The organism is Rhodococcus sp. IEGM 1302 (assembly GCF_030056935.1).
GTDB lineage: Bacteria > Actinomycetota > Actinomycetes > Mycobacteriales > Mycobacteriaceae > Rhodococcus_F > Rhodococcus_F qingshengii.
This window is the reverse complement of the sequence record NZ_JASHKY010000035.1, coordinates 1-42,345: the sequence shown is the minus strand read 5'-3', so window position 1 is coordinate 42,345 and position 42,345 is coordinate 1. Positions and strand designations below refer to the sequence as shown.

At 64.3% G+C, this 42,345-nt stretch carries 42 protein-coding genes; 40 read left to right on the top strand and 2 right to left on the bottom strand.

The features are described from left to right. The 10 genes from alaS to aroQ all read left to right on the top strand — a co-directional run. Window positions 1-2,094, top strand: a 2,094-nt coding sequence (alaS, locus tag QM609_RS26900) for an alanine--tRNA ligase (RefSeq protein WP_283337619.1), incomplete at its 5' end; no start/stop codon positions are given. Between the two features lie 2 nt (window positions 2,095-2,096). Further along, a complete protein-coding gene (gene ruvX / locus QM609_RS26895; protein WP_003944838.1) occupies window positions 2,097-2,630 on the top strand; it encodes a Holliday junction resolvase RuvX in 534 nt (177 codons plus the stop codon). Further along, window positions 2,627-3,937 (top strand): endolytic transglycosylase MltG, encoded by a 1,311-nt coding sequence (gene mltG, locus QM609_RS26890; RefSeq protein ID WP_042445689.1) that lies wholly within the window; start codon window positions 2,627-2,629, stop codon window positions 3,935-3,937. The genes ruvX and mltG overlap by 4 nt, the downstream gene beginning before the upstream one ends. Next, window positions 3,927-4,766 (top strand): shikimate dehydrogenase, encoded by an 840-nt coding sequence (locus QM609_RS26885; RefSeq protein WP_007728034.1) that lies wholly within the window; start codon window positions 3,927-3,929, stop codon window positions 4,764-4,766. The genes mltG and QM609_RS26885 overlap by 11 nt, the downstream gene beginning before the upstream one ends. 182 nt (window positions 4,767-4,948) lie before the next feature. After that, a complete protein-coding gene (locus QM609_RS26880) occupies window positions 4,949-5,470 on the top strand; it encodes a prepilin peptidase (protein WP_238588005.1) in 522 nt (173 codons plus the stop codon). Between the two features lie 225 nt (window positions 5,471-5,695). After that, window positions 5,696-6,394: a S1 family peptidase gene (locus tag QM609_RS26875; protein ID WP_007728030.1), complete on the top strand. Its 699-nt coding sequence runs from the start codon at window positions 5,696-5,698 to the stop codon at window positions 6,392-6,394. A gap of 111 nt (window positions 6,395-6,505) precedes the next feature. Continuing rightward, on the top strand, window positions 6,506-7,693 hold the full coding sequence (aroC, locus tag QM609_RS26870) for a chorismate synthase (protein WP_003944974.1): 1,188 nt from the start codon (window positions 6,506-6,508) through the stop codon (window positions 7,691-7,693). A gap of 13 nt (window positions 7,694-7,706) precedes the next feature. Then, complete coding sequence (locus QM609_RS26865) at window positions 7,707-8,216, top strand: shikimate kinase (protein ID WP_030536425.1); 510 nt, start codon at window positions 7,707-7,709, stop codon at window positions 8,214-8,216. Window positions 8,217-8,241: 25 nt separating this feature from the next. Further along, window positions 8,242-9,351, top strand: a complete 1,110-nt coding sequence (gene aroB / locus QM609_RS26860; RefSeq protein ID WP_003944873.1) for a 3-dehydroquinate synthase — start codon at window positions 8,242-8,244, stop codon at window positions 9,349-9,351. Beyond that, a complete protein-coding gene (gene aroQ / locus QM609_RS26855) occupies window positions 9,348-9,776 on the top strand; it encodes a type II 3-dehydroquinate dehydratase (RefSeq protein ID WP_003944916.1) in 429 nt (142 codons plus the stop codon). The genes aroB and aroQ overlap by 4 nt, the downstream gene beginning before the upstream one ends. Window positions 9,777-9,863: 87 nt before the next feature. Here the strand turns inward: aroQ and QM609_RS26850 are convergent, their stop codons facing one another. Continuing rightward, window positions 9,864-10,472: a B-4DMT family transporter gene (locus QM609_RS26850; protein WP_019748369.1), complete on the bottom strand. Its 609-nt coding sequence runs from the start codon at window positions 10,470-10,472 to the stop codon at window positions 9,864-9,866. Between the two features lie 111 nt (window positions 10,473-10,583). On the opposite strand from QM609_RS26850, the gene QM609_RS26845 reads away from it, so the two are divergent. From QM609_RS26845 to QM609_RS26755, 19 genes are all read left to right on the top strand, one after another. After that, window positions 10,584-11,678: a M24 family metallopeptidase gene (locus QM609_RS26845; protein WP_003944812.1), complete on the top strand. Its 1,095-nt coding sequence runs from the start codon at window positions 10,584-10,586 to the stop codon at window positions 11,676-11,678. Between the two features lie 34 nt (window positions 11,679-11,712). Continuing rightward, a complete protein-coding gene (gene efp, locus QM609_RS26840) occupies window positions 11,713-12,276 on the top strand; it encodes an elongation factor P (RefSeq protein WP_003944958.1) in 564 nt (187 codons plus the stop codon). Next, on the top strand, window positions 12,277-12,774 hold the full coding sequence (gene nusB, locus QM609_RS26835; protein WP_007728014.1) for a transcription antitermination factor NusB: 498 nt from the start codon (window positions 12,277-12,279) through the stop codon (window positions 12,772-12,774). 172 nt (window positions 12,775-12,946) lie between these two features. Further along, window positions 12,947-13,588 (top strand): bifunctional pyr operon transcriptional regulator/uracil phosphoribosyltransferase PyrR, encoded by a 642-nt coding sequence (gene pyrR, locus QM609_RS26830; protein WP_003944977.1) that lies wholly within the window; start codon window positions 12,947-12,949, stop codon window positions 13,586-13,588. Continuing rightward, window positions 13,585-14,529 carry an aspartate carbamoyltransferase catalytic subunit gene (locus QM609_RS26825; protein ID WP_003944883.1) on the top strand — a complete coding sequence of 315 codons (945 nt, stop codon included), beginning with the start codon at window positions 13,585-13,587 and terminating at the stop codon, window positions 14,527-14,529. Before pyrR ends, QM609_RS26825 begins: the two co-directional genes overlap by 4 nt. Window positions 14,530-14,555: 26 nt before the next feature. Next, the gene (locus tag QM609_RS26820; RefSeq protein WP_003944990.1) at window positions 14,556-15,863 is read left to right on the top strand and encodes a dihydroorotase; all 1,308 of its coding nucleotides are present in this window, start codon (window positions 14,556-14,558) and stop codon (window positions 15,861-15,863) included. 6 nt (window positions 15,864-15,869) lie between these two features. Continuing rightward, window positions 15,870-16,436, top strand: coding sequence for a PH-like domain-containing protein (locus QM609_RS26815; protein WP_003944773.1), 567 nt, complete (start codon window positions 15,870-15,872; stop codon window positions 16,434-16,436). Further along, a complete protein-coding gene (gene carA / locus QM609_RS26810) occupies window positions 16,433-17,608 on the top strand; it encodes a glutamine-hydrolyzing carbamoyl-phosphate synthase small subunit (protein ID WP_007728009.1) in 1,176 nt (391 codons plus the stop codon). Before QM609_RS26815 ends, carA begins: the two co-directional genes overlap by 4 nt. Further along, a complete protein-coding gene (gene carB / locus QM609_RS26805) occupies window positions 17,608-20,964 on the top strand; it encodes a carbamoyl-phosphate synthase large subunit (RefSeq protein WP_003945010.1) in 3,357 nt (1,118 codons plus the stop codon). Before carA ends, carB begins: the two co-directional genes overlap by 1 nt. Then, window positions 20,961-21,782: an orotidine-5'-phosphate decarboxylase gene (gene pyrF, locus QM609_RS26800; RefSeq protein ID WP_050656337.1), complete on the top strand. Its 822-nt coding sequence runs from the start codon at window positions 20,961-20,963 to the stop codon at window positions 21,780-21,782. Before carB ends, pyrF begins: the two co-directional genes overlap by 4 nt. A gap of 57 nt (window positions 21,783-21,839) precedes the next feature. Beyond that, entirely contained in the window at window positions 21,840-23,039 is a 1,200-nt protein-coding gene (locus QM609_RS26795) for a glycosyltransferase 87 family protein (RefSeq protein ID WP_225320370.1), read from the top strand. Window positions 23,040-23,408: 369 nt separating this feature from the next. Then, the gene (gene mihF / locus QM609_RS26790; RefSeq protein ID WP_003944825.1) at window positions 23,409-23,729 is read left to right on the top strand and encodes an integration host factor, actinobacterial type; all 321 of its coding nucleotides are present in this window, start codon (window positions 23,409-23,411) and stop codon (window positions 23,727-23,729) included. A 36-nt stretch (window positions 23,730-23,765) separates the two neighbouring features. Continuing rightward, on the top strand, window positions 23,766-24,365 hold the full coding sequence (gene gmk / locus QM609_RS26785; RefSeq protein WP_003944801.1) for a guanylate kinase: 600 nt from the start codon (window positions 23,766-23,768) through the stop codon (window positions 24,363-24,365). Window positions 24,366-24,463: 98 nt separating this feature from the next. Then, window positions 24,464-24,763, top strand: coding sequence for a DNA-directed RNA polymerase subunit omega (rpoZ, locus tag QM609_RS26780; RefSeq protein WP_003944996.1), 300 nt, complete (start codon window positions 24,464-24,466; stop codon window positions 24,761-24,763). Next, a complete protein-coding gene (gene coaBC, locus QM609_RS26775) occupies window positions 24,760-26,058 on the top strand; it encodes a bifunctional phosphopantothenoylcysteine decarboxylase/phosphopantothenate--cysteine ligase CoaBC (protein WP_003944888.1) in 1,299 nt (432 codons plus the stop codon). The genes rpoZ and coaBC overlap by 4 nt, the downstream gene beginning before the upstream one ends. A 188-nt stretch (window positions 26,059-26,246) precedes the next feature. Further along, window positions 26,247-27,461 carry a methionine adenosyltransferase gene (metK, locus tag QM609_RS26770; RefSeq protein ID WP_003944827.1) on the top strand — a complete coding sequence of 405 codons (1,215 nt, stop codon included), beginning with the start codon at window positions 26,247-26,249 and terminating at the stop codon, window positions 27,459-27,461. A 25-nt stretch (window positions 27,462-27,486) separates the two neighbouring features. Further along, window positions 27,487-29,505, top strand: coding sequence for a primosomal protein N' (locus tag QM609_RS26765; RefSeq protein WP_082239108.1), 2,019 nt, complete (start codon window positions 27,487-27,489; stop codon window positions 29,503-29,505). Window positions 29,506-29,677: 172 nt separating this feature from the next. After that, entirely contained in the window at window positions 29,678-30,346 is a 669-nt protein-coding gene (locus QM609_RS26760) for a PadR family transcriptional regulator (RefSeq protein WP_370852745.1), read from the top strand. A gap of 94 nt (window positions 30,347-30,440) precedes the next feature. Further along, on the top strand, window positions 30,441-31,460 hold the full coding sequence (locus QM609_RS26755; protein WP_283337618.1) for an esterase/lipase family protein: 1,020 nt from the start codon (window positions 30,441-30,443) through the stop codon (window positions 31,458-31,460). A gap of 72 nt (window positions 31,461-31,532) precedes the next feature. Here the strand turns inward: QM609_RS26755 and QM609_RS26750 are convergent, their stop codons facing one another. After that, a complete protein-coding gene (locus QM609_RS26750; protein ID WP_003944900.1) occupies window positions 31,533-31,739 on the bottom strand; it encodes a hypothetical protein in 207 nt (68 codons plus the stop codon). 288 nt (window positions 31,740-32,027) lie between these two features. Between QM609_RS26750 and fmt the strand changes: the two genes are divergently transcribed. From fmt to QM609_RS26695, 11 genes are all read left to right on the top strand, one after another. Further along, complete coding sequence (fmt, locus tag QM609_RS26745) at window positions 32,028-32,951, top strand: methionyl-tRNA formyltransferase (protein ID WP_003944846.1); 924 nt, start codon at window positions 32,028-32,030, stop codon at window positions 32,949-32,951. Then, window positions 32,948-34,396 (top strand): RsmB/NOP family class I SAM-dependent RNA methyltransferase, encoded by a 1,449-nt coding sequence (locus QM609_RS26740; RefSeq protein WP_047270385.1) that lies wholly within the window; start codon window positions 32,948-32,950, stop codon window positions 34,394-34,396. Before fmt ends, QM609_RS26740 begins: the two co-directional genes overlap by 4 nt. Window positions 34,397-34,436: 40 nt before the next feature. Then, window positions 34,437-34,784, top strand: a complete 348-nt coding sequence (locus QM609_RS26735) for an MmcQ/YjbR family DNA-binding protein (protein ID WP_003944924.1) — start codon at window positions 34,437-34,439, stop codon at window positions 34,782-34,784. Window positions 34,785-34,848: 64 nt separating this feature from the next. Beyond that, on the top strand, window positions 34,849-35,532 hold the full coding sequence (gene rpe, locus QM609_RS26730) for a ribulose-phosphate 3-epimerase (protein WP_019748384.1): 684 nt from the start codon (window positions 34,849-34,851) through the stop codon (window positions 35,530-35,532). 8 nt (window positions 35,533-35,540) lie between these two features. After that, window positions 35,541-36,593, top strand: a complete 1,053-nt coding sequence (ribD, locus tag QM609_RS26725) for a bifunctional diaminohydroxyphosphoribosylaminopyrimidine deaminase/5-amino-6-(5-phosphoribosylamino)uracil reductase RibD (protein WP_030536416.1) — start codon at window positions 35,541-35,543, stop codon at window positions 36,591-36,593. A 5-nt stretch (window positions 36,594-36,598) separates the two neighbouring features. After that, window positions 36,599-37,207, top strand: a complete 609-nt coding sequence (locus QM609_RS26720) for a riboflavin synthase (protein ID WP_003944892.1) — start codon at window positions 36,599-36,601, stop codon at window positions 37,205-37,207. 110 nt (window positions 37,208-37,317) lie between these two features. Then, on the top strand, window positions 37,318-38,592 hold the full coding sequence (locus QM609_RS26715) for a bifunctional 3,4-dihydroxy-2-butanone-4-phosphate synthase/GTP cyclohydrolase II (protein WP_003944833.1): 1,275 nt from the start codon (window positions 37,318-37,320) through the stop codon (window positions 38,590-38,592). Next, window positions 38,589-39,086, top strand: coding sequence for a 6,7-dimethyl-8-ribityllumazine synthase (gene ribH, locus QM609_RS26710; RefSeq protein ID WP_003944999.1), 498 nt, complete (start codon window positions 38,589-38,591; stop codon window positions 39,084-39,086). The genes QM609_RS26715 and ribH overlap by 4 nt, the downstream gene beginning before the upstream one ends. Next, window positions 39,083-39,556: a PH domain-containing protein gene (locus tag QM609_RS26705; protein WP_003944987.1), complete on the top strand. Its 474-nt coding sequence runs from the start codon at window positions 39,083-39,085 to the stop codon at window positions 39,554-39,556. Before ribH ends, QM609_RS26705 begins: the two co-directional genes overlap by 4 nt. 74 nt (window positions 39,557-39,630) lie before the next feature. Next, on the top strand, window positions 39,631-41,823 hold the full coding sequence (uvrC, locus tag QM609_RS26700) for an excinuclease ABC subunit UvrC (RefSeq protein ID WP_050656341.1): 2,193 nt from the start codon (window positions 39,631-39,633) through the stop codon (window positions 41,821-41,823). Next, on the top strand, window positions 41,820-42,345 hold a 526-nt coding region (locus QM609_RS26695), incomplete at its 3' end, for an RNase adapter RapZ (protein WP_283337617.1). The genes uvrC and QM609_RS26695, both read left to right, overlap by 4 nt.

The following is a 42,345-nucleotide window of genomic DNA, read 5'->3' as shown; positions in this document are numbered from 1 at the left end:
CGCTACATCGAGATCTGGAACCTCGTGTTCATGCAGAACGAGCGCGGCGAGGGCACCAACAAGGGCGACTACCCGATCCTCGGACCGTTGCCGAAGAAGAACATCGACACCGGCATGGGCGTCGAGCGCGTTGCGTTCCTCCTGCAGGGCGTCGAAAACGTCTACGAGACAGATCTTCTCCGCCCCGTCATCGACAAGGCCGCCGAACTGACCGGCAGTGTCTACGGGACCGACCACACTTCAGACGTCCGTTTCCGCGTCATCGCCGACCACGCACGCACCGCAGCGATGTTGATCGCCGACGGTGTGAACCCCGGCAACTACGGCCGCGGCTACGTCCTGCGCCGGTTGCTGCGTCGCATCGTGCGTTCGGCCAAACTGCTCGGCAGCGAGCAGCCCACCATGCGCGAGTTCATGATCGTCGTCCGCGACACGATGGCGCCGTCGTACCCGGTTCTGGAAACCGACTTCACGCGCATCGAGAACGTTGCCGTCGGCGAGGAGACCGCGTTCCTCAAGACGCTGGCTTCGGGTTCTGCTCTGTTCGAGAATGCTGCCGAGACGGTCAAGTCGTCCGGAAAGTCGGTCATCGCCGGCGATCAGGCGTTTGCACTGCACGACACCTACGGCTTCCCGATCGACCTCACGCTCGAGATGGCGTCCGAGGCCGGTCTCACCGTGGACGAGGACGGCTTCCGCACGCTCATGGCCGAGCAGCGCAAGCGCGCCAAGGACGACGCTCAGGCTCGTAAGCACGCCCATGCCGACCTCACGGTCTACAAGGAACTGCTCGACCGAGGCGCCACCGAGTTCACCGGTTTCGACGAGCTCGTCTCCGAGGCTCACGTCCTCGCACTGATCGTCGACGGTGTCCGCGTGCCGGTCGCGACGGCCGGTCAGGACGTCGAGGTCATCCTCGACCGCAGCCCGCTCTACGCAGAGTCCGGTGGACAGATCGCCGACATCGGTTCGCTCACCGCGCCGGGCCTCGAAGCCAAGGTCAACGACGTACAGAAGATCGCCAAGAAGGTCTGGACGCACAAGGTGACGGTGCAGAAGGGCGAGATCACCGAGGGCGACGTCGTGCTCGCGCACGTCGACGCCGAGTGGCGCAAGGGTGCAACCCAGGGGCACTCCGGCACCCACATGGTGCACGCTGCGCTGCGTCAGGTGCTCGGCCCCAACGCGGTGCAGGCGGGCTCGCTCAACAAGCCGGGTTACCTCCGCTTCGACTTCTCCTGGCAGGGCGCGCTGTCCGACTCCCAGAAGCAGGACATCGAGGCACTCACCAACGAAGCCGTGGCGTCGAACTACGCGGTCAACACATTTGTCACGGATCTCGACAAGGCCAAGGCGATGGGTGCGATGGCACTCTTCGGTGAGAACTACGGCGACGAGGTTCGCGTCGTCGAAATCGGCGGGCCGTTCTCGATGGAACTGTGCGGTGGCACTCACGTCGGAAGCTCCGCACAGATCGGTCAGGTAACGCTGCTCGGTGAGCAGTCGGTCGGCTCCGGAATCCGACGCGTCGAGGCGTACGTCGGTTTGGACTCCTACCGCTACCTCGCCAAGGAACGCGCGCTCCTGGCCGGACTCTCCTCCTCTCTGAAGGTTCCTTCGGAAGAGGTGCCCGCCCGCGTCGAGGCGCTCGTCGAGCGACTCAAGGTGGCCGAGAAGGAACTCGAGCAGACAAAGGCCAAGGCTGTGCTGGCGTCGGCAGGCGAGTACGTCGCCAAGGCCAAGCGCATCGGTAGCGTCCTCGTCATCGCCGAGCCTGCTCCCGCCGGAGTCGGCGGAAACGACCTGCGCAGCCTAGTCACGGACATCAAGGGTCGCCTCGGCTCCGAACCTGCCGTCGTAGCTCTGCTCGGTGACGTCGACGGCAAGGTTCCGTTCGTGGTCGCCTCGAGCAAGGCAGCTCAAGGTCTCGGTGTGAAGGCCGGTGAGCTGGTCGCGTCGTTCGGTCCCAAGATCGGCGGCCGCGGCGGCGGAAAGCCCGACATGGCCCAGGGTTCGGGTTCGGACTCCGCCGGAATCCCGGCGGCGCTCGATGCGATCCGGGACAGAGTCGGAGAGCTGGCGGGCGGCAGCTGACGGTGGTGGCTACGCAACAGGGTCCCGATCGCCCCGGCATCGACGACCCTGGTCGCGGGCGGCGCATCGCCATCGACGTGGGCAGTGTTCGCATCGGCGTCGCGTCCAGCGACCCCGACGGCATCCTCGCGACACCGGTGGAAACGGTTCCACGCTCGAAGGAGCGTGGGCCCGACGCGCCGGATATCCGGCGCATTATCGCCATCGTGTCCGAATACGAGGCCGTTGAGGTTATCGTCGGACTGCCACAGACGCTGCGCGGTGAGCAAGGTAAGGCCGCCGGTATCGCGACTGCATTCGCCAAACGACTGCAGCGGGCCGTCGAACCGATCCCGGTGAGACTGTCCGACGAACGACTGACGACCGTCACGGCTGCGCGCAATCTCCGCGAAAGTGGAGTCAAGGCACGCGGCCAGCGACCGATGATCGATCAGGCTGCGGCGGTGGAAATCCTGCAAGGCTGGCTGGACGAGCGGAGTAGAGCTGTGAAACCAGGGGAGTCGTCGAAGGACGCTGCACTGGAGGGCGATCTGTGAACGCGCGGTGGGATGAGGGCGGCGGAAGCCGGCCCACCAGTTCGTTCGACTTCGACAACGACGAGACCATGGTCATGCGTGCACTGCCGCAGAACATCGATCCGCCGCATATGTCGCGAGCCGAGGCACGCAAGCAACGCGAAGCGCGCAACAAGCGCGCCAAGCGTGGCAAGAAGGTCGGCGTTCTCGCCCTGCTGGTGTTGGTGATCGCAGTCCTCGGTGTCGGTGCATACGGCGCTCTCTGGTACATGGATCGCAACAAGACCGCGGAGGATTTTGCCGGCCCCGGCGGCGCACCCGTGGTCATCCAGATCAACAGTGGAGAAACCGCATCGGAGATCGGTGCGACGCTCGAGGCGAAGAACGTCGTCGCGAGTTCCGCTGCTTTCTACAACGCGGCGATCGCCAATCCGTCTGAGATCCAGAAGGTGCAACCCGGCTTCTACCAGGTGCCGGTGCAGAGTAGCGCCGCGAGCGCACTCGACACCTTGGTTGCCCCGGACTCCCGAGTCGGCAGTGTTGTCATCGCCGAAGGGCGTCAGCTGCACGACAGTTCGGACGCGCAGACCGGCTCGCTCAAGAAGGGCATCTACAACCTCATTTCCGAGGCGAGTTGTGTCGGCCCGGTTTCCGCTCAGAAATGTGTCTCGACAGACGAATTGAACACTGCGGGAGCATCTTCCGATCTGGCTTCGCTCGGCGTGCCCGAATGGGCGATGTCGTCGGTCAAGAGCGTGCCGGACAAGGACCGTCAGCTCGAAGGCCTGATCGCCGCCAGCAGTTGGGATTTCGATCCCACTGCGACACCGACCGAGATCCTGCGGTCGTTGGTCGAGGGTAGCGCCGCCAAGTACGAGGCCACGGGAATTCTGACAGCCGGCAGCGGGGTCGGAATGTCTCCGTACCAGTTGTTGGTGGCAGCGTCGCTGGTCGAGCGTGAGGCGTTGCCCGCTGACATGGCCAAGGTCGCGCGGGTGATCGTCAACCGACTCGCAGTCGATCAGCCTCTGCAGTTCGACTCCACGGTCAACTATTCACTCGACACCACCGAGGTCGCAACCACGGATGCCGACCGTGAGCGCGTCACGCCGTGGAACACGTACGCAATGCCGGGTCTGCCTGCAACGCCCATCGCTTCGCCGAGCATCGACGCACTGAAGGCCGTGGAATCGCCGGCGGCCGGTGACTGGTTGTACTTCGTCACGATCAACAAGGAAGGCCAGACGCTCTTCACCAAGAGCTACGAGGAGCATTTGGCCAACATCGAACTGGCACAGCAAAGTGGGATTCTCGACAGTGGACGGTAGTACCGCGACTTCGCTCGCGACGCCCCGTAAGGCGGCAGTTCTCGGAAGCCCGATCGCTCACTCGAAGTCCCCGTTGCTGCATCTTGCGGCGTACGCGGCTTTGGGGCTGAGCGATTGGACCTACGAGCGGATCGAATGCACCGGCGAGCAGTTGCCTGCCCTCGTCGACTCACTCGGCCCCGAATGGATCGGCCTCTCGGTGACGATGCCGGGCAAGATCGCAGCACTCGAATATGCCACCGAACGCACACCGCGAGCGGTGACCATCGGCTCGGCCAACACCCTGGTTCGCATCGACGGCGGTTGGCGTGCCGACTGCACGGACGTCGACGGAGTCAGCGGTGCGTTGATCGCCGGCGGTGTCGGCGATCTCAGCGGCACTTCGGCGGTAGTTGTCGGCGCGGGCGGCACCGCGCGGCCGGCATTGGTCGCGTTGGCCGACATGGGAGTTCGGACAGTCACCGTGGTCGCGCGTGATCCGGGGCGCGCATCCGGTGCCATCGAATGCGGCGGCGCGGTCGGGTTGGACATAGATCTGGTCGCCTTCGACGACGCACGGCTAGGCGGGATCTGTGCCGAATCCTCGGTCTTGGTCAGTACCGTTCCCGCGGAAGCGGCAGCGCCCTTTGCCCAGCAATTGGGGAAGGCGCGATTTGTCCTCGACGCGATCTACAACCCCTGGCCGACGCCACTTGCTTTGGTTGTCGAGGCGGCCGGTGGCACGGTGATCGGTGGCCTCGAGATGTTGCTCAATCAGGCCTTCGGGCAGGTAGAGCAGTTCACGGGCAAGCCCGCTCCGCGAGAGGCGATGGCAGCCGCTATCGCCTAGCTCTGTTCACAGTGTCGAGGTAGTCCACAAGACAATTCGTAGTCTGCCGCTGGTGAACGCCAGACGCCAAGCTCGAAACCATGTGGACGTTGGTGGTCTTGGCAGGCGCTGGGGTAATCGCTGGTTTCGGTGCTCGGGCGATCGTCGACAATTGGTTGCGGCGACACGGTTATCGACCAGTCGTGACTTTCTGTTGTGTGCCGCAGTGCGCCGTCGCAACAGGCTGGGTTGTCGTCGGTGCGCTGAATACCTCGGTGGTGCAGTTACTTTCCGGTCTCGCCGTGGTGTGGTGGTGCGTCGCGATCTCGACTGTCGACCTGGCTGTGCGTCGGCTGCCCAACAGTTTCACGCTGCCGGGCTACGCCGTCGTGATGGTCTACGCGACGGTGTCGGGAACGGTGTGGGTGGCGGTGGTGGGGTCGGCACTGCTCGCCGGAATCCACCTCCTGGCGCACGTGATGTCGCCTGGTTCCATGGGTGTCGGCGATGTGAAGCTCTCGCTTCCTCTGGGCGCCGTGACCGGATTGGTGGGAGCGGACGCCTGGCTGTGGTCGTTGGTGTCTGCGTCGGTGCTCACCGCAACGCTGGGCACCGCGCTGGAACTGCGTAGACGAGGGCCGGTAGCCCACAATTCGCCCATTGCGCACGGACCCTCGATGTGCCTGGCAGCCTGCGGTTCGATTGCGTTTGCCTGGCTGACGTGACGAGTGCAACATCCGCGAGAAGTCTGGCGTTATTGACCGTTCAACGACGGACGGTGAACTGCAGGAAAGACGTAACCGTCGGTTTCATAAATGCGGGTATTGCCAGCGCGCGGTCCCAGTATGCGGCGAGTCGGACTTGCCGAATGTCCACACCCTGACGTTCACTGAGGTTTCGGAAATGGGACAAAACGAATCTCGTTTCGCACTCGATTATCGGGGGAACCTATGCGCACAAGGCTTTTCGTCGCTGCGGCAGCCTGTTTGGCGGCTGTGGCTGCAGGAGCGGGCGTCGCCGGCGCCGCGCCTGCACCTTCATCGGTGGCACTGGGCGGGGGCTCAGGAATCCTGCTGCCGGACGTGGATCACTCCGATCCTGACCGAGTTGCAGCATGCACGTTGACCGCGGTCGGCTACGACAACGCCGGTTCTCTCGTGGCACTCACCGCCGGACACTGCGGAGTTGTCGGGGACCGGGTGTTCGCCGAGTACCTGCCCGAGGCCGGACCCATCGGTCGGTTCTCTTACTCGAGCCCGGTCTCGGACATCGCCGTGATCGATCTCGACGACGCCAAGGTAGCTCCGCTGCGTACCGTCGGCGGCACGACGATCAACGGAATCGGCGCCCCGCCGGCACCGGGCACGATCGTGTGCAAGGAAGGCCGTTCGACCGGCAACACGTGCGGTATCACCTGGGGCTACGACTCCGTCTACGGTGAGATCGTCGAGCACACGTGCTCGATTCCCGGTGATTCCGGTGGACCGCTCGTCGTCGGTGACCGCTTGGTGGGCTTGATCAGCAACGGCTACCCGCCGTACTGCTTCGAGCCGCTTCCGCCGCCGTTCCACGCTCCCGACAACTCGGCGGACATCAACATCGGTTTGGCTGACATCAACGCAAACGGTGGAGGATTCCGCCTGTTCTAGACCCACAGGTACCTCTGAGATGGCCCACACGCCTCGTGCGTGTGGGCCATCTGTGTTCACCGGGAGGACCACTGTGACAACTGAGGTCTGCGACGTGGAAAGATGGGCGGCGTGCTGCGTTGGATAACTGCCGGAGAATCCCATGGTCCCGCCCTCGTCGCGATGCTCGAGGGCATGGTCGCGGGGGTCGAAGTGACCTCTGAGGCCATCTCGTCCGAGCTTGCCCGTCGTCGCCTCGGTTACGGCCGTGGCGCACGGATGAAGTTCGAGGCCGACAAGGTCACCATCATCGGCGGTGTCCGCCACGGATTTACTCTCGGTGGCCCCGTGGCCATCGAGATCGGCAACACCGAGTGGCCCAAGTGGGAAACCATCATGTCCGCCGACCCGGTCGACCCGGACCTGCTCGCCGATCAGGCGCGCAATGCCCCGTTGACGCGCCCGCGTCCCGGACACGCCGATTACAGCGGCATGCTCAAGTACGGCTTCAACGATGCGCGTCCCGTCCTCGAGCGCGCCAGCGCTCGCGAGACCGCAGCCCGCGTGGCCGCTGGAACCGTCGCACGGTCCTTTCTGCGTCAGGTATTCGGTGCCGAGGTCGTTTCACACGTTATTTCCATCGGTGCTTCCGAGCCGTACGTCGGACCCGTGCCTGAGGGCAAGGATCTCGACGCGATCGACGCGAGCCCGGTCCGCGCATTCGACAAGGCTGCAGAAGAGTCGATGATCGCCGAAATCGAATCGGCGAAGAAGGACGGCGACACCCTCGGTGGCGTCGTGGAGGTCGTCATCCACGGCCTGCCGGTCGGACTCGGCACTTTCGTCAGCGGCGCCGAGCGTCTCGATTCACGACTTGCTGCTGCTCTCATGGGAATTCAGGCCATCAAGGGCGTCGAGGTCGGCGACGGCTTCGAGACCGCGCGCCGTCGTGGCAGCGAAGCTCACGACGAAATCCGCCCGGGCCCGGACGGCATCGTGCGCTCCACCAACCGCGCAGGCGGTATCGAAGGTGGCATGACCAATGGCGAGGCTCTTCGAGTTCGCGCCGCGATGAAGCCGATCTCGACGGTTCCGCGCGCTCTGGCGACGGTCGACATGGAGAGCGGCGAAGAAGCGGTTGCCATCCACCAGCGCAGCGACGTGTGCGCGGTTCCGGCCGCCGGCGTCGTCGCCGAGTCGATGGTCGCGCTCGTCGTGGCTCAGGCCGCACTCGAAAAGTTCGGTGGTGATTCCATTGCTGAAACCACTGCCAACTACCGTCGTTACGCCGAGGGCATCGCAGCCCGACCGCCTCGATAGGACTCACGTATCGATGAAGCCGAAGGCTGTACTCATCGGTCCGCCCGGTGCCGGCAAATCGACCATCGGTCGACGTCTCGCGCAGGCACTCGAACTCGAATTGGTCGATACCGACGCCGAGATCGAACGGACCACGGGTAGGACGATCCCGGAGATCTTCACCCATGACGGAGAGCCTCGGTTTCGTGAGATCGAGGAATCGGTGGTTCGCGAAGCGTTGCAGGCCACCGACGGAATCGTCTCGCTCGGCGGTGGTGCGATCCTCTCCGATCGCACGCGCGAACTGCTCCAGGGGCACACGGTCATCTACCTCGAGATCAGTGTCGCCGAAGGGCTTCGCCGCACTGGGGCGAACAATCATCGCCCGCTGCTGGCCGGCGGAGATCCCAAGGTCAAGTACCAGGAGTTGATGAGGCGTCGTCGTCCGCTGTACCGGCGTTCGGCCACGATTCGGATTCGGACCGACGGCCGAAGTCCGGCGCGTGTCGTCGGGCAACTGGTGTCGAAACTTCAAGACAAATGAACAACCGGAGCGGAGTAGTGGAGCAGTGACCGAACCCGTACGTGTAGAGGTGAAGACCGCAAGTCCTTACCCGGTCGTGATCGGCCGCGGCCTGCTCGGTGATCTCGTTGCCGAGTTCGACGGCGCGCGCACTGTCGCGATCTTCCATCAGCCGCCGCTGGCAGAGACCGCGGAGGCCGTACGGGCTGCGTTGGCGGAGAAGGGAATCGACGCCCACCGTATCGAGATCCCCGATGCCGAGGACGGCAAGGATCTTGCTGTCGCGGGCTTCTGCTGGGACGTGCTCGGCCGGATCGGCCTGACTCGCAGCGACGCGATCATGAGTTTGGGCGGGGGAGCGGCGACCGACCTCACCGGCTTCGTCGCGGCTACGTGGATGCGCGGTGTCAAGGTAGTTCACGTCCCCACCACCTTGCTCGCGATGGTCGACGCAGCAGTGGGCGGCAAGACCGGTATCAACACCGAAGCGGGCAAGAACCTCGTCGGTTCGTTCCACGAGCCGGGAGCGGTGTTCATCGATCTCGCGACGCTCGAGACTGTGCCGCACAACGAGATCGTTGCAGGCATGGCCGAGGTCATCAAGACCGGATTCATCGCCGACCCGGTGATCCTGGATCTCATCGAAGCCGATCCCAAGGCAGCTCTCGATCCGTCGGGAACTGTTCTGCCCGAGTTGATTCGGCGCTCCGTAGAGGTCAAGGCCAAGGTCGTGGCCGCGGATCTGCGCGAGTCGGATCTGCGCGAAATCCTCAACTACGGCCACACCCTCGGCCACGCGATCGAACGTCGTGAGCGCTACAAGTGGCGCCACGGTGCCGCTGTCTCCGTCGGCCTGGTCTTCGCTGCCGAACTCGGACGGCTCGCGGGCCGACTCGACGACGCCACCGCGGATCGTCACAAGTCGATCCTCGATCTCGTCGGGCTGCCGACGTCGTACGACGGTGATGCGTTCGGCGATCTGATGAAGGGAATGCAGACCGACAAGAAGAACCGTGCCGGGCTGCTGCGTTTCGTGGTCCTCGACGGACTGGCCAAGCCGGGTCGCCTCGAGGGGCCGGATCCGAGTCTGCTGGTTGCGGCGTACTCCGCGATTGCCCGCGATGCGCGGCCGGCCGGCGGAACGGTCCTGTTGTGAGGATCAACGTCGTCAACGGACCCAATCTGGGGCGTCTGGGTAAGCGTCAGCCCGAGGTCTACGGCGCGACCACACACGACGATCTGATCGAATTGTGCGTCGCGGCAGGCAAGGAGCTCGGCGTCGAGGTGATCGTCCGTCAGAGCGATCACGAAGGCGATCTGCTCGGTTGGATCCACGACGCGGCGGACGCGGGGGAACCGGTGATCCTCAATGCCGGTGGCTTGACGCACACGTCGGTGGTCCTGCGAGATGCATGCGCCGAACTGACCGCAGGTCTCGTCGAGGTACACATCTCGAACGTTCATGCGCGAGAAGAGTTTCGGCACCACTCCTACCTGAGTCCGATTGCGACCGGAGTGATCGTCGGACTCGGCGTCGCCGCGTATCCGCTTGCGATCAGGTTCCTCGCCGAGCGAGGCTGAACGAGGGAAGTCGAAAAAACAGCCACACGAATGCGGCCCCGAGGAAAATATCCTCGGGGCCGCATTCGGTTGTGTGGACGGTGGGCGTTACTGCTCGCGCTTGCCCAGATCGATCGCCGGGAAGACCGCGGTATCGGCGTCGGATTCCTCGACGGACATCGCGGCTCCGCTGTATGCGTGCTGCTCGGTGGGGGAGTCGTAGCCCTCGCTGACGGGCACCGGTTCGTGGTGACGCTCGTGGGACGGGGTCTGCGGAGCTGTTCCGTTCTTGCGCTGTTCACGGCTGACGAAGAAGCGTCCGACGGTGATGGCGATCATGGCGGGGACGAAGATGAGAAGGATCGTGAACGCCGCACCGGAGGTCACCTCGAAGAACAAGCCCTGCTGGGTGAGTTCGAGGGAGGGGACCAGGCTGAGTGCCCAGCTGGCAGCGCCGGCGACGAACCCGCCGACCAATGCGGCCTTGAGCCACAGCATGGTCAGATCGGCGCCGTCCTCGGGTTCGGGGAAATTCCGGCGGTCACGAATGCCGTCGATACCACCCCAGATCGCGGCGAAGACGATGACGATCAACAGGGACAGCCAGCGCAGGGTGGACCCCTGAAGTGGCCACTGTGCGATCGCTGCACCGAGCAACGCACGAAACACAACATGTATCAGGGCCATGCCGAGGCCACGTACCAACCACGCATTCATGGGTACAGCCTAACTAGAACCCATTACACCTTGTGGCCTAACCCACACTTATTGCTGTAACCGCGAGTTTCGAGTTGATCGGCAGGTCTGCGCGGGCGGTAGGTTCGAGGGATGCCGGTCGACTTCAGAACACGCCGTGAATCCCTCAGACGCCTCCTCTCGGAGCGCGAACTCGACGCGATTCTCGTCACAGATCTCCTCAACATCAGATACCTCACCGGTTTCACCGGTTCCAATGCGGCGCTCGTCGTCAGTGCATCCGATTCAGCGTCCGACGAGCGTGAGACGGTGATTTGCACCGACGGCCGCTACGTGACGCAGGTGTCAGAGCAGGTGCCGGACCTTCGGGCCGAAATCGCCCGTTCGAGTGCTGCGCACTTGATCGAGAAGTCCACGGCGCCCGTTCTCGCGTTCGAGTCACATGTGGCGACGTTCGCCGAACATCGGGCTTGGACCGAAGCAGCGCCGAAGATCCGGTTCGAACCGGTGAGCGGACTCGTCGAACAATTGCGCATGGTCAAGGACGAGTACGAGGTGGAGTTGTTGCGAGCCGCGTGCACCGCAGCCGATGTCGCGTTGGCGCAGTTGATCGCTCGCGGCGGTCTGCGACCTGGCCGAACGGAACGAGAGGTCGGCCGCGAGCTGGAAAATCTGATGCTCGACAACGGGGCGGACGGTATTTCCTTCGAGACGATCGTGGCGGCCGGCGCCAACTCGGCGATTCCGCATCACCGACCGACCGATGCGATCCTGGCGTCGGGTGACTTCGTGAAACTCGACTTCGGAGCCCAGGTCGGTGGGTACCACTCGGACATGACACGGACCTACGTGCTCGAGTCCGTTTCCGATTGGCAACGGGAGATTTACGAGCTCGTCGCGCGTTCGCAAGCTGCCGGTTGCGACGCGCTCGCGCCGGGTGTCGAATGTGCGGCAGTCGACGCCGTCGCCCGTGCGGTGATCGACGATGCAGGCTACGGCGAGTTGTTCCTGCACGGCCTCGGCCACGGTGTGGGGCTCGAAATCCACGAAGCACCGGGGATCGGCAAGCTCGGCACCGGTACACTTCTTTCCGGCGCGGCGGTGACCGTCGAGCCGGGCGTGTACTTCTCCGGGCGCGGAGGTGTACGGATCGAGGACACGCTCGTTGTTCGTGAGCAGGGGCCAGAGCTGCTCACACTGACCGCAAAAGACCTTACCGTCGTCTGAGACGGTTTCCCGACCCCTAGGAGACGCGAAGCAAGTGGCTTCCACCAGTGATTTCAAGAATGGTCTGGTTCTGCAGATCGAAGGCCAGCTGTGGACGATCATCGAGTTCCAGCACGTCAAGCCCGGCAAGGGCCCTGCCTTCGTGCGCACCAAGCTCAAGAACGTGCTCTCGGGCAAGGTAGTGGACAAGACGTTCAACGCCGGTGTGAAGGTCGAGACCGCCACGGTCGACCGTCGTGACATGACGTACCTGTACCACGACGGCAGCGACTACATCTTCATGGACGGCGACACCTACGACCAGGTGTCGATCAGCGAGTCCACCGTCGGCGACCAGTCGCGTTTCCTGCTCGAGAACATGGCAGTCCAGGTCGCGACCCACGAAGACGTTCCCCTCTTCGTCGAGCTTCCGGTCACCGTCGAGCTCGTCGTCAAGCACACCGATCCGGGCCTGCAGGGCGACCGCTCCACCGGCGGCACCAAGCCTGCCACCCTCGAGACCGGTGCCGAGATCAACGTCCCGCTCTTCATCAACACCGGTGACAAGCTCAAGGTCGATTCCCGTGACGGCAACTACCTCGGGCGTGTGAATTCCTGAGTGTCCGGCACACATAAGAAACTCGGTGCACGCCACAAGGCGCGCAAGCGTGCCGTCGACTTCCTCTTCGAAGCCGAGGCACGTGACCTCGATCCGGTCGCACTGGCGTCGGAGCGTTCCGATCTGTCCGTCAAGGACGACGCGGTAGCACCCGTCGCGGCCTACACCGTCACGTTGGTGTCCGGCGTTGCGGAGAATCTGGACCGGATCGATCAGGTCATCTCCTCGCATCTGCAGGACTGGACGCTCGAGCGTCTGCCCGCCGTCGACCGTGCGATTCTGCGTATCGCCGTGTGGGAGCTCTTCCACGCGACGGACGTTCCCCCGGTTGTCGCCGTGGACGAGGCCGTCGAACTCGCGAAGCAGCTCTCGACGGACGACTCTCCGGGATTCGTCAACGGAATCCTCGGCCAGGTCGTTCTCGTTGCGCCGCAGGTTCGATCGGCTGCGGCCGCGACCTCCCAGCGCGCGCAGGAATCGGATTCGGGTACCGAGTAGCAAGTTTTGTTCCACCACCGCCGTGCGAGTGTCACCGACCGGTTGTGTGTCTGCACACAACCGGTCGGAGTCGCTGCTCGCACGGCGGGATCAGGTCTGTCGGCTGATAGGGTGGGGACCGTCAGACATCCTTTAACGATCCGTCCAGTGAGGCGGAGAAGGAGGTCGCTGCATGAGCGTGCCCGAAGGGTCTCGCCCATCCGATCTTGCAGGTCCAGGTAACTCGAAGGCGCCGGTCGGTGCCGAGGCAGGTAGCGAAACCCGCGAATTGTTGTCCGCCCAGGATGTGGGCCGGACCATCGCGCGGATCGCTCACGAGATCATCGAGAAGACCGCACTCGACGGACCCGAGGGAACTGCCCCTCGTGTGGTCCTGATCGGTATCCCGACGCGTGGAACCACCCTCGCCACGCGACTGCGCGCCAAGATCGAAGAATTCTCCGGTGTGCGACTTCCCATCGGATCTCTCGACATCACCCTCTACCGCGACGATCTCCGGAACAAGCCGCACCGCCCGCTCGAGCGCACGTCCGTCCCCGAGGGTGGCGTCGACAATGCGCTGGTCGTTCTCGTGGACGACGTCCTCTTCTCCGGTCGCACCGTGCGCTCGGCACTCGACGCGTTGCGCGATCTGGGCCGCCCCCGCGCGGTCCAACTCGCAGTGCTCGTGGATCGTGGTCACCGCGAACTCCCGCTGCGCGCCGACTACGTCGGCAAGAACGTCCCGACCGCGAGGTCCGAGGACGTCAAGGTTCTCCTCCAGGAGCACGACGGCAGGGAAGCGGTAGTCATCTCCGGGGGTAAGAGCGCGTGAAGCACCTACTTTCCATCGCGGACCTCGATCGTGAGTCCGCGGTAGAACTTCTCGACGAGGCAGAACGGTTCGAGCAGGCACTTCTGGGACGAGAGGTACGCAAGCTCCCGACGCTGCGCGGACGCACGGTCATGACGGTGTTCTTCGAGAACTCGACGCGCACCCGGGTGTCTTTCGAGGTGGCAGGCAAATGGATGAGTGCCGACGTCATCAATGTCAGCGCATCCAGTTCCTCGGTGTCCAAAGGTGAATCCCTGCGCGATACCGCGATGACCCTGCGCGCGGCCGGTGCCGACGCACTCATCGTGCGCCACCCGGCTTCGGGCGCCGCCCACCAGATCGCAAAGTGGACCGGAGCGGCCGACGACGGTGGCCCGGCAGTCATCAACGCAGGTGACGGCACGCACGAGCACCCCACTCAGGCGCTTCTCGACGCTTTGACCCTTCGCCAGCGTCTCGGCGACATCGAGGGCAAGCGGATCGCCATCGTCGGCGACATCCTGCACAGCCGTGTCGCCCGCTCCAACGCACTGCTGCTCTCGATGCTCGGTGCCGAGGTTGTTCTTGTTGCGCCGCCGACACTGCTGCCGGTCGGTGCGCACACGTGGCCGGTCACGGTTTCGCATTCGCTCGACGCGGAACTGCCCGGACTCGACGCGGTGCTGATGCTGCGGGTTCAGGCCGAACGCATGAACGGTGGCTTCTTCCCGTCGCAGCGCGAGTACTCGATCAACTACGGCCTGTCCGAGAAGCGGCTGGCGATGCTGGCCGATCACGCGGTGGTCCTGCACCCCGGCCCGATGCTGCGCGGCATGGAGATTGCATCCGCCGTTGCCGATTCCTCCAAAACTGCTGTACTGCAACAGGTTACCAACGGCGTACACATGCGCATGGCTGTCTTGTTCCGACTGCTGGTCGGGTCGGAGGACGGTGCGCTGTGACCAGAAACGAGAACGGAGAATCACCCGTGAGTGTCCTGCTCCGCGGAGTCCTGATCTACGGAGAAGGTGAGCCCACCGACGTACTCGTCGGCGACGGCACGATCCTCGAGATCGGCGTGGACCTCGATCCGGCCACGGCATCCGAGGTGATCGATGCCGGCGGGCAGATCCTGCTTCCCGGCTTCGTGGACCTGCACACACATCTGCGTGAGCCCGGCCGCGAAGACACCGAGACCATCGAAACTGGAAGCTCGGCAGCGGCTCTGGGTGGATACACCGCGGTCTTCGCGATGGCCAACACGAGTCCCGTCGCCGATTCGGTGGTCATCACCGATCACGTCTGGCGACGCGGGCAGGAAGTCGGCCTCGTCGACGTCCACCCCGTCGGCGCAGTCACAGCGGGCCTGGAAGGCAAGCAACTCGCCGAGATGGCGACCATGGCCGCAGGCGTCGGCAAGGTCAAGATGTTCTCCGACGACGGCCACTGCGTCTACGACCCGCTGATCATGCGTCGCGCGCTCGAATACTCCAGCTCACTGGGCGTCCTGATCGCCCAGCACGCGGAAGAGCCGCGTTTGACCGTCGGTGCGGTCGCCCACGAGGGCCCCACGGCCGCGCGTCTCGGCCTGGCCGGATGGCCGCGAGCAGCCGAAGAATCGATCGTGGCCCGCGACGCACTGCTCGCGCGTGACGCCGGCGCCCGCGTTCACATTTGCCACGCCTCCACGGCCGGAACCGTCGAACTCGTGAAGTGGGCTCGCAGCCAAGGGATTTCGATCACCGCCGAGGTCACCCCGCATCACCTGCTCCTCGACGATTCACGGCTCGAGACGTACGACGCGATCAACAAGGTCAACCCGCCCTTGCGTGAGGCCAGTGATGTTGCCGCGCTGCGCAAGGGTCTGGCCGAGGGAATCATCGACTGCGTCGCGACCGACCATGCTCCGCACGCCGAGCAGGACAAGTGCTGCGAGTTCGCAGCCGCTCGCCCTGGAATGCTCGGCCTCGAGACCGCACTCTCGATCATCGTGCAGACGATGGTCCAGCCCGGCTTGTTGGACTGGCGCGGTGTTGCCCGGGTCATGAGCGAGCGCCCCGCGGCAATCGTCGGCCTCGACGATCAGGGCCGTCCCATCGAGGTGGGGGAGCCCGCGAACCTGACATTGGTCGATCCGTCGGCCGAGTGGACGGTCCACGGTCCCGACCTGGCGAGTGTCGCGCATAACACTCCGTACGAGTCGATGACATTGCCCGCTCGGGTCACGACCACACTGTTACGTGGCCGCATCACCGCACACGACGGGAATGTGCGGCTGCGGAGTAGCGAGGAGTAGCGCGTCATGGACAGAGCACTGTGGATCATCGGTCTGGCGATCTTCTGGGTCGCGATGATCGGCCTGATGTACGTCGGCTGGCGTGGACGCGCTCGACGCCAGAAAGACAAGATCGGCGAACTGCCGACGGTACCGGCAACCCTGGGTGAACTGCTCGTCCTGCCGACCACCGGCCTGTACGTCGGCAGCACCATCGCACCCAGTTGGCAGGACCGAATCGCCGTCGGCGACCTCGGTTTCCGCGCCACCTGCGAGATCAGCCGCTACAGCGGCGGAATTCTGGTCGAGCGTGACGGCGCGTCGGCCATCTGGATTCCGGAGAAGTCGATCCGCGCGATCCGCACGGAGAACGGTCTTGCCGGCAAGGTCATGAGCAAGGACGGCGTCCTGGTGATTCGCTGGGAATTGCCGAGCGGAACCGAGATCGACACGGGCGTGCGCGGTGACGACAAGACGGTTTATCCGGACTGGGTCAAGCCGGTGACTGCTTCGAACAAGACCGCTTCGAACAAGACGAATGACAACGAAGACGCAAGCTCTGGCGACATCGAGCAGAACGGAAAGAACGCATGAGCGGCTTTGACAACAGCCCCGCAGTACTGGTCCTCGAAGACGGACGGGTGTTCCGCGGAACCACCTTCGGTGCGGTTGGACAGACCCTGGGCGAAGCGGTGTTCAGCACCGGAATGACCGGCTACCAGGAAACGCTCACCGATCCCAGCTACCACCGCCAGATCGTCGTCTCCACCGCACCGCAGATCGGCAACACCGGCTGGAACGACGAAGACGACGAGTCGGTCGGACCGACCGGCGAGCGTGCCGGCGCCAAGATCTGGGTTGCCGGGTACGTCGTTCGTGACCCCTCGCGCGTCACCTCGAGCTGGCGTGCAACCGGTTCGCTGCAGGCCAAGCTCGAAGAGCAGGGCATCGTCGGAATCGCCGGGATCGACACTCGTGCCCTGGTTCGCCACCTGCGTACTCGCGGTTCGATGAAGGCCGGAATTTTTTCCGGTGAAGCCATCGCCGCCGATGACGAACTGGTCCGACGGGTTCAGGATCAGCCGACCATGCTCGGCGCCGATCTTGCCGGTGAGGTCAGCACCACCAGCGGCTACGTCGTCGAGCCGAAGGGCGGGGAGGCGCTGTACACGGTTGCCGCCATCGACCTCGGTATCAAGACCAACACCCCGCGCATGTTCGCCGAGCGCGGTATCCGCGTCCACGTGTTGCCGTCCAACGCGAGTCTCGAACAGATCCTCGACCTGAAGGCCGACGGAGTGTTCCTCTCCAACGGTCCCGGTGACCCGGCCACCGCCGACGGCGCAGTCCACCTCACGAAAGAGGTCATCGGACAGGGCTTGCCGCTGTTCGGTATCTGCTTCGGCAACCAGATCCTGGGCCGCGCCCTGGGCCTGAGCACCTACAAGATGAAGTTCGGCCACCGCGGCATCAACATCCCGGTGATCGAGCATCAGACCGGTCGCATCGCGATCACCGCTCAGAACCACGGCTTCGCGCTCGAAGGCGAAGCCGGTCAGGAATTCGACACCCCGTTCGGCCGCGCGGTGGTCAGCCACACCTGCGCCAACGACGGAGCCGTCGAAGGTGTTCGCCTGCTGGACGATTCGGCCTTCTCGGTGCAGTACCACCCCGAGGCGGCAGCCGGCCCGCACGACGCCGCGTACCTCTTCGACCGCTTCACCAGCCTGCTCTCCGCACGGAAAGAAACCGGAGTCAAGAACTAATGCCACGCCGTACAGATCTCAAGCACATCCTGGTAATCGGCTCCGGTCCGATCGTCATCGGTCAGGCCTGCGAGTTCGACTACTCGGGCACCCAGGCCTGCCGCGTCCTCCAGGAGGAGGGCCTGCGCGTCAGCCTGGTCAACTCCAACCCGGCCACCATCATGACGGACCCCGAGTTCGCCGACGCCACGTACGTCGAGCCGATCACGGCCGAGTTCCTCGAGAAGGTCATCGCCAAGGAAGCCTTGCAGGGCAACAAGATCGACGCCGTCCTCGCGACGCTCGGCGGTCAGACTGCGCTCAACGCCGCAGTGGCGCTGCACGAGCAGGGCATCCTCGAGAAGTACGACGTCGAACTGATCGGCGCCGACTTCGATGCCATCCAGCGCGGCGAGGATCGCCAGAAGTTCAAGGACATCGTCGCCAAGGTCGGTGGCGAATCCGCGAAGTCCGCAGTTTGCTACACGATGGACGAAGTACACGCCACGGTCGCCGAACTCGGCTACCCGGTTGTCGTGCGTCCGTCCTTCACCATGGGCGGCCTCGGTTCCGGCATGGCGTACGACGTCGACGATCTCAACCGCATCGCCGGTGGCGGTCTGGCCGCGTCGCCGACGGCGAACGTCCTGATCGAGGAATCCATCCTCGGCTGGAAGGAATACGAACTCGAGCTCATGCGCGACAGTCGCGACAACGTCGTGATCGTCTGCTCCATCGAGAACGTCGACCCGGTCGGTGTCCACACCGGAGACTCGGTCACCGTCGCCCCGGCGATGACGCTGACCGACCGCGAGTACCAGGCGATGCGCGACCTTTCCATCGACATTCTGCGTGAGGTGGGCGTCGACACCGGCGGCTGCAACATCCAGTTCGCGATGGACCCGAAGGACGGCCGCCTGGTCGTCATCGAGATGAACCCGCGTGTCTCCCGCTCGTCGGCTCTGGCGTCGAAGGCGACCGGTTACCCGATCGCGAAGATGGCGGCCAAGCTTGCCATCGGCTACACGCTCGACGAGATCGTCAACGACATCACCAAGGAAACCCCGGCTTGCTTCGAGCCGACGCTCGACTACGTCGTCGTCAAGGCTCCGCGGTTCGCTTTCGAGAAGTTCCCCGGTGCCGACGGAACTCTGACCACCACGATGAAGTCGGTGGGCGAGGCCATGAGCATCGGCCGCAACTTCACCGAGGCTTTCGGCAAGGTCATGCGTTCGCTCGAGACCAAGCGTGCGGGTTACTGGACCGGCGCCGACATCGAGACGGAGAGCCTGGATGCACTGCTCGCCGATCTGAGCGTTCCGCAGGACGGCCGCATGTACGGCATCGAGAAGGCATTCGCGCTCGGCGCAACTGTCGAGCAGCTCTTCGACGCCACCAAGATCGATCCGTGGTTCCTCGACCAGTTCCAGCAGATTCACGAGCTCGGTGAAAAGCTGCGCGCTGCAGAGTCTTTCGACGAGGCTTCCCTGCGTCAGGCCAAGTACCACGGCATCTCGGACCGCCAGATCGCGGCTCTGCGCCCCGAACTCGGTGGTGACACGCACGCAGGTGAGGACGCCGTTCGCGCTCTGCGTGATCAGCTGGGCGTGCGCCCTGTCTACAAGACCGTCGACACCTGCGCCGCAGAGTTCGAGGCCAAGACGCCGTACCACTACTCGACCTACGAGCTCGATCCCGAGGCCGAGTCCGAAGTTGCTCCGCAGACCGAGCGACCCAAGGTTCTGATCCTCGGATCCGGCCCCAACCGCATCGGTCAGGGCATCGAGTTCGACTACTCGTGTGTCCACGCGGCGCAGACGCTGTCCGAGGCCGGGTACGAGACCGTCATGGTCAACTGCAACCCCGAGACCGTCTCCACGGACTACGACACCGCTGATCGCCTGTACTTCGAGCCGCTGACGTTCGAGGACGTCTTCGAGGTCTACCGCGCGGAGGCGCAGTCGGGCACCGTTGCCGGCGTCATCGTCCAGCTCGGCGGCCAGACCCCGCTCGGACTGGCGAAGCGTCTCGAAGCTGCCGGCGTCCCCATCGTGGGAACCAGCCCCGCAGCCATCGACCTGGCGGAGGACCGCGGCGAATTCGGTCGCGTGCTCACCGAAGCCGGTCTGCCTGCACCGAAGTTCGGTACCGCCACCACGTTCGACGGCGCCCGCGAGATCGCGGCAGGCATCGGCTACCCGGTGCTGGTGCGTCCGTCGTACGTGCTCGGTGGCCGCGGCATGGAGATCGTCTACGACGAGGCTTCCCTCGCCGACTACATCTCGCGCGCCACGGAGATCTCCGACGATCGTCCGGTCCTGGTCGACCGCTTCCTCGAAGACGCGGTCGAGATCGACGTCGACGCTCTGTGCGACGGCACCGAGGTGTACCTCGGCGGCGTCATGGAGCACATCGAGGAAGCCGGCATTCACTCCGGTGACTCGGCGTGTGCGCTCCCGCCCATCACTCTGGGCCGGGCGGATCTCGAGAACGTCCGCCGCTCCACCGAGGCTCTCGCGAAGGGCATCGGCGTCAAGGGCCTGCTCAACGTCCAGTACGCCCTCAAGGACGACATCCTCTACGTGCTGGAAGCAAATCCCCGCGCCAGCCGCACGGTTCCGTTCGTGTCCAAGGCGACGGCCGTCCAGCTGGCCAAGGCATGCGCCCGCGTCATGCTCGGCGAATCCATCGCGGAACTGCGTGCGAGCGGCATTCTGCCGGCGAAGGGCGACGGCGGAAACACCCCGGCGGGTGCACCGATCGCGGTCAAGGAAGCTGTGTTGCCGTTCAACCGCTTCCGCCGCGCCGACGGTACCGGCGTGGATACCTTGCTCAGCCCGGAAATGAAGTCCACCGGTGAAGTCATGGGAATCGACTTCGACTTCGGTACGGCTTTTGCCAAGTCGCAGACTGCCGCCTACGGTTCGTTGCCCACCACGGGCGCGGTGTTCGTCTCGGTCGCCAACAAGGACAAGCGTTCGCTGATCTTCCCGGTCAAGCGCCTGGCAGACCTCGGATTCACCATTCTTGCCACCGAAGGAACCGCAGATGTTTTGCGGCGCAACGGTATCGAGTGCAAGCAGGTGTACAAGCAGTCGGGTGAAGATGTTCCGGCCGGTGCCGAGACCATCGTTGACCAGATCCGCAGCGGCGAGGTCGCCATGGTCATCAACACGCCGTACGGCAACAACGGCCCGCGTGTCGACGGCTACGAGATCCGAAGCGCAGCGGTTGCGTCGAACATCCCGTGCATCACGACGGTGCAGGGCGCCTCGGCTGCCGTGCAGGGCATCGAAGCAGCCATTCGCGGCGACATCGGAGTTCACTCCCTGCAGGAATTGCACGCAGGTCTTCGTCAGCCGGCACAGCAGTCGTGAGTCACAGTTGGGGGCATCGTCTCCGGTCCGCGATCGCGGACCGGGGGCGGCTGTGCGTCGGTATCGACCCGCATCCCGCGCTTCTCGACGCGTGGGGACTGCCACGTACCGCCGAAGGTCTCGAGACTTTCGCCGAGATCTGCGTCGAGGCCTTCACCGGTGAGGTCGGACTGGTCAAACCTCAGGTCGCGTTCTTCGAGGCTTACGGCAGCGCCGGCTTCGCCGTGTTGGAGCGGACCATCTCGGTTCTTCGTGATGCGGGAACTCTGGTCGTCGCGGATGCCAAGCGCGGTGACATCGGTTCGACGATGGACGCGTACGCGCAAGCCTGGTTGGGTGATTCGCCGTTGGCCTCCGACTCGGTCACCGTTTCGCCGTACCTGGGATTCGGGGCGCTGACTCCGACACTCGAACTGGCAAGGCAGAACGCCCGCGGGATCTTCGTCCTGGCACGAACCTCCAATCCGGAAGGCGGCGTACTTCAACAGTCGTCGACTGACGGTGTGAGCGTGGCTCAGTCGATCGTCGACGCTGCGGTCGATGCGAACGGCGACGGCCGTGACACCGTCGGACTGGTGGTCGGTGCAACTCGGGACCACGGTCTGGACCTGTCGCAGTTCAACGGCCCGATTCTCGCTCCGGGACTCGGCGCGCAGGGTGCGACGGCAGCGGATCTCGCAGACATCTTCGCGGGATCGACCGAGCTCCTGCTGCCGAACACTTCCCGTGGGGTGCTCAAGCATGGTCCTTCGGTATCGGCACTTCGGGAGGCAGCAATGCGTGACCGAGACGAGATCGAAGCCGCATTGGCGAACTGATCCGTGAGTGACCTCGAGGCTCGTTCGAGCGGTGGAACCCGGTGGTACCGTCCGTCGGTGAATCGTTGGTGGCAGATCGGACTTCTCGTCGCGGCGTGCGCGCTGCTGGCCACCGGGTTCCAATCCGTCACCGGCGTACACGGCGACGATCTCGCCGTGTACCGGACGGCGGGTCAGGCCGTCCTCGACGGCTCGAACCTGTACGACGAGTCGTTCAACGCGAGACTGCCGTTCACGTATCCGCCCTTCGCTGCGCTCGTCGCCGTTCCAGTCGCCCTGGGTTCCTGGGGTGCGGTCCAGTGGGGATGGAGTTTCGTCAGCCTCCTGATGCTGGCCGCGATCATCGTGCTCAGCTATCGCGAAGTCCCGTTCACACGTAAGCGGCCAGTCGTCGTCTACGTGGGTTTCCTGGTCCTGTGGACGGCGGCATCGCCGATCTCCGATCACCTCGGGTACGGCCAGGTCGGGTTGTTTCTGACTCTCCTGTGCTTGATCGACGTGCTGGCTCGACCACGGTGGATTCCCGAGGGCGTGCTGGTGGGGATCGCCGGCGCGGTCAAACTGGTGCCACTCGTCTACATCGGTTACTACGTGATCACCGGGCGCTGGAAAGCAGTTGCGGGCGGCCTCGCCGGCTTCCTCGGCGCCACGGCTCTGGGCTTTGCGGTTCTCCCGCGCCAGACGATCGACTACTTCGGCGACATCGCCTCACTCTCGGGGCGCGTCGCCGTCGGTGACCCGTCCGTGTTCGGTAACCAGTCCGTGCGTGGAATGGCTTTGCGGCTACTTCCCGAGGGCCTGGTGGGTCCGGCGTGGCTCGTCGCCTGTGCGGTGTTGGGTGTCCTCGGAATTGTCGCGACGCGGCGCGCTCAGCGCCTGCGGGGCGATCTCGCCGGTTTCACGGTGGTGGCTCTGCTGGCGGCAATCGTGACTCCCATTGCCTGGACGCACCACTTCGTGTGGTTGGTGCCGGCGGTGGGTGTACTCCTCGTTCCGATCAAGTCGGGCGTGGGAGAGGGCACTCGATCGGTCCCTGTGTGGTCCTGGATCGCGATCGGTCTCACCGCTGTCGTAGTGCTGTTTCGGCTTCCTCGAGTCGGCGCGGACATGGATATCCCGGTAGTCGGCTTCGTGCTGGAGAATTCATTGCTCTGGGCGAGCCTCGCGGTAGTGCTCGCTCTGGCCGCCCCCGGCGTGAGTCGCATCGAACCCGAGACGGTCGACGCCGGCGATCCGAAATCGTCGCTGCAGACCTGAAAACGGGCCGCGACACGCGCATAGGCGCCGAAAATGCTCGAAAATTTTGGATGTGTCGGCGACCACGTTCATTCCCGCAGGTAACGATTTCGCACACTCGCACGGGGGTGTCGCACGCTATGGGTCGAAATACATTGTGTTACAGTCTATTTCGGTACTGTACGCACGTTCGTGTGGCGTCGAATTCGTCTCGATCCAGCCGAAAACGGTGACGATCCGTGACATCGATTCGACGCGCATAACCCACCGCGATCTGCATCGGACCGCGGGGGGTGGGTTAGCAATTCGCGCCAGGCGTGAGTACGGTCGCTATCGCTGCTGGTTATCAGCGGAATAGACAAAATTTGCACACGACGAGACGGAGGAACCGTGGCCCTTCCCCAGTTGACTGATGAGCAGCGCGCTGCTGCTTTGGAGAAGGCAGCTGCTGCCCGCAAGGCCAGGGCTGAGCTCAAGGAGCGCCTGAAGCGTGGCGGCACCGACCTCAAGCAGGTCCTCAAGGACGCCGAAGACAACGAAATCTTGGGCAAGATGAAGGTTTCGGCACTGCTCGAGGCGCTGCCCAAGGTGGGCAAGGTCAAGGCTCAGGAGATCATGACCGAGCTGGAGATTGCACCGACCCGTCGCCTTCGTGGCCTCGGTGATCGGCAGCGCAAGGCTCTGCTCACCAAGTTTGACTTCGAGGCCTGAGCCGACAAGTGATGATTGCTGACGCGGCAGTGTCTGATGATTGCTGACGCAACAGTGTCAGAGAGTAAGACCGCAGTGCGGAGGGGTCGGCTGGTTGTACTGGCCGGCCCTTCGGCTGTCGGTAAGTCCAGCGTCGTTCGCGAGCTGAGAACTCGGTTGCCTGAACTCGTTTTCAGTGTTTCGGCGACCACTCGCGATCCCCGTCCAGGTGAAGTGGACGGCAAGGACTACCGATTCACCTCCCGTGAAGAATTTCAACGGATGATCGACTCCGGTGAACTTCTCGAATGGGCGGAAATCCACGGCGGCCTGCAGCGCTCCGGCACCCCCGCAGCTCCGGTCGAAGAAGCGCTCGAAGCTGGAAAGCCCGTTCTCGTCGAGGTCGATCTCGCCGGAGCACGAGCTGTCCGCAAGGCGATGCCCGAGGCTCTGTTGGTGTTCATGGCTCCACCGAGCTGGGACGTTCTGGTGCAACGGCTGACCGGACGTGGAACCGAAACGGAAGACGTCGTGGCGCGCCGACTCGAGACGGCCCGAGTGGAATTGGCCGCACAGGACGAGTTCGACACGGTCATCGTGAACGAGGATGTAAGCCGTGCTTGCGATGAGTTGGTATCCTTGTTGGTTGGGAACTGATTCCGCACCCTTCGGGAACCGATTTCCACCCCGTTTCTCAGATATCCGGATCGATAAAACTAGTTTTTCAATGAAGATCTAATTCAGGAGACACAAGAGTGAGCAGCACTTCAGCCGCGTCCGCAGCAGGTCAGGGCGCTCTGCCTGCCTACGACACCCCGCTCGGCATCACCAACCCGCCGATCGACGAGTTGCTCGAACGCACCTCTTCCAAGTACGCCCTGGTCATCTACTCGGCCAAGCGCGCGCGCCAGATCAACGACTACTACAACCAGCTCGGTGACGGCATCCTCGAATACGTCGGACCTCTGGTCGAGCCCGGTCTGCAGGAAAAGCCGCTGTCCATCGCGTTGCGTGAAATCCACGCTGATCTCCTCGAGCACACCGAAGGCGAGTGAGCACCACATCTGCCGCACCCGAACCTCGTTCGGGTGTCGGGGGAGTGTCCGACGCGCCCACATCGATACGTAAGCGCATTGTCGTCGGTGTCGGTGGGGGTATCGCCGCGTACAAGGCGTGCTCGATCATCCGCAGCTTCACCGAGAGCGGTCATCACGTCCGCGTGATTCCGACTGAATCCGCTCTGGAGTTCGTCGGGCGCGCGACGTTCGAAGCACTCTCCGGCAACCCGGTTCACACCGGCGTCTTCAACGACGTCCCGCAGGTTCCGCATGTCCGTCTCGGACAGGAAGCCGATCTGGTCGTCATCGCGCCGGCAACCGCTGATCTGATGGCGCGAGCGGTCATGGGTCGCGCAGACGACCTGTTGACGGCCACTTTGTTGACCGCGCGCTGTCCGGTCGTCTTCGCCCCAGCAATGCACACCGAGATGTGGGAGCACCCCGCAACGGTCTCGAACGTGGCGACACTGCGTTCGCGCGGCGTCCACGTGATCGAACCTGCCTCCGGGCGTTTGACCGGGAAAGACACCGGAGCCGGTCGACTTCCCGAACCCGACGAGATCGTCGGGTTGGCATCGTTGCTCCTCGAGCGCTCGGACGCGTTGCCGCGCGACCTGGAGGGTCGCCGCATTCTGGTCACCGCCGGCGGTACTCGCGAGCCGCTCGATCCCGTGCGCTTTCTCGGTAATCGCAGCTCGGGCAAGCAGGGCTACGCGCTCGCCCGTCTTGCCGCGCAACGCGGCGCGCACGTGACACTGATCGCCGGGTACACGGCTGATCTCGCCGACCCCGCCGCTGTCGACGTCGTGCACATCAAGACGGCCGAAGATCTCCGGTTGGCAGTGGAAAAGCACGCACCGGGACACGACGGAGTCGTCATGGCTGCGGCTGTCGCGGACTTCCGCCCCACCACCGTCGAAGGCAGCAAGATCAAGAAGGGCGCAAACGAACCCGACTCGATCAGCCTCACCAGAAATGCCGACATCCTCGCCGGTCTCGTCGAAGCGCGTCGTGACGGCGACTTGGATGCTCGAACGGTGATCGTCGGATTCGCCGCTGAGACCGGTGACGCCCATGGTGACGTTCTCACCTATGCCCGCTCCAAGCTTGCCCGCAAAGGTTGCGATCTCCTCGTGGTCAATGCGGTCGGCGAGGGCAAGGCGTTCGAGGTCGATCACAACGACGGTTGGTTGCTCGGTTCCGACGGCTCGGAGTCCGCTCTCGAACACGGATCCAAGGCTTTGATGGCCAGTCGAGTACTCGACGCCCTGGTCAAGCTCTTTCCCGAGTAGCGACACGCGCCCGGTGGTGAGAGTTACCCCACGATAATCGGGTGAGTACAAGGGTGTTGCGCAGGCGGTCCAACCGTTATCGTCGGCTCAGCCCCCAGCTAACAAAGCATGACAAAACGGTCACCGAACGGTGATTCGGATACTTCAATAAGCTGTAGTCAAGAACTCAGTCGTCGAGAGGGAGATCTGTGAGCAAGTCCGGCAGTCGGCTATTCACCAGCGAGTCCGTCACCGAGGGGCACCCGGACAAGATCTGTGACGCGATCAGCGACTCGATCCTCGACGCGCTGCTCACCCAGGACCCGCGCGCCCGCGTGGCCGTCGAGACACTGGTCACCACCGGCCAGGTTCACGTAGCCGGTGAGGTCACGACCACTGCGTACGCGGACATTCCGAAGATCGTGCGCGACACAGTCCTCGAAATCGGCTACGACAGCTCCGCAAAGGGCTTCGACGGAAATTCGTGCGGCGTCAACGTCGCGATCGGCGCCCAGTCGCCCGAGATCGCGCAGGGTGTCGATCACTCGCACGAGGCTCGCGTCGACGGAATCAGCGACGACGAGATCGACCGTCAGGGTGCGGGCGACCAGGGCCTGATGTTCGGCTACGCCACCACCGACACGCCGGAACTGATGCCGCTGCCCATCGCGCTGGCTCATCGTCTCTCTCGCCGGTTGACCGAGGTCCGTAAGTCCGGCGTGCTGCCGTACCTGCGCCCGGACGGCAAGACCCAGGTCACCATCGAGTACGACGGTGACAAGGCTGTCCGTCTCGACACCGTGGTCATCTCCACCCAGCATGCCGCTGACATCGACCTCGACAACCTGTTGACGCCCGATCTTCGTGAGAAGGTGCTTCACTCGGTGCTGACCGACGTCAACCTCACCGATCTCGACACCTCCGATGTTCGTCTGCTGGTGAACCCGACGGGCAAGTTCGTCCTCGGTGGCCCGATGGGTGACGCCGGTTTGACCGGGCGCAAGATCATCGTCGACACCTACGGCGGAATGGCTCGCCACGGTGGCGGCGCGTTCTCCGGCAAGGACCCGTCAAAGGTCGACCGCAGCGCTGCCTACGCCATGCGCTGGGTGGCCAAGAACGCTGTTGCCGCAGGTCTGGCCGACCGCATCGAGGTTCAGGTCGCCTACGCCATCGGCAAGGCAGCTCCGGTCGGACTCTTCGTCGAAACCTTCGGCACCGAGAAGACCGATCCGGCACGGATCCAGAAGGCGATCACCGAGATCTTCGACCTGCGTCCGGGAGCGATCATCCGCGACCTCGACCTGCTGCGCCCGATCTACGCGCAGACGGCGGCATACGGTCACTTCGGTCGCACCGATATCGACCTCCCGTGGGAGAGCACCGATCGCGCCGACAAGCTGCGTAGCGCAGCTGGTCTCTGATCACTGACGTACAGACGGGGCGCGGGTGGGCGCGGAAAGAGTAGCGGCAGAAGTCGATCCGGTCGCCCGGGTGCTGCCGATGCTCCCGCTCGCTCACCTCGACCGTGAATTCGACTACCTCGTTCCTCGTGAACTCGAAGCGGATGCGCAGCCCGGAGTCCGGGTGCGCATCCGCTTCGCTGGTCGTCTGGTGGACGGTTTCATCGTCTCGCGCGAGGCGACCAGTGACCATCAGGGGAAGTTCGGCTGGCTCGAACGCGTCATCTCGTCCGAGCGGGTCTTGACGGCCGAAATCGCGCAAGTCGTCGATCGTGTGGCGGAGCGTTATGCCGGAACCCGTGCCGATGTTCTCCGTTTGGCGGTACCGCCGCGGCACGCGAAGGTCGAGGCGGAACCGTGGGGGCCCGCCGAGCCGCCGTCCGCTCCTGAACCGATCGAAAATGGTTGGCATCTCTACAGATTCGGTGACGCCTTCCTGTCCGCCATTCGCGAGTCGAAAAGCCCACGTGCGGTCTGGCAGGCGTTGCCTGGTGAAAACTGGCCACTGCGCCTGGCCGAACTGGCCGGGGCCGTAGCGGCAAGTGGTAAATCCGCGATCCTGGTTGTGCCCGATCAACGCGACCTGGACCGCGTCGTCGCCGCTTGTACCGAACTCTCCGGAGCGGATGCGGTGGTAGGTCTGTCCGCGGGCCTGGGGCCGGCCATGCGATACCGAAGGTGGCTCGCTGCACTGCGCGGGACCGCCCGGATCGTCGTCGGCACGCGGAGTGCTGTTTTTGCGCCGACGGCCGAGACCGGTCTTGTCGTCGTCTGGGACGACGGCGACGACAACTTGTCCGAGCCGCGGTCGCCGTATCCACATGCCCGCGAAGTTGCCGTCCTGCGTGGCTACGTCGCCGGGTGCGCCGTCGTGATCGGTGGGTTCTCCCGTACGGCAGAAGCGCAGGTACTCGTCGACTCGGGATGGGCGCACGATCTGGTCGCTACGCGGGACGTCGTTCGTGCCCACGCACCCAAGATCACCGCGCTCGCCGACAGCGATCAAGCCTTGGCCCGCGATCCGGGAGCCAGAGCGGCTCGTTTGCCCGCTATTGCATTCGCGGCCGCCCGGCGCGCTCTGGGTGAGGGCAACGGAGTCCTGGTGCAGGTGCCTCGGCGGGGGTACGTACCGACCCTGGCCTGCGGAAAGTGCCGTGCCCCGGCACGGTGCCGTCGGTGCAACGGCCCACTGGCTCTTCCCGCTGCGGCAGGTCCCGACGGCGCCGGGACACCGGCGTGCCGCTGGTGCGGGGTTGCCGATGCCGCCTACCGATGTCACGCGTGCGGGGCGAAAGCGTTGCGCGCGGTGGTGGTCGGTGCCGGCCGGACCGCCGAAGAACTCGGGCGGGCGTTTCCCGGTGTGAAAGTTGTTCTGTCCGGGGGCAGTGATGTGGTCAAGGAACTGCCACACGGGCCCGCGTTGGTGGTCTCGACAGTGGGTGCGGAGCCGGTGATGACCGGCGGCTACGGCGCCGCGCTCTTGCTCGACGGTTGGGCACTGCTCGGCCGGCCCGATCTTCGCGCCGCCGAGGAAACGCTCAGACGCTGGATGTCGGCTGCTGCCATGGTGATTCCGCTGTCCGAAGGCGGTGAAGTTGTGGTTGTCGCAGACTCGGGTATCCCGACGGTGCAGGCGTTGGTCCGATGGGATCCAGTGGGGCACGCACAGTCTCAATTCGAGGAACGGGACGAGGTCGGCTTTCCTCCGGCCGTTCACATGGCTGCGATCGACGGTGGATCCGCAGCAATTGCGGAGTTGGTAGACTCGGCTGATCTGCCGGCAAGTGCTGTACTGCTCGGACCAGTGGAACTGCCTGCGGGGGAGAGGCTTCCGTATTCCGGTGAGGACGAGAGCGGTGTCGCGCCGGAGCGAATGCTGGTCCGCGTTCCACGCAAGGACGGTCGCGGCCTTGCGGACGCTCTGGCACATGCGAGGGCCGCGCGCAGTGCGCGGAAGTCTTCGGGTCCGGTCCGCATTCAGATCGACCCACGCCGCATCGGCTAAGTTTCGAGTTGTCGGAGGAATCCTTGCGCTACCCGATATGACGATATATCGTCGAACTATCAACGATAGTGATGGAGGTTCGACGATGGATGCAAGTTTCCCGAACGAGGGGATGTTCGGCCGGCGCGGTTTCTTCGGCGGTTTCGGCCGTGAGCAACGGCCACCATTTGTGATGTGGGTGCCGACGGACGACGGCGCGTCGGGCGATGGTCCCGGCGATCGAGACGGTGGACGACGCGGTCGACCGCACGAGCGGCCGGGCTTCGGTGACATGCCACGCAGAGGCCATCGGCGGGGGCGTTTCGGTCCAGACGGCGGACCCGGCCCCGGCTTCGGTCCGGGCGCTCAGTTCGGTCGCGGGCGAGGACGTGGCGGACGAGGTCGTCGAGGAGATGTGCGCGCTGCGATTCTGCTGTTGATCGCGGAAGAGCCGATGCACGGCTACGAATTGATTCAGCAGATCGTCGAGCGCAGCGGCGGCGTCTGGAAGCCGAGTCCGGGCTCCATTTATCCCGCGCTGTCCCAACTCGAGGACGAAGGACTGGTGATCATCGAAAAGGTTGCCGGCCGCAAAACCGCCAAGCTGACAGAAGAAGGCGTCGCGTACGTCGAGGAACATCGCGCCGATCTCGGGGCGCCGTGGGATGACGTTCGTCTCAGCGTAGGGGAGCCGGAGCAGGACCTTCGAGAACTGATCGGCCAGCTGATGGGCGCGGCCGGTCAAGTGGCTGCTGTAGGCACACCAGCGCAGGTCAAGGCCGCAGCCGACGTGCTTGTCGAGGCGCGCAAATCGCTCTACCGAGTGCTTGCCGGTGATGACGCCGATGAAGGTGGCAATTGAGACGTCGGATACCTACTGTTCGGTAGGGTATGCGCCTCGAAGTTTCTGGTGTTACGGTCAGCTCCCTCGTAGGATCAGAGCAGGAGCAGGAACAATGTCTGGCGTCAAACGGTCTGTGGGACTGACATTTTCGGTAGCAGTGGCGCTGCTGATCGGAGCACCGCCGGCGATATCGGCTGCAGCACCGACGCTCCCGTCTGCGAGTGCCGACGCGATGGATGTTCCCCTCGTCATCGGCCCAGGCCAGGTGTCGCGTTCGGTAGCCACCGCATTCGCTCATGCTCATCCAGGATCCGCACCTGCCGGATCGAACGATTTCGGCTGTGAGCCTTCCGCCACGCATCCCCGACCGGTTGTACTCGCCCACGGAACCGACACCGAGGCGTACGCGGATTGGGCGGCCATGTCGCCGGCACTGGCAGCTGACGGCTACTGCGTCTTCGCCCTCAATTACGGCGGTGCGATCAAAGAAGAAGACGGGGACGTCGCACACGAGACCTACGGCGTCGGCGACATAGTCGGTAGTGCCACCGCGTTCGGTTCTTTCGTCGATCAGGTGCTGACCGCGACCGGCGCGGACAAGGTCGACGTCATCGGCTATTCGCAAGGCGCGACGGTGACGCGGTACTACGTCAACAAGATGGGCGGCGACGCCTACGTCGATCATTGGGTCGGTTTGGCTTCGCCGACCTACGGCGGGGTGATGTTCGGGTTGGTTCCCATTGTGCGTGCGATCCCCGGCGGAGAAGACTTTGTCGAAGACGTCTTTTCTCGAGCTGTCCGTGAGCAGATGCAGGGGTCGGATATGTTGAACGCCCTCAACGCCGGCGGTGACACCGTACCCGGAGTGCGCTACACGACCATCGGGTCCACTGTCGACGAGATGATCCAGCCGTCCTCGAACATCGCGCTCCGCGGTGCCAGTGCAGAAAACATCGTCCTCCAGGATCTGTGCCCGTCTAACCTGACCGGCCACTTCCGCATGCCGTACGACCCCTACGTGATCGACGTCATCCGGACGGTCCTCGACCCCGATGCCGAGCGGCACGCTTCGTGCAGCGTGGTGCCGCTCGGCACGGATATTCCGCAAGTGGTCATCGACGCAAATTCGTGAGCTGCAAATTCGTGAGCTGCAAATTCGTGAGCTGCTAACTCGTGAGCACCGAGATCACGTGGGTCGGGATGTTTACTCGGCGAGCTTGGCAGTGGCCTGCGCCCACAGGAAGAACTTGTTCGTTCCGAGGTCGCGGACGGTCTTGATGTTGAACGCTGCCTTCAAATGTTCTGCGTCCGAATCGCTTACGCCGTTGAGTGCCGCGACCGGGGCGTCCGCCAATTCTTCGACGGACTTTCCTGCGTAGGCCTTGTCGAACTTACTGTCGATGCCTGCCATCTAAGTTCCTCCGTGTGATCGGTGTATCCCGTATCAGCCTCCGCCGAGTGGCGACGACAGAAACAGTCAATACCGAGGACCGGTGAATGTGCAGGGTTCTGATCAAAGAAATTGCTGAGAAAGTGGTTCGGTGTGGCGCGAGGTAGGTCGTAGCTCTCGCAGTCCTTAGACTGACAGTTCCACCCACCGACACATCCGGGAGCATTTTCGTGAGTTGCAGTCCACCGCGTTCGACAGGCCGATCGGCTGATCAGAGTCCGAAGAGCCCAACGAAACGGGAGAGCTGACATGCGCGTCGTGTTCGCCGGAACACCCGAACCCGCGGTTCCTTCACTGCGTCGGCTCATCGAATCCGCCAACCACGAAGTGGTAGCCGTCGTCACGCGTCCGGACGCTGTGGCGGGCCGCGGTCGAAAAGTCACCCGATCGCCGATCGGTCTGCTTGCCGACGAGCACGGCATCCCGGTGCTGACGCCGGCCAAGGCGTCCGATCCCGACTTCGCGGCCGAACTCGCCCGCCTCGAACCGGACTGTGCACCCGTCGTCGCCTACGGAAACCTGTTGCCGCAGAACGTCCTCGACATTCCGAAATACGGTTGGGTCAATCTGCATTTCTCGTTGCTTCCCGCGTGGCGCGGCGCCGCGCCGGTGCAGGCCGCGATCAGTGCCGGCGACGAGGTGACGGGCGCCAGCGCGTTCCGTTTGGAAGCCGGCATGGATACCGGCCCCGTGTACGGAGTGATGACCGAGCGGATTCGCGACACCGATACGGCGGGCGACCTGCTCGGACGTCTCGCGGAAAACGGCGCTGCCCTGCTCGAATCGGTACTCGACGGACTCGAGGCCGGCGAGATCAACGCGGTTCCGCAGTCTGCCGACGGCGTCTCGTATGCCCCCAAGGTGACGGTGGACGCGGCCCGCGTGCGGTGGGAACTGCCCGCTCCCACAGTGGACCGGCATATCCGGGCCGTCACACCCGCGCCCGGGGCATGGACGATGATCGGTGATCTTCGAGTCAAGGTCGGCCCGATCACCGTCACGGACGAGACCCTGGCAGTCGGTGAGATCTCGGTACGCAAGGATGGTCTGTACATCGGTACCGCGACCACCGCGGTGCGACTCGGGCAGATTCAGCCCCCGGGCAAGAAATTGATGTCGGCAGGGGACTGGGCACGCGGTGCCCGACTCGACGCGGAGGTACGAGCACAGTGACCGAATCACGACGACCGGCACGGCGGACACAGGGTCCCGGAGCCAAGACCGGCGGCGGCGGCAAGAACACCAAGCCGAAGCAGGCCAAGCGGCCTGATCCGGCAACCGCCGGGCTCGATCAACCGCGTCTGGCGGCGCGTGACGTCCTGCGCGCGGTCCGTGAGCGTGACGCGTACGCGAACCTGGTTCTGCCAGGGCTCCTGCGTGACCGCAAACTCGACGCACGCGACGCTGCGCTGGCAACCGAACTGGCGTACGGCGCGGCACGTGCTCAGGGGCTGCTGGATGCGGTGATCGCGCATGCAGCGGGTCGGCCGATCGAAGAGATCGACGGAACGCTGCTCGATGTTCTCCGACTCGGCTCGTACCAATTGCTGCGCACTCGTGTCGCACCGCACGCTGCCGTCGCAACTTCGGTCGATCTGGTCCGCGCCGAAAACGGCCAGGGCCGAGCAGGATTCGTCAATGCGGTCCTGCGCCGTGTTTCCGAACGCACCCAGGAGGAGTGGGTCGAGCTGCTGGCCCCGAAGGACCCGGTCGGCCGGCTCGCCTTCGAGCACGCTCACCCCCTGTGGATCGCGCAGGTATTTGCCGACTCGCTCGGCGCTGCTGCCGGTGAACTCGAAGACGTCCTGATCGCCGACGACGCCCGCCCTGCCGTACACCTCGTCGCCCGCCCCGGCGAGATCTCCGCCGAGGAGCTTGCACTGGTGACCGGCGGCGAGATCGGGCCGTACTCGCCGTACGCCGTGCATCTCGACGGCGGTGACCCCGGACAGCTCGAGGCGGTCCGCCAAGGCTTGGCGGGCGTGCAGGACGAGGGCAGTCAGCTGGTGGCCCGCGCCCTCAGCATTGCTCCTCTCGAAGGTGAAGACTCCGGACGCTGGCTCGATCTCTGCGCAGGTCCGGGCGGTAAGGCAGCGCTTCTCGGCGCTCTCGCCGGTATCGAAGGCGGGCGACTCGACGCCGTCGAGCCCGTCGAACATCGCGCCGAACTGATCCGCAAGACCACTCGCGAGCTTCCCGTGGACGTACACGTGGCGGACGGCCGCGAATCCGGGCTCGAACCCGGATACGACCGCATCCTCGTCGACGCTCCCTGCACCGGGTTGGGTGCGCTGCGTCGGCGCCCAGAGGCACGTTGGCGTCGGCAGCCGTCCGATGTGGCCCCGCTCGTGAAGTTGCAGCGTGAATTGCTTGCTGCCGCAATCGAACTGGTTCGCCCCGGCGGAGTGGTGCTGTACTCCACGTGCTCGCCGCACTTGTCGGAAACGCTGGCAGTGGTCGCCGATGCAGTGCGACGTCACGGCGTCGTGGAACTCGACACCAAGGAATTGGTGCCAGGTGTCCCAGACGTCGGCGACGGATCGTCGGTTCAGTTGTGGCCGCACCGACACGGGACCGATGCGATGTTCATGGCCGCTTTGCGCAAGCCGCTGGCCTGATCGGATGACTTCTGGGCATCGGTAGTCGTATGGTGCCTACATGGTTACGTGGGAACAGGTTGTAGTACTCGGTTCGGCTCTTCCCTCCGTGGAAGAGTCGACCTCGTACAACACCCCGGCACTCAAGGTGGCAGGTAAGACTTTTGCGCGGCTCCGCACCGAAGCGGAGGGCGCTTTGGTCGTGATGTGCGGTCTGGACGAGAAGGAGGCGCTACTCGCCAGTGGCGAGGCGGCTTTCTTCACCACCGATCACTATCACGGGCACGGCTCGATCCTCGTGCACCTCGAACTGATCGACGAGGTGCAGTTGGGTGAGATGCTCGAAGACGCGTGGCGGATCAAGGCACCGGCCAAGGTGCGAAAGCTCCACACCGTCGTCAAGAACTGATCTGATTGCACCGGCTCCGATGTGCATGCACGGTCGGCAATGAGACACAGCTAAACTCGGCGTCGTGGCTTCCCCGATGATTGCACCGTCCATTCTGTCCGCAGATTTTGCTCGACTCGCTGATGAAGCGACTGCCGTGTCCGGCTCCGACTGGCTTCACGTCGACGTGATGGACGCGCATTTCGTTCCCAATCTCACGCTGGGTCTGCCGGTGGTCGAGAGTCTGCTGAAGGCGACGGATATTCCGCTCGACTGCCATCTCATGATCGAGAATCCGGAGCGCTGGGCGCCGCCGTACGCCGAGGCCGGTGCGTACAACGTCACGTTTCACGCCGAGGCCACCGACGATCCGCGTTCGGTTGCCCGCGATATTCGTGCAGCTGGTGCCAAGGCGGGGCTGAGCATCAAGCCTGGAACCCCGATCGACGACTACCTGGAAATCCTCAAGGACTTCGACACCCTCTTGATCATGAGCGTCGAACCCGGATTCGGTGGTCAGTCCTTCATGCCTCAGGTGCTCGACAAGGCACGCGCAGTTCGAAAGCTCGTCGACTCGGGTGAGCTGACGCTCCTTGTCGAAATCGACGGCGGCATCAACGCTTCCACGATCGAGCAGGCCGCTGAAGCAGGGATCGACTGCTTCGTCGCCGGTTCGGCGGTGTACGGAGCGAGTGATCCCGGTGAGGCGGTGCGCAAGCTGCGCGCGCAGGCCGCCTCGGCGTCGCCGCACCTGACGCTGTCGGTCTGAGCCGCTCGATGGCAAAGGGTGGACAGGCGTCGACGGCTGATCTCGACGCCGCGATGCAGATCGCGCTGGCCGCAGCTGATTCCGCGCGCGGATTCACCAGCCCCAACCCACCGGTCGGCGCGGTCATCCTCGCTGCCGACGGAACCATCGCGGGCGTCGGTATGACGCAACCGCCCGGTGGACCGCACGCGGAGGTCGTGGCTCTCGACGAGGCCGGCGATGCAGCGCGTGGCGGTACGGCAGTGGTGACACTGGAACCGTGCAATCACCAGGGGCGAACCGGCCCTTGCTCACAGGCATTGATCGATGCCGGAGTCTCGGCGGTTGTCTACGCCGTCGGTGATCCCAATCCCGAGGCTTCCGGCGGCGCAGCGACGCTCATGCGCGCTGGAATCAGCGTCACGGCCGGACTGAGAGCACCCGAGGTGGAAGCTGGTCCACTGCGGGCCTGGCTGCACAAACAGCGCACCGGTCGCCCGCACATCACGTGGAAGTACGCGGCCAGTCTGGACGGACGCAGCGCCGCCGAGGACGGAACGAGTCAGTGGATCACCGGTCCGCAGGCGAGGGCGCGCGTGCATGCGCAGCGAGCGCAGATCGATGCGATCGTGGTCGGTACCGGCACCGTGTTCGCCGACGATCCGTGGCTGACCGCACGTCAGCCCACCGGTGAGCTCGCGGCGCACCAACCCGTTCGCGTCGTCGTCGGAAAGCGCGAAATACCCTCGACGGCAAGCATTCTCGACGACACCGCACCGACTCTGGTGCTCAACACCGACAACATCGACGAAGTAGTCGAGGCGTTGGGGGAGTACACGGACGTACTTCTCGAGGGTGGGCCCCGTCTGGCCGGAGCATTCCTTGCCGCCGGATATGTCGACGTCATAGAGGCATACATCGCTCCGATCCTGCTCGGCGCGGGCGCCTCCGCACTCGTCGATGCCGGAGTGCACACCATCACCGACGCCCACCGATTCCGTTTGGAGTCTGCGGTAACGATCGGCCCCGATATTTTGTTGAGTCTGGTTCCGGAGAGTTCTGCTCCGGGGAACGAGGAGTAGGGCGCGTGTTCACAGGAATTGTGGAAGAACTCGGCGAAATCGTCGCCAAGGAAGAACTGGTCGATGCTGCACGTTTCACGGTGCGCGGGCCACTGGTCACCTCCGACGCCGGCCACGGTGATTCGATCGCGGTCAACGGAGTGTGCCTGACGGTGGTCGACGTGCTTGCCGACGGTTCGTTCACCGCAGATGTCATGCAGGAAACCCTGAACCGCTCGAGCCTGGCGAAATTGGATGTCGGCTCTCGCGTCAACCTCGAGCGTGCCGCGGCGCTGAACAGCCGACTCGGCGGCCACCTGGTTCAAGGGCATGTCGATGGAACAGGCCACGTCATTTCCCGCTCGCCGTCCGAGAACTGGGAGGTAGTGCGGATCGCACTGCCCGACTCCATTTCCCGTTACGTCGTGGAGAAGGGTTCGATCACCGTCGACGGAGTCTCGCTGACGGTCTCCGCGCTGGGCGGAGACCGCGGGTTCGAGTACTTCGAGATCTCGCTGATCCCGACAACGCTCGAGTTGACGACGCTCGGAACCGCTGTGGTCGGTACGCCGGTCAACCTCGAGGTGGACGTGATCGCGAAGTACGTCGAGCGGCTTCACTCTGCCGGTCGGTAGGACCAGGCTGATCGGACCCGTCCGATTGGTCGTAGGGTTGTCAGTGCATCCGTCGGATGCACTTGTTGTATTCGATGATGTGAAAAGTCAAGACTTTGGAGTGCGAGCACGTGACCAGGTTCGACAGTATCGAGCGCGCAGTAGCAGATATCGCTGCAGGTAAAGCTGTTGTCGTCGTGGACGACGAGGATCGCGAGAACGAGGGCGACCTCATCTTCGCCGCCGAGAAAGCCACCCCGGAACTGGTGGCGTTCATGGTCCGGTACACCTCCGGCTACCTGTGCGTGCCGCTCGACGGTGACGATTGCGATCGGCTGGGCCTGCCCCCGATGTACGCCACCAACCAGGACAAGCACGGCACGGCGTACACCGTCACGGTCGACGCCCGTGAGGGAATCGGTACCGGCATCTCGGCGTCGGACCGCGCTGCGACGATGCGTCTGCTCGCCAACCCCGAATCCGGTGCCAACGATTTCACTCGCCCCGGTCACGTCGTTCCGCTCCGCGCGAAGGAAGGCGGAGTACTGCGTCGTCCTGGCCACACGGAAGCTGCAGTCGACCTCGCCCGCATGGCGGACCTGCGTCCTGCCGGCGTCATCTGCGAAATCGTCAGCCAGAAGGACGAAGGCGCGATGGCTCAGACCGACGAGCTGCGAGTATTTGCCGACGAACACAACCTTGCTCTGATCTCGATCGCGGACCTCATCGCGTGGCGTCGCAAGCACGAGAAGCACGTGCTGCGCATCGCCGAGGCCCGCATCCCCACCCGCCACGGTGAGTTCACCGCTGTCGGCTACACGAGCATCTACGACGAGGTCGAGCACGTTGCGCTGGTGCGTGGCGACATCGCAGGCCCCGACGGAGACGGTAGCGACGTGCTCGTCCGCGTTCACTCCGAGTGCCTCACCGGCGACGTCTTCGGTTCGCTGCGGTGCGATTGCGGCCCGCAGCTCGACGCCGCACTGGACATGGTCGCCCAGGAGGGCCGCGGCGTTGTTCTGTACATGCGCGGGCACGAGGGTCGTGGCATCGGTCTCATGCACAAGCTGCAGGCCTACCAGCTCCAGGACGCCGGTTCCGACACCGTCGACGCCAATCTCGAACTCGGCCTACCGGCGGACGCCCGTGACTACGGCATCGGTGCCCAGATCCTCGTCGATCTGGGGATCTCGTCGATGCGTCTGCTGACCAACAACCCGGCCAAGCGTGTGGGTCTGGACGGCTACGGCCTGCAGATCACCGATCGTGTTCCGATGCCGTTGCGCGCGAATGCGGAGAACCTCACCTACCTGCGCACCAAGCGCGATCGGATGGGGCACGATCTGATCGGACTGGACGAGTACGAGGCGAACCAGAACACCGCACAGCCGGGAACCGCATTGTGAGCGGGGAAGGTCAGCCGCAGCTCGCGATCGCCGAGGCCAAGGATCTGAAGCTGGCGATCGTTGCCGGGCAGTGGCACGCGACGATCTCCGAGGCTCTGATCGCCGGCGCGCAGCGCGTCGCGCAGGAGGCACAGATCAAGGACGTGACACTGGTCCGTGTCGCCGGCGCGATCGAACTGCCGGTCGTTGCGCAGGCATTGGCGCGCACGCACGACGCCGTCGTCGCACTCGGTGTTGTCATCCGCGGCGGTACGCCGCACTTCGAGTACGTGTGCGACGCGGTCACCGCGGGCCTCACACGCGTCTCGCTCGACGAAAGCACCCCCGTGGGGAACGGTGTCCTGACCACCGACACCGAGCAGCAGGCTCTTGACCGTTCGGGTCTGCCGGGTAGCGTCGAGGACAAGGGCGCACAGGCCTGCGCCGCCGCACTGGACACCGCAGTGACCCTGCGCCATCTCCGAGCACCATGGACCGAGGATTCGTTTCGATGAGTACACCCGGCGACAACGAGAACTGGGAACTGATCGCGTCACCGCGTAAGTCGACGCGATACGCGATCGGAGTTGCCGTCCTCCTGGTGATCGTTCACGTCACACTGGCACTCCTGCTCCGCCAGGGGTCCACCGGCGTGTACTTCCGTGCCGCGGACCAGATCGCGATGGCAGGCATCGGCACCATTCTGGCTCTCGGTGTGCTGATGTTGACGCGGCCCCGGGTCAAGGTGGGCAAGCAGGGTATCGCCGTACGAAACATCCTGGGCGAGAAGATCGTCGACTGGGATCTGTTCGAGGGACTCTCGTTCCCCGACGGTGCCGCCTGGGCACGCATCGAGTTGCCCGACGACGAGTACATGGCAGTGATGGCGATCCAGTCCAACGACCGCGAGTACGCCGTCGACACGGTCGGTAAGTTCCGCGAACTGGCCGACCGCTACGCACCGGTCGCGCACAAGAGCAACTGACGTCTTCCGACCGGTTCGGTGCCCGCATCCTGCGCGTTTCCGAGTCGGTCGGTGGCGGCGACTAACCTGAAACCGTGCCGGATCCCTCGACTTACCGCCCCGCTACCGGAACCATTCCGGCTGCGCCGGGCGTCTACAAATTTCGCGATCCGCATGGTCGGGTCATTTACGTCGGAAAGGCGAAAAGCCTCCGTTCACGTTTGAACTCGTACTTCGCGGACGTCACGACACTTCATCCCCGTACTCGGCAGATGGTGACCACCGCCGGCAGCGTCGAGTGGACCGTCGTCAGTACCGAAGTCGAAGCGCTTCAGCTCGAGTACAACTGGATCAAGGAATTCGATCCGCGGTTCAACGTCCGGTACCGCGACGACAAGACGTATCCGGTTCTCGCGGTGACGCTCAACGAAGAGTTCCCGCGACTGTTCGTCTACCGCGGTCCGCGGCGCAAGGGTGTCCGGTACTTCGGTCCCTACTCCCATGCCTGGGCGATCCGCGAAACTCTCGATCTGCTGCTACGAGTCTTTCCCGCACGAACGTGCTCGTCCGGAGTCTTCAAACGGCACAACCAGATCGGTCGTCCGTGTCTGCTCGGCTACATCGACAAGTGCTCGGCGCCCTGCGTCGGGCGAGTCAGCGCCGAGGAGCATCGACAGATCGTCGAAGATTTCTGCGACTTCCTCGCCGGCCGCACGGACAAGTTGGTCAAAGATCTCGAAAAGCGCATGCAGCAGGCTTCCGAGGATCTCGACTTCGAGACCGCAGCCCGTCTGCGTGACGATATCGGCGCTTTGCGCAAGGCGCTCGAGAAGCAGGCCGTCGTACTCGGTGACGGCACCGACGCCGATCTCGTCGCCTTTGCCACCGATGATCTCGAAGCCGCCGTTCAGGTGTTCCACGTGCGGGGCGGACGCGTGCGGGGTCAGCGTGGATGGGTCGTGGAGAAGGCAGGCGACGCCATCGACTGGGCCGCACTCGACGCCGAGTCCGACCTGCCGATCCTGGTCGAGCAGTTCCTCACCCAGTTCTACGGGGAGCAGGCGGCCCTCGACCCGGGAGCGGGTTCCGAGGCCGGGATCAGCGCAGTTCCCAAGGAAGTTCTGGTGCCGGTTCTGCCGGCAAACGCGACCGAGATCCAGGCGTGGCTGAGCAAGCTTCGGGGATCGCAAGTGCAACTGCGGGTTCCGCAACGTGGCGACAAGAAAGACCTCGCCGAAACAGTTCAGCGAAACGCGAAAGAGGCTCTGGCGCAGCACAAGCTCAAGCGTGCCGGCGATTTCACTTCGCGTTCTGCGGCGCTGCAGGGCATCCAGGAAGCACTGGACCTGGACTCGGCTCCGCTACGAATCGAATGCATCGACATCAGTCACGTCCAGGGAACCGACGTCGTGGCGTCACTGGTCGTGTTCGAGGACGGGCTCCCGCGTAAGTCGGACTACCGGCACTACGCGATCAAGGAAGCTGCCGGCGACGGTCATTCCGACGACGTCGCGAGTATCGCCGAGATCACGCGTCGGCGGTTCCTGCGCCACAACCGCGACCTGGGCGTCCTCGCGGCGTCGGCGTCGACCATGGACTCGGACGGTGGGGACCTGGCTCCCGAAGCGGCGATCGACCCGGCGACGGGCCGGCCTCGGCGGTTCGCCTATCCGCCCAATCTGTTCGTCGTGGACGGCGGCGCCCCTCAGGTCACGGCGGCAGCGGCGGTCCTCGACGAGCTGGGGGTCACTGACGTCGCGGTAGTCGGGTTGGCCAAAAGACTCGAAGAGGTATGGGTGCCGGGGGAAGAAGATCCGGTCATCCTCCCTCGGACGAGCGAGTCGTTGTACCTACTGCAGCGCATCCGAGACGAAGCCCACCGCTTCGCGATCACGTTCCATCGCAGCAAACGCTCGAGGCGGATGACGGCTTCGGCTCTGGATTCGGTCAAGGGGCTCGGTGAAACTCGTCGAACCGCTCTGGTGGCTCACTTCGGTTCCGTGGCGAAGCTGAAAACGGCAACGGTCGAGGAGATCATGCAGGTCCCCGGTATCGGTGAGACCACCGCCACAGCAGTTCTGGCCGCACTCGGCACGGATTCGGCTGCAGCCGACGCGGGTGCTGAAGCTCGAGCGCTGCCAGCCGCGGTAGGGGATGATGAGCTGGACACGGAATCCGAATCGTCTGTTACGTCTGCTGACGCGCCCAGCGCCGAATTCGGTAGCGGTGACGAGGGCTCCGAGTCGCGAGAATTGTCCATGCCGACGACGGGGCCGAGTGCACAGTGACTACCGACAGCGCCAAAGACAGTCGAACGATGGATTTCCTGCTGGTGACGGGATTGTCCGGAGCAGGTTTGAGTACCGCTGCCAAGGTGCTCGAAGACCTCGGCTGGTATGTCGCGGACAATTTGCCACCTGAGCTCATTTCCCGAATGGTCGGTCTGAGCCTGACCTCCGATCCGCCGGTCGATCGTCTCGCCGTCGTGATCGACGTGCGGAGTCGACTCTTCACCGGCGATCTCGGGTGGGTGCTCACCGAACTCGAGGCGGAACCGATCCACACTCGGGTGCTGTACCTCGAAGCGTCGGACGACGTGTTGATCCGACGGTTCGAACAGGTGCGCCGCAGTCATCCGTTGCAGAACGACGGCATCGACGGCACGTTGTCCGAAGGGATCGCAGCCGAGCGTCGGCAGTTGGCCGTGGTGAAGGCGGCCGCCGATCTGGTCATCGACACGTCGGCACTGAAGGCGCATCAGCTGCGTCAGAAGATCGAAACGGCGTTCGGAAACGATGCCAACCGCACGA

Coding starts and splice junctions, on each gene's coding strand:
- QM609_RS26875 (WP_007728030.1), top strand. CDS start 5,696: ATGCGCACAAGGCTTTTCGTCGCTGCGGCAGCCTGTTTGGCGGCTGTG.
- QM609_RS26750 (WP_003944900.1), bottom strand. CDS start 31,739: ATGGCAGGCATCGACAGTAAGTTCGACAAGGCCTACGCAGGAAAGTCC.
- ribD (WP_030536416.1), top strand. CDS start 35,541: ATGGCAAAGGGTGGACAGGCGTCGACGGCTGATCTCGACGCCGCGATG.
- QM609_RS26705 (WP_003944987.1), top strand. CDS start 39,083: ATGAGTACACCCGGCGACAACGAGAACTGGGAACTGATCGCGTCACCG.
- gmk (WP_003944801.1), top strand. CDS start 23,766: ATGATTGCTGACGCAACAGTGTCAGAGAGTAAGACCGCAGTGCGGAGG.
- QM609_RS26755 (WP_283337618.1), top strand. CDS start 30,441: ATGTCTGGCGTCAAACGGTCTGTGGGACTGACATTTTCGGTAGCAGTG.
- QM609_RS26850 (WP_019748369.1), bottom strand. CDS start 10,472: ATGAATGCGTGGTTGGTACGTGGCCTCGGCATGGCCCTGATACATGTT.
- pyrR (WP_003944977.1), top strand. CDS start 12,947: ATGAGCGTGCCCGAAGGGTCTCGCCCATCCGATCTTGCAGGTCCAGGT.
- QM609_RS26760 (WP_370852745.1), top strand. CDS start 29,678: ATGTGGGTGCCGACGGACGACGGCGCGTCGGGCGATGGTCCCGGCGAT.
- fmt (WP_003944846.1), top strand. CDS start 32,028: ATGCGCGTCGTGTTCGCCGGAACACCCGAACCCGCGGTTCCTTCACTG.
- QM609_RS26845 (WP_003944812.1), top strand. CDS start 10,584: ATGCCGGTCGACTTCAGAACACGCCGTGAATCCCTCAGACGCCTCCTC.
- carA (WP_007728009.1), top strand. CDS start 16,433: ATGAGCGGCTTTGACAACAGCCCCGCAGTACTGGTCCTCGAAGACGGA.
- QM609_RS26865 (WP_030536425.1), top strand. CDS start 7,707: ATGAAGCCGAAGGCTGTACTCATCGGTCCGCCCGGTGCCGGCAAATCG.
- QM609_RS26815 (WP_003944773.1), top strand. CDS start 15,870: ATGGACAGAGCACTGTGGATCATCGGTCTGGCGATCTTCTGGGTCGCG.
- carB (WP_003945010.1), top strand. CDS start 17,608: ATGCCACGCCGTACAGATCTCAAGCACATCCTGGTAATCGGCTCCGGT.
- QM609_RS26735 (WP_003944924.1), top strand. CDS start 34,437: ATGGTTACGTGGGAACAGGTTGTAGTACTCGGTTCGGCTCTTCCCTCC.